Genomic DNA, 57,671 nt, shown 5'->3' with positions numbered 1-57,671 from the left:
ATGCTGGTGGGCGAGGATTTGCCGGCCGCCGACGCGCTGGGCAACCTGGCCGATCCGGACCAGATCGCCAACCCGGACAACATCAAGTTCTCGGAAAAGCTGCGCACCTTGTTCATCGGCGAGGACAGCGGCCTACACGTCAACAACTTCCTGTGGGCATACAACGTCGACGCCAAGACCTTGACGAGGCTGTTGTCGGCGCCATCGGGGGCGGAGTCGACCGGCTTGCACGCGGTGGACGACATCAACGGTTTCGCCTACATCATGAGCAACTTCCAGCACCCGGGCGACTGGGAAGCGGCGCTGCACGGCAAGGTGCAGGCCGCCTTGGATCCGCTGATCCGCGCCAATTACCGCGACCGGTACGGCGCGGCGGTGGGATATTTGACCGGACTACCGACCCTCGCTTAACCCCGGAGACACGTAGGGCGGATTAGGCGGAACGCCGTAATCGGCCATGCATGCGTCGCCGCAACGCATGCATGGCCGATTACGCTGCGCTAATCCGCCCTACGTGTCTCCAAGGTCTCCCACACGCCCCAGTCCTCCTCCCATCAAAATATTTCACGTCGGGATAGCAATATTGTCCGATTCAAAGTATTGTTCAGCTTATACGTAGTGTTACGTAAAACTAACACCTCGCCCTTCAGCCCGATAGTGTTGTGCGAAGCAACAGGAAATTTTATTGCTTGTTGTTAATGGCGTTGGACACGACTACAATCAAAAATTAATCCATACGTTATTTAGCGGAACGTTCCCCTATGTCCTTTTTGTCATCTGCCGCCCCCAAGTTAGCACCGTGGAAAGTTTTGTTGGTCGATGACGAACCGGACATCCACGACATCACCAAGCTTACCCTGAGCCGCTTCCGCCTCGATGGCCGCGCGCTCAGCTTCGTGCACGCCTACAGCGGCGCCGAGGCCAAGGAAGTGCTGTCGCGCGAAACCGACATCGCGCTGGTGTTCCTCGACGTGGTGATGGAAAAGGAGGACAGCGGCCTCGAAGTGGCGCGCTGGATGCGCCAGGACCTCGACAACCAGTTCACCCGCATCGTGCTGCGCACCGGCCAGCCCGGCCAGGCGCCGGAGGAACGGGTGATCGTCAACTACGACATCAACGACTACAAAGAAAAGACCGAGCTCGACCGTACCAAGCTGTTCACCACCACCTTCGCCGCGCTGCGCGCCTACCGCGACATCATGAAGGTCGAGGAGGCCCGCCGCGCCCAGGCCAACTACCGCGAAGGCCTGGAACGGGTGATCGCCGCCTCGGCCCACATCTTCCAGCAACGCAACCTCAAGGACTTCGCCAACGGCCTGCTGCAGCAAGTGGTCGCGCTGTTGCGTCTCGAACACAGCATGCTGCTGCGCCTGCGCGGCGCCACCGCCTTCGGCGGCGAACAGGAATACGAAGTGCTGGCCCAGATCGGCGACGACGAGGGCACCTTGCTCAATGACGCGGTGCTGGCCCAGCTCGACGAGGCCAAGAGCAACAAGATCTCGCGCGTCGAAGGCGACACCTATATCGGTTACTTCCCCAACAACAGCGGCAAGGCTTCGCTGCTGATCCTCAAAGGTGTCGAGGAAATCTCCGAGATCGACACCAAGCTGCTGGAAGTGTTCTGCTCCGGCGTCGCCATCGCCTTCGACAACATCCTGCTGACCCAGGAAATCACCGACACCCAGGCCGAGCTGATCCTGCGCCTGGGCGACGTCGTCGAATCGCGCTCCAACGAGGCCGGCAACCACGTGCGCCGCATGGCCGAGGTGTGCCACCTGCTGGCCACCGCCGCCGGCATGCCGGAGGACGAGACGGCCGTGCTGCGCCACGCCGCCCCGATGCACGACATCGGCAAGATCGCCACGCCGGACGCCGTGCTGCTCAAGCCGGGCAAGCTCGACGCCGCCGAATGGGAAATCATGAAGCAGCACCCGACGGTCGGCCTGTCGATCCTGGACGGCTCGCAGCGGCCGATCCTCAAGGCGGCGGCGGTCATCGCCCACCAGCACCACGAGAAATTCGACGGCAGCGGCTATCCGCAGGGCCTCAAGGGACATGACATCCACCTGTACGCGCGCATCGTCGCCGTCGCCGACGTCTTCGACGCGCTGATGCACAAGCGCTGCTACAAGGACGCCTGGCCGATCGACAAGGTGGTCGAGCACCTGCGCGAAGTGGCCGGCCAGCACCTCGACCCGGTGTATGTCGACCTGCTGGTGCAAAACATCGACAAAGCCGTCGCGATCAACGAACGCTTCCCCGACTGACCACGGAGACACGTAGGGCGGATTAGGCGGAACGCCGTAATCCGCCAATGCATGCGCCACCGCGACGCACGCATTGGCGGATTACGCTGCGCTAATCCGCCCTACGTGTCTTTGTGGTTCATCCGCGCCGTTCAACATAAGCATATTTGCAATCGGTTGTTGTTAGAACGAATTCCTTGCTCGTAAGATATTGGTCCAGACCAAGCAAGGAATCCGTCATGCCGCGCCACACCCTCCCCCAATTGCCCCTGCGCCGCAGCGTTCTCGCCTGCGCGCTATTGCTGCCGCTGCCCGCCGCCCACGCGCAGGACACGACCACCGGTGAAACCGCCGCCATCGACCAGGTCACCGTGGTCGGCTCGCGCGCGCGCAACCGCACCGTGTTCGACAGCGCCGTCCCGATCGACCGCTTCGGCCAGCGCGAGGTGGAGAACGCCCTCGCCAGCGGCGACCTCGGCGCCGCCCTGCAAAACCTGTCGCCGTCGATCAACTTCCCGCGCATCGAATCGAGCGGCGCCTCCGACTCCGTGCGCGGCATCCAGCTGCGCGGCCTCGCGCCCGACCAGGTGCTGGTGCTGATCAACGGCAAACGCCGCCACGCCAGCGCCGTGCTCGACACCGAAAGCAGCTTCGCCGGCACCGTCCCGGTCGACGTCAACGCCATTCCGCCCGGCGCCATCGACCACATCGAAATCCTGCGCGACGGCGCCGGCGCCCAATACGGCAGCGACGCCGTCGCCGGCGTCATCAACATCGTGCTCAAGAAAGCGCGCAGCGGCGGCTCGGCCTCGGTCAGCTACGGCGCCAACCACACCGACTTCAAGCCGACCAACGACACCAAGACCGACGGCCAGACCAAAATCGTCAGCGCCGACTACGGCGTGCCGGTCGGCGATGCCGGCTTCGTGCGCTTCGGTGCCGAGACGCGCGACCGCAATCCGACCAACCGCGCCGGCCGCAGCGACGCCGGCTGGACCTCGTGGAACGCGACGCCACAAGATCTGGCGCTGGACGGCCAGGTGGTGTTCAAATCCGGCGACTCGCGGCAAAAGAACCACTACCTGTTCTACAACGCGCTGGTGCCAATAAGCGCCAGCGCGGGGGTCGACGCCTACTCCTTCGCCACCGTCAACAAACGCAAATCCGACGGCAGCGCCTACTTCCGCTACCCGGGCGACCCGTCCAACGTGGCGTCTATTTACCCGAACGGCTACCGCCCCGGCACCAACGGCGACATGACCGACACCAGCGTCGTCGCCGGCCTGCGCCTGGCCAGCGGCGCCTGGAACTGGGACCTGAGCGCCCGCCACGGCGGCAACAAGTTCGACTACGACCTGTCCAACTCGGTCAACGCCTCGCTGGGCGAGGCCAGCCCGACCAGCTTCCACCTGGCCACCTTCGACTTCAAGCAAAACGCCGTCAACGCCGACGTCACGCGCGAACTGGACCTGGGCATCGGCGCGCCGGTCAACCTGGCGCTGGGCGCCGAGTACATGCGCGAGAGCTATCAAAGCTCGCCGGGCGATCCGGCCTCGTACGCCGCCGGCACAGTCCCCGGCGCGCCGCCGGGCGCCCAGGCCGGCCCCGGCCTGCGCCCGCAGGACGCCTTCGACGGCAGCCGCTCGATCCGTTCCGTCTACGCCGACATCGAAAGCGACATCACCAGCCGCCTGCTGCTGGGCGCGGCCGCCCGCTACTCCGACTATAGCGACTTCGGCACCGCCAGCACCGGCAAGCTGTCGGCACGCTATAAACTGAGCGACGGCTTCCTGCTGCGCGGCTCGCTGTCGAACAGCTTCCGCGCGCCGGCGCTGGTGCAGACCGGCTTCCGCTTCTCGACCTTGAACTTCAACGAGGACGGCAGCGCGCTGCAAACGGCCTCGCTGCTGCCGGCCAGCGATCCATTGGCGCGCGCCTTCGGCGCCGAGGCGCTCAAGCCGGAGAAGTCCACCAACCTGTCGATCGGCGCCGCCTGGCGTCCGCAGCGCAACACCAGCGTCACCCTCGACGCCTACCGGATCAGGATCCGCGACCGCATCACCCGCACCAGCGACCTGCAAAGCGACGCCGCCACCGCCTATCTGGCCGGCATCGGCCGCACCGACATCCAATCGGTGGCCTATCTGGCCAACCTGCTCGACACCACCACCACCGGCTTCGACGCGGTCGTCAACCACGACCTGCCGTTCGCCGGCGGCAAGCTCGACCTGAACGCCGCGCTCAACCTGAACAAGACCCGCATCGACAAGGCGCGCCAGAGCTCCGCCGCGCTGTCGCGGATCGATCCGGACCTGCCCTTGTTGACCGACATGAGCCTGTTCCGCATCCGCAACGCCTCGCCGAAGAACAAGCTGGTGCTGAGCGCCGACTGGCAGGCGGCGCAGTGGAGCCTGCAAGCCAAGGCCACGCGTTTCGGTCCGCTCAAGGATTTCTCGTACGACCAGGACGCCGAGATCATCGACGGTGTCAACGCCCAGCGCTTCGGCGCCGTCTGGACCCTGGACCTGGAGGCGCAATACAAGCTGACCAGGCAGCTGACGGTTGCCGTCGGCGGCGACAACATCCTCGACCGCTACCCGCAACGCGTGCGCCAGACCAACAACGCCACCTATGGCGGCGCGCTGCCGTACAATTTTATTAATCCGATCGGCCTCAACGGCGCCTATTTCTACGGCCGCCTGCGCTACACTTTCTAAGCTCAAAATTAACTCAGGAAAAACATGAAGCTCTCCAAACTGCTCGCCACCGCCTGCCTCGGCGCCTTGCTCACGGCCCAGGCCTACGCCGCGGACGCCAAGAACGCGCTGGTCCTGATGACCGACTTCGGCACCTCCGACGGCGCCGTCTCGGCCATGCACGGCGTCGCCTTCGGCGTCGACCCGACCCTGCAGGTGTCCGACCTGACCCACAACATCCCCGACTACGACATCTGGCTCGGCGCCTACCGCCTGTACCAGACCGCCAACTACTGGCCCAAGGGCAGCGTGTTCGTCTCGGTGATCGATCCCGGCGTCGGCACCGCCCGCAAGTCGGTGGTGCTGAAGACCAGGGAAGGCCGCTACTTTGTCGGCCCCGACAACGGCCTGTTCACCTTGATCGCCGAGCGCGACGGCGTGGCCGAACTGCGCGAGATCGACGAAAAGGTCAACCGCCTGGCCGGCTCGGCCGAGTCGTACACCTTCCACGGCCGCGACGTCTACGCCTTCGTCGGCGCGCGCCTGGCCTCGGGCGCCATCACCTACGAGCAGGTCGGCCCGGTGCTGCCGAGCGAATCGGTGGTCAAGATCCCGTATCAGAAGGCCGTCCGCAAGGGCAACACCATTCGCGGCATCATCCCGGTGCTCGACGTCAAATACGGCAACGTCTGGACCAACATTCCGAAATCGCTGTTCGACGAACTGAAGATCGGCGTGCATGAGCAGGTGCAGGTGCGCATCCTGCACAAGGGCAAACAGATCGACAAGGTGATCGCGCCGTTCGAGCACACCTTCGGCGGCGTCGCCAAGGGCAAGCCGCTGGTCTACCTCAACAGCCTGCTGGACGTGGCGATTGCCATCAGCCAGGGCAACTACGCCGCCAAGCACAAGATCGAATCGGGCGTGGAGTGGGAAGTGGAGATCACCAAGGTGCCGTCGAAATGAAACGCGGCCTGCTGGCACTGGCTTGGGCGCTGTCGCTGAGCGCGGCGGCCGCGCCCTGCCTGCCGACCGCCGATCTGATCGAGCGCGACCGCCAGTACGAGGAAGCGCTGCGCGTCGGCGACGTCGCCTTCCTTGACCAGTGGCTGGCCGACGACTACGTCTGGGTGCACAACCTGGCGTCGCAGACGGAAGGCAAGGCGGTGGTACTGGAGCGTTCGAAGAAACCCGCCGTCGTGCACAAGTCGCGCACCACCAGCGACGTCCACGCCCACGCCGGCGGCGACACCGTCGTGCTGCGCGGCCTGAGCACGGTCGAGCAGTGGAACGCCGACGGAAAAACCTGGCGCAGCAACCGCTACCAGTTCATGCGCACCTACGTCAACGTCGGCGGGCAGTGCAAACTGCTGGCCGTGCAAACGATGAAGGTGTGGTCGAGCGAGACAAAGTGACTTAGCGGCGATAAGAAAATAGTTTTCTTGGCAGCATCAAGACAGCGAACTGAGTTACCATCTTATCAACTCAACTTTGCCGATACCATCGTTCATGACCGTCCACAAAAAGCATCGTCTCAATCTCCTTCCTTTGGCGTTCGCAGTGTTTGCAACGCCATGCTTTGGCGCCACCGACTGGAGCGCCATCGCCCAGGCTGACATGAAGTTCGCCATCGACAAGGTGCGCAGCAGCCATGCGGGCAACGTGAGCGGTCAGATCGATGTCACCGCGCCGCTCGAGGCCGGCGCGCGAACCGGCATGCTGGAAGCGGCCGACGCCCAAACCGAGCAGGACTACAAGCGCGCGCTGGTGCGCTTCATCAACGGCTTCGGCGATCCGCACACCGGCATCCAGCTCGATCTGACGACCAAGGCCTGGACCGGCATCGTGCTCGATCACGTCGACGGCAAATTCCGCGTCCTCTGGTCGGAACCGAACTGGCCGCGGCCGCTGCCGCCGCGCGGCGCCATCGTGCAAAGCTGCGACAACGTCTGGATCGGCACCTACCTCAAAAGCAATGTCGCCCCGTTCAGCAACCACAGCCTCGAGTACGACACCACGCTCAGCGACCTTGCCCGCAAATCGATGTTCGACGTCGGCCTCGGCTGGACGCCAAAGCAATGCGTCTTCCAACAGGCCGACGGCACCACCCGCCAGTACGAGCTACCGCTGCGCGCCGTGGACGATGGCATCGGCGCGCAGCGCATCGACGCCGTGCGAAAAAGCTACCAGGCCAAGGCGCGGCCAGTCGGCCTGTACCGGCTGGCGGCGGACAAGCAATGGGTCGGCATGCCCGACTTCAACGGCGGCATCTCGGGCGATGCTTACACTAAACTGTATCCACAACTGGCCGCGCTCAAGAAAAACGGCTGGATCGTCTTCGACCTTCGCGGCAACGGCGGCGGCGATTCCAGCTGGGGCAACCGCGCCCTGCAGGCGTTGTACGGCGAGGCGTACGGAGAGCAACTGGGCAACACGGCGGCCTACGTCAAATCGGTGATCGCCGACCAGGCCACCATCGACCTGTACCGGCGATATGCCAGCCTCGAACAGTTCGCCGCCTCCAAGCCGGAGTTTGAACGAGTCATCCCGATACTGGAAGCGTCGTTGGCCAAGCACGAAGGGCTGGCGCGGGTCGACCACACCAGCAAGGAGGACGCCACCGCCCTCGCCGCCAAGGTCCGCCGCCGGCCAGGCGGTCCGCGCGTGGCCGCCGTCATCGATCGCGGCTGCTTCAGCTCCTGCATGAATTTCGTGCAGCAGATCTCCTCGATGGCTGACACGGTGCTGCTGGGCGAACCGACGATCGGCTACTCGCCGTACGGCGAAATCGGCCAATACAAGCTGCCTAGCGGCCAAGGCAAGATCTTCGTGCCATCGGCGATCTATACCGCCTTCCAGGCCACGCGCGAACCCTTCATACCGGCGGTGCGCTACGACGGCAACATGGCCGACGACGACAAGCTGATGAAATGGGTGAACAACACGCTAACGCGTATGACGACAAACAGCGCAAAATAGACTCTGGAACCACGTAGGGCGGATTAGCGCAGCGTAATCCGCCAAGCTCAGTTCGCGGCTCCGGCAGAACCGTGCGCAGCACGACTATCCTCCGGCGCCTGCGCACGCTCAACCAATCCATAATCCCTTATCACCCCCGCGATGCGCAGGCGATAATCGGCAAACACCCCCGCCCTGCCCTGCGACTGCGCGGCGCGATGCTCCTCGGTATTGCGCCACAGCCGCACCGCCTCCTCATCGCGCCAAAACGACAACGACAGAATCTTGTCGGGCCGACTCAGGCTCTGAAACCGCTCGATCGAAATAAAGCCATCGATCCCGGCCAGCAGCGGCGCCAGCTCAGCCGCCAAGGCCAGATACCGTTCCCGCGTGTGGCTATGTGGAACAACCTCAAAAATAACGGCAATCATGACCGTCCCTCCGGTCCAACATTAAAAAACTCCGGTAACCGCGCGTTGGCGGATGGCCGATACGCCCAACCAAGTCCCGCCCGCCCGAGCGCCACAGGCCGCGCCAACAAATACTGAAGCGCGGCCGTAGCGATAACCAAGGCCAAACGCTGCCCCGGACAAGCATGTCGCCCGTGTCCAAAGCCAGGCAGCGGACGGTCCTCCCGTTCCAGCAGAAACACATCCGGCTGCACATAAGCCCGCTCATCGCGTCCGGCGGCGGCTAAGACCAGCAAGACCACGTCACCCGGCTGCAACATCACGCCCGTTACGCTGGTCGCCTGTCCGACAAACCGCCGCGTGTTCTGCACCGCAGGATCGAAGCGCGCCACCTCCCGCACCAACGCCGCCGCCAGTCCCGGCTCGGCGCGCAGCCGCCGCTCCAATCCAGGCTGGCTGAGCAAAGCCACGACGCAATTACCGATCAGCCCGGCGGTAGCTTCATGGGTTTGCGACAGCAGACCAACAAGGTTGGCGACGACCGCCTCCCGCCCGGTCCAGCCGGTTTCGGCGGCCTGCCGGCACACCTCGACCAGCAGCGTGCCCGGCACCGACGAACCTGATCGCACCAGCTCGGCGAAACGCCCATTCAGCGACCGCGCGGCCGTATCGGCCTCGGCCAGTTGTTCCGGCGTCGACAGCGGCGATAGGCACCGTACGAACTCCGCCAACCACCGCGTCACCGGCGGAAGTTCCGCATGACCTATTCCCAGCAGATCGGCCACGACACAGGTGGGCAGGTCGAACACCCAGCGCGTGAAGGCGGCGCCATCGGCCAGGGCATGGCGCTCCTCCAGCATGGCCGCCAACCGGCAGGTTTTGTCGGCAACGACGGCCAGGTCCACCCCGGCCAGCGCCTGCCCGATTGCGCGCTTGGGGCCGGCATGCGCGGCGCCGTCGTTCATGCGAATCAACCGGGCGAAAACGGCCCCGGCGTCGCCACCGGCGATGGCCCGTGGCACGGGCTCGGCGACAGGTCGCACCAGACAGTGCGGATTGTCGAACACTTCTTGAATGACGTCCGCCCGGCTGGCGACCCACAGCCGCACATCGGCGTCGAAAGACAGCGCGGGACCCGCCAGCAATTGGCGGTAATAAGGATAGGGATCGGGATGACCGGCGGCGGCAACGGCGTTGGAGGGATGCATGGGCGTTTTCTGATGACGAGGGCAGCGCGAGTGCCGCCCGGGAACGCCCATCTTAGGGATTGCCGGCGGCGGACACTTCGCTCCGCACCGAATCGTCGCCGCCGTGCCGCGTTATTTCGCGTCCGCGTGCTCGTAGCTGAAGATGCGCGACACTTTCCACTCCTTGCCCTGCAAGATCCACAACTGCGTGAACAGCGCGCGCCCGGCCAGGAACTCAGGTTTGTCCTTGGGCAGGACGATGAACTGGTGTTCGCCGGTCGACAGATAGCCGTAGATAACGTCGTCCTTGCGCATCGGGAAAAACTTCACGGTACCGGCAATCGCTTCGCGGCGCAGCGTATGGTCGCCGGTGCCCATCTCGCTGTTGACGGCGGCCAGCGCCTTCTTGCCGATCAATGTACCGCCACGGTCATGGTAAAACTCCACATCGTCGGCCAGGAAGGCGTTCATGGCGACCGGGTCGGCGCGGTTGTAGGCGGCCCAGTAAGCGTCGTCGGCTTGCCGGACGGCGGCCTCCGCATCGGCCGGCTTCGGCTCGGCGGCCACCACATGGCCTTGCGCTACAAAAAATATCAATGCCAGAAGAATCGAACGTAAGACCATTATTTCCTACCCCTTATTTGCGTTTGATCTTTGGAAAGCGCAGCTTGTAGTGCAGGCCCATGCCCGGCGCGCTCGCCACCTTGATGGTGCCGCCCAGCGCGCCCGTCACCAGGTTGAACAGGATGTGCGCGCCCAGGCCGCTGCCGCCCGAGCCGCGCTTGGTGGTGAAGAACGGGTCGAACAACTGCGCCAGGGTGCTTGTGTCCATGCCGACGCCGTCGTCGCTGTACTCGAAGACGACGAAATCGCCATCGAGCTTGCCGGTGATTTTGATCTTGCCCGACTGGCCCTCCTCGTAGCCGTGCACCAGCGAGTTCATCACCATGTTGGTGACGATCTGCGACACCGCGCCGGGGAAGCTGGCCATCTCGATGCGCTCCTCGCAGTCGATCTCGATGGCGATCGGCTTGCCCTTGAGCTTGGGCTGCAGCGACAGCAGCACCTCGTCCAGATACTTGCGCAGGTTGAAGCTGCGGATATCGTCGGACGACTGGTCCACCGCCACCTGCTTGAAGCTGCGCACCAGCGCCGCCGCCCGCTGCGTGTTGGTGGTCATGATGCGCAGCGACTGGTCGACGATGTCGAGGAATTGGTTCAGGCCGTCCTCGTCGAGCACGCCCGCCGCCATGTCCTCGCGCGTCAACTTCAGTTCCTCCACCAGGTGGCTGGTGGCCGTCACGCAGATGCCCAGCGGGGTGTTGATCTCGTGCGCCACGCCGGCCACCAGGCGCCCCAGCGAGGCCAGCTTCTCCTGCCGCACCAGCTCGCCCTGCGCGTCCTTGAGCGACGTCAGCGCGTTTTCCAGCGCCGCGTTCTGCTCTTCGAGCGCGTCCTTGGCGCGGCGGATCTCGCGCTCGGCCTGCATGCGCGCGATCGCCACCGCGACGTGGCTGGCCATGAAGGCCAGGATGTCCAGATCGCCCTGGCTGTACGTGACGGCGGCGTCGTAGCTCTGCACGATGATCACGCCATAGGCCTGGTCGCCCAGCAGCATCGGCGCGCCCATCCAGCTGGCGATATCGACATTGCCCAGCGGTTGGGCGATATCGCCGGCGGCCACCAGCGCGTTCAAGCCCGCCTTGTCGAGCAACGCGGCCTGCTTGCGCCGCAAAATATAGGACGACATGCCGACGCCGAAATCGAAGCGCTTGACCGGCGCATGGTCGTCCTTTTCATCGACAAAATACGGGATGCTGATTTCCTCGGTGTCCGGATGATAGATCGCGATCAGGAAGTTCTGCGCCGGCACCAGCTCGCTGATGATGTCGTGCAGCCGCGTGTTGAGCGCGCTGCCGCCGGTGGTCGTGGCCGACAGGTTGGCCAGTTCGTACAGCGCGCGCTGGATTTTCTCGGCGCGGCGCCGCTCGCCCACCTCGTGCGCCAGCAGCGCGGTGCGCTCCTGCACCGCGCGCTCGAGCCGGTCCATGCTCTGCAAGCCGCGCAGCGCGCTCGAGACGTGGTTGGCGATCAACGCGAACAGCGCCTGGTCCTCCTGGCTGAAGGTGTGCTGCTTGTCGTAGCTTTGAATGACGATCGCCCCCAGCACCTGGTTGTTCTGGTCCAGCAGCGGACAGCCCATCCAGTGCTCGGCGATGGTGCCGATGCCGAAGCCGGCGTCGGCCTCGAGTCTGGCGACGTGTTCGGCCTCGGTCATGACCAGCGGCTTGCCGCTGAGGATCACCGCCGCCGTCGGCGACTTGCCGGCCACCAGTTCGCTCAACTCGCCGGGGTCGGGCGGCTCGTCGACCTCGTCGACGTAATAGACGAAGCGCACCTGGTTGGCCGGTCCGTCGTGGTCGCTCAAGGCGACGAAGAAATTGGCCGCGTACATGATGCGGCCCAGCGCCGCGTGCACGGACTGCAAAAACTCGCTGATATCGGTGCAGGTGCTCGATTTCTGTCCGATTTCGAGCAACATTGTCTGAACGGCTTCAAGACGGGTGAGACGACTTTCCATCGAATTTCCTAAGTGGGATTGATGCACATAGGAAATACTATCAGGTCAATGCGCCAACAGGCCAGCGCTTGTCGCAGAAAGCAACGCTCCGGCCGTCGTTTATGCGCGCTCAGGGCTTTTTGTAGCCTTTTTCGATCCACGCCCCGGCGCTCGTCACGCTGAGCTTGAAAGTCGGGGGCACGCGCACCTGGGCGATTTGTTCGCCATAGGGGTCGAACGCGGTCAGGGTGGCGTAGGCGTCGTCCTCGTCCGGCACGATGTCGAGCGCGACCTTGACCTGGCCGTCGTCGGTGCTGACGAACACGTTCTTGTGCAGTTGGGCGTGCAATTGCTGCTCGTGGCGGCGGATCACCTCGTTGGCGGTCTTGACCAGGGTGTTGAAGGCGTTGACGTCGAGCGGCTTGGGGTTTTTCTTGTCGCGGCCCATGGTCCAGGGGCCGACCAGCGCCGGTTCCGGCTCGCCGTCCTTGATCATCGCGACGGCCCAGCCTTCATCGTCGTCGTTCTTGATCACGCGCGCGGTCCAGCCATTGCCTTGCCACACGCGCGCCTCCTGGATCGGGGCGTCGTCGTCGGGCTGTTCGTCGAAATCGTCTGGATAGTCGTTGCTCATGCTTGGGCTCGTGTTGAATTGGGGTCGGGGGTGGAATCATAAGCGGCCAGCACCCGAACAACAATAGCAACTCGATATGGATGAGCAATCTCCCGCGCCGACACGCCGGCGCGCGCTCCGGACGATGTCAGAAACGGTTCAGCAAACGGCGAGGCAAGACATGCACGGCCGTGGTGGCGGCGCGATCGGCGGGCGCGGCGGCGTGACGCGCGGATCGATGGCCGGTTGCGGCGTCTTGTAGCTGAACGGCGTGATGATGATAGGCGGTATGGTCGGCGGCGCCGATGGCGGACCTTTCGGGCCTCCGCCGGAGCGTTGCCGTGCGCTGCGTTGGCGCGTGGTCCGATTCAGTATCGAAGGTAGCGATTGACCCTCGCTTATTGCAAGCCATGCCATGGTAAAACCCTCCGTGCGCAAGTCAGGTTATCAGTATAGGCAGGGATATCTTTAAATCAAGGAACAATCGGCCTTTTGTTTCCTGATCGACCATCGGTTTTCGCCACCCTCGCGCGCCCCGCTCGTCGCCGCCCGGCGTCGTTCCATCCCGCAAATCCGCCGGTCTGTCGCAATCCGATGGCCGGCGAAGGTGCGCGCCGCTACAGTTCGACCATGCCAAAGCAAAACGGCAAACGAACAACACACCACCAAGGGATAGATCATGGACAGCAAACTCGGCAAAACCAGCAAAACCAAAAAAGTCGTACTCGGCCTCTTCATCGTGCTGCTGGCGGTGTCGGTGTGCCAGGCGGTCTTCGGCGACGGCATGACCGTCAACCTCGACGGCGATGAAGTGGGCGGTCCGTTCGGCGCCTTGCTGGGCATCGTGCTGGGCGCCGGCGGCCTGCTGATCGCGGCGCTGGCGATGACGTGCGCGGCGGTGTTCGTCGGCCTGGTGTTTGCCGGGGTCGGCATCGTCATGGTCAGCGCGCTGGTGCTGGCCGGCGTGCTGCTGGCGGCGGCGATCTCGCCCCTGCTGCTGCCGCTGCTGATCCCGGTCGGCCTGTACTGGTACTTCAGCAGCCGCTCCCGCAAGCAGCGCCTGCGCGCCACGATGGAACACGCGGTCTGATTAGTTCAGGTTATGTATGAGCCACACGGAGACACGTAGGGCGGATTAGGCGGCACGCCGTAATCCGCCAAGCTCCGTCGGCGGCTCACATATGGCGGATTACGCTACGCTAATCCGCCCTACGTACCACCGTTGTCAAGTTACGTTTGCAGCTCCGCTTTACCGCTTTCAACCGGAAGCGGCCGGGACCTGAACTCCCGGCCGATCCGCCTCGACATCGATCAGCACCACCCGGTTACGCCCGCCGCGCTTGGCTGTGTACAACGCCTGGTCGGCCCGCACCAGGGCCGCGTCCCCGCCCGGCTGCCGGCCCCGCATGACCGCGATCCCGATGCTGACCGTCACCGTCAACTGCAAGCCGTCGCCCAGGCACATCGGCGTCTCGGCGATGCGCTGGCGCAGGCGGTCGGCGAACACCGCCGCCTTGCCCAGCGTCGCCCCCGGCAGCAGTATCGCGAACTCCTCGCCGCCGATGCGCCCGCGCATATCGATCTTGCGCTGATCCTGCCGCATCAACTCGCTCAATTGGCGCAGCACGGCGTCCCCGGCCGCATGGCCGTATTCATCGTTGATGCGCTTGAAATGGTCCAGGTCCAGCAACAGCACCGCCGTGCAGGCGCCGATGTCGCGCTGCAGCCGCTCCTGTTCCTCGGCCAGCCGGTTCATGAACTCGCGCCGGTTCGGCAGCCCGGTCAGGAAATCGGTGGTCGCCAGCACCCGCAGCTCGTCGTGCATGCGGCGCTTTTCGGTGGTGTCCAGGGTCGAGACGATGACGAAGTCCAGGCTGTCCGTGTGGCCCGGCATCACCAGCAAGGTCAGCTCGTTGAGGCGGCTGACGCCGTCGAGCCGCTCGAAGCTGCCCTCGCAGGAAAAGAAACGCTCGCCGCGCACCAGCGCCGTCACCGCGCGCGCGAAGCCGGGCATGGCCTCGGCGTCGAAGTTCTGCGCCAGGGTGATCCGCGACACGTCCTTGTCGCGCGGCTCGACGCCGATCTGCCGCAACGCCGAGGCGTTGACGTCGAGGATGCGCACCAGCGACGCCAGCCGCCGCACCTGGCTCGGGTTGGCGCTCAGGTAGCGCTCCATGTCGTCGACGCCGGACTGCGCCAGCTCGGCCAGCGCGGCGCGCACGGCCGACCAGTCCTGCTCCCACAGCGCCACCGGCGCGTGGTCGTACAGGCTGCGGAAGCGCGCCTCGCCGGCGCGCACCGCCTCGGCCGCCTGCGCCTGCTCGACGGCGATGCCGGCCAGCCGCGCCGCCTGCTCGATCAGCGCGATGTTGGCGATGCTGGGCAGGCGCGCCTCCGGGTGGAACACGGCAAAGCGGCCCAGCACATTGCCGCCGGCGCCGAAGATCGGATCGGACCAGCACGACCCGAGCCGCGCCTGCACGGCCAGGTCGCGGTGCTCCATCCACGACGGCGCGTTGCGGATATCCTCGACGATCACGCGCCCGCGCGTGCGCACCGCCTCGCCGCAGGCGCTGTGCGGCGCGTGCACCGACATGCCGTGCACGGCGGCGATGAAGAAGGCCGGCAGGCTGGGCGCGGCGGTCACCATCAGGCGCTCGCCCGATTCGTCGAGCAGCAGCACGCAGCACATCAAATCCTCGTTGTCGGTCTCGACGCCCTTGACCACGCTCTCGAGGATGGTCTGCAACGGTGCGCCGGTGGCCAGCAATTCGAGCACGTGGCGCCGGGTTTTTTCGCGCCGCTCGGTGTGGGTGCGCTCGGTGATGTCGCGGAACGACCAGATGCGCGCCGGCTCGCTGCCCAGCCGCAGGCCGCGCGTGTACTGTTCGATCACCCGGCCGTCCTTCAGGCGCAGCAACTCGTGCTGGGCCTCCACCGGCAGGCCGCGCTGCACGCCCGGCAGCAGCATCTGCTGCGCATCGTCGAGCCCCAGGCCGCCGTCGGGATGGTATAGCTGGTCGCGCATATGGCGCATCAGCACGGCGCCGTCGCTTTGCCAGTCGAGGCACTCGGGCACGTTCCACAGCTCGCGGAAGCGCCGGTTGGAATTGAGCACCGAGCCTTTCAGGTTGTCGACCAGGATGCCGTCGATGGTCGAATCGAGAATGCTGCGCAACATCGCCTGGCTGCTCTGGGCGCTGTCGGCCAGCACCATCAGCGCCGCCTGGCCGTCCTTGAGCTCCCCGGCCAGGATGCGGCTGCGGGCCAGCGCCCGGTGCGCGCGCACCCGCGCCCGCGTCAGCATCCATGCGACCCACGCGGCCAGGGCGCTGAGCGGCACGCCGAACCCGGCGATCCTCAGCGCGCGATCGACGCGCGCCGACTTCCCCGGCAGCAGCGAGATGCGCAAGGTCCAGCGATGGCCGGCAATGGCGATCTGCTGCACGCTCGAGCGCAAGGTGGTGCTGGCGGCCGGCGCGCTGTCGTACATGCGCGCCTCCGGCGTCACGCGGTCGCCGTCGTAGATCTCCACGTCCAGCGCGGCGGTGCGGGCGTTGCCCAGCCCGGCCATCAGATCGCCGACCCGGAACGGCGCGAACACCCAGCCCTTGATGGCGGCGCGGCGCTCGCTCCAGCTGCGCACCGGCTGGCCGGCGTTGTACAGGGGCAGCATGATCAGAAAGCCGGCCTGCGGCCGCTTGCCTTGGTCCTGCACCAGGCCGACGCGGCCGGTCATCGCCGGCTGGCCGGAATCGCGCGCCTGCTCCAGCGCCGCGCGGCGCACCGGATCGGAAGCGGAGTCGAAGCCGATCGCGCGGCGGTTGCTTTCATTGAAAGGTTCCATGTACACGGTGGGCGCGTACCACGGGCGCTTGCCCGGCGGGACCAGGCGGTAGTGCGGATAGTCGATGCGCCGCACCAGGGCCTCGTGCGCCTCGCGCTGGCCGGCGTCGACCAGGCGGATGTAGCCGATCGCCTGCACGCCGGGGAAATGGCGGCCCAGCTCCTGCCCGGCCAGATAGGTGTGGAATTCGGCGCGGTCGACTTCGAGCGAGCTGTAAAACAGTCCCTGGACGCCGTACAGTATCTGCACATAGGTCTGCATGCGCTGGTCGAGCTGGTTGACCAGTTCGCGCACGCGGCCGTCGAAGTCGGACTGGGCCTCCTGTTCGGCGTCGGCGCGCGCGCCATGCCACAGCACGGCGGTGACTCCGAGGCTGCCGGCCAGCACCAGCGCCGGCAGCACGCGCTGCGACAACAGGGCCTGCGCCACCCGGCGCAGCTGTGCCTGGATATCGGCCATGTCCGGTTAACCCGTGACCTGCAACTGGTATAAGTACGACATCAAGGATTTGTCCCTGGCTAAGTTGCAATCGCTAACGAACTCGGCCTTATCCTAACAGGGTCCAGCCCAAAATGACAATCAAAGCGCTGTGCCGATTCATAACACGTGGTTAGTGGTAAAAAAACCATAAAATCATTTATATCAGGATGGTTTTCACTCAATAATGATGGCGCGACAAGCGCGGCGGCCACGGGGCCGGCGCGGGTTTGTCGACCAGGCAATGAGGAGCACCACCATGGCTGCATACGCGATCGGTTCTTTAACGCTGCACAACACGGACTGGCAACAGGAATATGGCACCCGGATGCCGGCGCTGATTCAAAAACACGGCGGCAAGATATTGGCCAAGGCCCCCACACAGACGCTGGAGGGCCAGCCGGTGTTTCCCGGCATCGCGGTGCTGATCGAGTTCCCCTCGGAGGAACATGCCAGGGCCTGGAACGACGACCCCGAACACGTTCCGCTCAGGAAACTGCGCAGCGGCGGCGCCAATTTCGATCTGGCGCTGGTGAACGGGGTGTAACCAAAAAGCGGGCGTCGGGATCACCCCTCGGTGCCGGCGAACTGCCGATACCCGCGCGCGCGCAGCTCGCACGCCGGGCAGGTGCCGCAGCCATAGCCCCAGTCGTGCAGCGCGCCGCGCTCGCCGAGGTAGCAGGTGTGCGTGCCGTCGCGGATCAAATCGACCAGCGGCTGGCCGCCCAGCTCCCGCGCCAGCTCCCAGGTCTGGCGCTTGTCGCGCCACATCAGCGGCGTCTCCAGCTTGATGCGCGTGTCCATGCCCAGGTTGAGCGCCACCTGCAACGCCTTCATGGTGTCGTCGCGGCAGTCCGGATAGCCGGAGAAATCGGTCTCGCACATGCCGCCGACCAGCACCGTCAGGCCACGCCGGTAGGCCACCGTGGCGGCCACCGTCATGAACAGCAGGTTGCGGCCCGGGACGAAGGTGTTGGGCAGGCCGTTGGCCTGTGTCTCGATGGCGATATCGTGGGTCATCGCCGTCTGCGAGATCTTTGAGATCAGCGACAGGTCGATCATGTGGTCCTCGCCCAGTTTGGCGTCCCAGTCGGGGTTCTGGGCGCGCAGGCGCGCGATGACGTCGGGACGCACGGTCAGCTCCACGGCGTGCCGCTGGCCGTAGTCGAAACCGATGGTTTCGACGCGGGCATAATGTTTCAACGCCCAGGCCAGGCAGGTGGTGGAATCTTGTCCGCCGCTAAAGAGCACCAGAGCGGAATCGGTAGGCAACATGAGATTTTCTTTCAGGTGTGACACGATGTTATATGTACGCCATCTTTAAGGGCAATCCGGTAACATGGCGCCTAGCGCACACCCTGATGGAGTCTCATGTTACCGGCATCGCCAGCAAAAAAATTGGCAAGATCACGAATTTTGGCACAACTCGCGCCAAAAGTATCTTGCCGCTATGCAGCATTTACACTGTTACTGGCCTTCGCGACGGGCGCCGTGATGACTGCCGGTCCCGCTCAGGGACAAACCACCGGACAAACCACGGGGCAAGCCACCGACCAAGCGCCTGACCAAACGCCGGCGCCGTCCTCCACCCCGGCGCAGGTCCAGGCCGCCCCGCAACCGGAAGCGAAACCGGCCTCCCCCGCCCCGGTGGTCTCGACCGGCATCAAGTACACGGTCAACATCGATGCGCCCGAGGAGCTGGAAGAGCTGCTGGAGAAAAACCTCGATCTGATGCGTTTTCGCGGCAACGCCCGCATGAACCGCGAGCAACTGTTCAGGCTGGTGCGCACGACCCCGGAACAGATCCGCACCCTGGTCGCCACCGCCGGCTATTACTCGCCCGAGGTCAGCGTCAAGCTCGATCGTGACGCGACGCCGCTGGTGGTGCAGGTCAAGGTCGCCCCGGGCGAGCCGGTGCGCGTGGGCGAGGTCGAGATCGTGCTGCAAGGTTTCCCGCCCAACCCCGACCAGCGCGCCAGCAATCAGTTCAACCCCGACGCCCTGAGGGGGACCTGGCCGCTGAAACGCGGCGAGATCTTCCGCCAGGACGACTGGGAAGCCTCCAAGCGCGCGCTCCTGCGCCAAGTGGTGCAGACCCGCTATCCGCGCGCCCAGCTGCTGGAGAGCCAGGCCACCATCGATCCGGAAAGCCGCCAGGCCAACCTGCGCGTGGTGCTCGACAGCGGCCCGGAACTGCGCTTCGGCGAACTGCGCATCGAAGGCCTGAAGCGCTACCCGGAATCGGTGATCACCAATCTGAACCCGATCGATCCGGGCGACTATTACAGCGAGTCGGCGCTGCAGTCGTATCAATCGCGCCTGCAGGACACCGGCTATTTCAGCAGCGTGGAGGTGAGCGCCGACATGAGCGCCATCCTCAACGAGCAGCTGGAGGCGGCCGCCGCGACCACCCCGCCGCCGGGCGCGGACGCCGCCGCCGCGGCCGTTCCCATGCCGCGCTCGGACAACGCGGCGTCGATGGCGCCGCTGCCGCTGCTGGTGCGCGTGACCGAGAACAAGCGCAAGAACGTCAGCGCCGGTCTCGGTTACAGCACCAACACCGGCAACCGCGCGTCGCTGACCTATGACGACCTGGCCATCTTCGGCCTGCGCCTGAAAAGCGCGCTGACCCTGGAAACCAAACGCCAGACCGCGCGCGGCGACTTCTACTTCCCCGTCACGCCGGAAGGCTACAACCATAGCATCGGCGCCTCCTACGAGCGCAGCGACATCGAGGGCGAAGTCACCGCGGTGACCAGCATCGCCGGCAAGCGCGCGTGGGGCACGCCGCTGCTCGAACGCAGCATCTCGCTCGAACTGCTGACCGAGACCAAGACCGTGCAGGGCCAGGAATCGGTCACCAGCAAAAGCTTGCCGCTGACATATGCCGTCACCTGGCGCAAGGTCGACAACCTGCTGATGCCGACCAAGGGCTACGCGCTCAACGCCCAGGTGGGCGGCGCGCTGCTGCCGATCCTGACCGACGAGGCCTTCGTGCGCGCCTACACACGCGGCATCTACTACCTGCCGTTGAACACCACCTCCAACATCATCCTGCGCGCGGAAGTCGGCGCGCTCGGCTCGCGCAGCAAGGTCGGCGTGCCGGCCGTGTACCTGTTCCGCGCCGGCGGCGACCAGTCGGTGCGCGGCTACGCCTACCAGGAGCTGGGCGTCAAACAGGGCGACGCCACCGTCGGCGGGCGCTATCTGGCCACCGCCAGCGCCGAGTACCAGTACTGGTTCAAGCCGCAGTATGGCGCGGCGGTCTTCTATGACGCCGGTAACGCCGGCGACAGCTTCAGCGCCCTGCATCCGAAATCCGGCTACGGCATCGGCGCGCGCTGGAAAAGTCCTGTGGGTCCGATCAACGTCGATGTCGCGTACGGACACGCGGTTCAAAAATATCGTTTGCACTTCTCGCTGGGATTCACCTTCTGATGGCCGACCATAACAACACCGAGCAGCCGGGCGGTCCCGATTCCGCTGTCGCCTCCCCCCGCCCGCGCCGCTGGCCGCGCCGCGTCCTGATTTCACTGGCGGTGCTGGTCGTGCTGCTGGCCGGGGCCTTCTGGCTGCTGGGCCGCGAATCGACCTTGCAGCAACTGGTCGCGCGCGTCTCCAAGGCCAGCGGCGGCAGCATCGCCGTCACCGACGTCAGCGGATCGCTGTACCACCGCATGCATATCGGTAAGCTGGTCTATCGCGGCAAGGACAGCGTCATCACCGCGCAGAACATCGACATCAACTGGTCGCCGTTGCAGTACTTCTCCGAAGGCCTGGCCATCAGCGAACTGCACGTCGCCGCCCTGACGGTGCAAAGCCTGGGACCGTCCGAGCCGGCCAAGATGCCCGAATCGCTGGCAGCGCCGTTCCGCCTCAGTCTTTCCGACGCCCGCCTCGACAAACTGACCTTGGTCAGCGAAACCGGCACCAACGTCATCGAAAACGTGCGCTTCGAGCTGTATGGCGACAAGACCAGCTGGCACTTGCAGGAGGCGTCGGCCAAGACGCCGTTCGGCAACGCCAAGGCCGACGTGACCATCGCCGCCGACAAGCCGTTCGCGCTGCAGGGCAAGGCGTCGCTGACCCAGACCATCGTCCCCGCCGCCAAACCGGCCGCCGGCGCGAAACCGGTGCCGACCGCCGATAGCGCTACCGCCATTCCCGCCCAACTGAACGTGACCGCCGGCGGCAGCCTGGCGCTGCTCAACCTCAAGGCACAGGGCGAAGCCGGTGCGGCCAGCGGCGACGCCACGCTGTCGCTCGCGCCGTTCGACCCGATCATCCTGCGCGCCATCGACCTGACCGCGCGCGACGTCAATCCGGCCGGCTTCGAGGCCGGCCTGCCGCCGGCGAAGTTCAACCTCAAGATCACGGCGGCCATCACGCCGGACCAGAAGCTGTCCGGCCAGTTCGCGCTGGTGAACCAGGACAAGGCCGGCCCCATCGACCGCGAGGCGCTGCCGCTGCAAATCTTCAGCGGCCGCCTGGGCGGCACCCTGACCGCCTCGCTGCTGGAAAACGTGCTGCTCGACCTGGGTGCGGCCGGCCACTTCACCGGCGGCGGCGACGTCCAGCGCAAGGGACCCGAGGCGGGCATCGATGTCGCCAACTTCAAGCTGCACACCGATCGCCTCGATCTGAGCCACCTGCACACCAGCGCCAACAAGACGACGGTGGCCGGCGACATCGCGCTTTCCAGCACGCCGACCAGGCAAACCCTGAACGCCAACCTGGCGCAGGCCGGCCTGAAGCTGGACGTGCAGGCCACGCTGGCCGACGCGCTGCTGCAACTGCGGCAGGCGCGCCTGCAAGCGAAAAAAGGCACGATCAGCGCCACCGGCCAATTGAGCCTGAAGGACAAGCAAGCGTTCAGCGCCAAGCTGCGCGCCGATCATTTCGATCCATCCGCGCTGGGTGCCGGCTTCCCGGTCGCCGACTTGAACGCCGACGTCAACGCCAGCGGCGCCATCGCGCCGGCATGGCAGGTCGCGGCCGACTTCCAGATCAAACCAAGTAAATTGTTCGGCCAGCCTTTGACCGGCAACGGCAAACTCAACGCCGACGCCAGACATATCAGCGGCGTCGACGCCAAGGTGACGATGGCGCAGAATAACGCCGAGATCACCGGCAGCTTCGGCGCGCCGGGCGAACAGCTGCGGTGGAAGGTCGACGCCCGCCAGCTGTCGGCCGTCAGCAGCGACCTGCTGGGCGCGATTCAGGCCAGCGGCGTCGTCACCGGCACCATGCAGGCGCCGCGCAGCAGTTTCGAGGCCGACGCCAAGGGACTGGGACTGGCCTCGGCCAAGCGCCCCGCGCCCGATAGCCTGATCCACGCCAGCGGCAACGTGGCGCTGGCCGGGGCCAAGAAAATCCCCGAAGTCAAAATGAACGGCACCGTGCAGCGCCTCAACCCGGCCGCCTTCGGCGCGGCGCAAACGGGCGCCATCAACGCCACCTTCACCGCCGACGCGCAACTATCCGCCGACTGGCGCGCGGGCCTGAACCTGACCTTGCAGCCGTCCACGCTGGCCAGCGCGCCGCTGACCGGCTACGCCAAACTGACGGCCAGCAAGGACGAGATCCGCGACGCCGACATCGATCTGCGCCTGGCGACCAACCGCTTGCTGGCCAAGGGCAGCTTCGGCAGCGCGCTCGATAAACTGGAGTGGAAGCTGGAGGCGCCGCAACTGGCCGCGCTCGGACCGCCGTTCGGCGGCGCGCTGCGCGCCAGCGGCACGCTGTCGGGCACCAGCGCCCGTCCGGCGATCTCGCTCACGCTCGACGGCAGCGCCCTGCGCCTGCCGGGCCAACAGCAGATCGCCGCCATCCGTGGCAGCGCCACGTTGGGCAACACGGTGGCGATGGCCGCCTCCGCGCCGGCCGCCGCTTCCAACGGCGCCCGCCGTGCGGCCAACCGCGAAGGCAATAGAGACCCCATGGCCGACGTGCCGCTGGTGAGCGACATCGAAATCACGCTCTACGAATCGCCATCGATCAAGATCGACAAGGCGCGCCTGCAAACCAGCGGCAGCCGCAGCGGCCACACGATCGACGTCAGCGCCAGCAATCCGCGCTTCGACGCCTCGCTGCGCGTCAAGGGCGCCTGGGCCGACGACGCCTGGACCGGCACCATCGACTCGCTGCAAAACAAGGGCCGCTTCGCGCTCAACCTCGTCGCGCCGGCGCCACTGCGCCTGGTGGCGCCGGACGGCAGCGGCGTCGCCGGTTTGACGCGTCCCGAGAAAATCTCGCTGACCAACGCCACCATCAAAATCCGCGACGGCGCGATCCGCATCGACAGCGTCGAGAAAAACGGCGGCGCGTGGCGCAGCAAGGGCCAGGCCAACGCCGTTCCGGTCAACTACCTGGGCCAGCTGTCCGACGCCTGGCGCGAGAACGTGCGCGGCAATCTGACCATCGGCGCCGATTGGGGCCTCAATCTGCAGGCCGGCACCAAGACCACCGCCCCGGTGCTGGGCGGCTCGTTCCACGTGTTCCGCGAACAGGGCGACCTGACCATCATCGGCGCCGACCTGTCGCAGGCGCTGGGGCTGACCAAGCTCGATGCGCGCGTCGACGTCAACAACGGCACCCTGCGCACCCAGCTCGATGTCGACGGCACCCGCGTGGGCCAGGCCCGCGCCGACGGCAGCGCGCAGCTGCGCGAAGGCCGGCTGGCCGACGACAGCCCGTTCACCCTGGAGGGCAACGCCAATATGGGTTCGCTGGCCTGGCTCGCGCCGCTGGCCGGCCAGCCGGGACTGGAAATCGACGGCACCCTGAAGCTGGCCATTTCCGGCAGCGGCACCTTGGGCGCGCCGCAACTGAACGGCGACATCAACGGCGACAAGCTGGTGGTCAACCTGCCCGACGAAGGCATCAAGCTGCGCAACGGCGTGCTGCAGGCGCGCCTGGCCGGCGACCAGCTGCAGTTGCAAAAGCTCAGCTTTGACGGCGCCGAGGGCCGCGCGCTGGCCGACGGCTGGATACGTTACGCCGGCAACGAGGCGACGATGGCGCTCAAGCTAACCGCCGACAAGCTGGAAATCCTGTCGCGGCCCGACCGCATCCTGGTCGTCAGCGGCCAAAGCTCGCTGACGCGCGACGCCAAGCGCTTCCAGCTCGATGGTAAATTCCGCGCCGACCGCGCCAACATCGAGCTGGCCGGCGAAGGCGGGCCGACCATCAGCAACGACGTGGTCATCGTCGGCAAGGGCGCGCCGCAGGCCAAGGCCGCGCAAGGCATGCCACTCAATGTCGACGTCGAAGCCGATCTTGGCGATTCGTTCAAGCTGCAAGGCAAAGGGCTGGACGCGCGGCTGGCGGGCGCGGTGCGCATCCGCATCGCCGACCGCCGGCCGCCAAGGGTCAACGGCAGCATCCGCGTGGTCGACGGCACCTACGCGGCGTACGGCCAGAAGCTGGCGATCGAGCGTGGCGTGATCAACTTCACCGGCGCCTACGACAATCCGGGCCTGAACATCCTGGCGGTGCGCCGCCGGCCTGAGGGCGAGCAGCTCAGCGAGAGCAATGTGGAAGCGGGCGTGGAGGTGCGCGGCACGGCGCTGGCGCCGGCGGCCAAGCTGGTGTCGACGCCGACGGTGCCGGACAGCGACAAGCTGTCATGGCTGGTGCTCGGCCACGGCATCGAGAACACGGCCGGCAACGACATGGCGCTGCTCAGCACCGCCGCCGGCGCGCTGTTCGGCGGCAGCGGCGGTGGCGGCACGGGCAAGCTGGCCGGCAAGCTGGGATTGGACGAACTGGGTGTGGGACAGGCGTCGGGCACGTCGTCGGCCGGCGCGGCGACCGGGTTGCAGAACACCGTGGTCACGATCGGCAAACGCATCTCGTCGCGCGCCTACCTCAGTTTCGAGCAGGGCGCGGGGACGGCCACCAGTCTGGTCAAACTGCGCTACAAGCTCAATCCGCGCATCACCTTGCAGTTCCAGACCGGCACCAACAACGCGCTGGACGTGCTCTATACCTGGGCGTTCGATTGATCAGGAGGAGCTTGAATCACGTGGATCCACGTAGGGCGGATTAGGCGGCACGCCGTAATCGGCCATTTGTGAGCCGCCGACGGCGCATGCATTGGCGGATTACGCTGCGCTAATCCGCCCTCCGTGATTTCCGATAAAACATGATGCCCGGGCCTCAGCTGGGGTTGTGGTCCGGCACCGGATCGTCCTGCGGCACCGGTTGCGGCACATGGGGTGGCGACGGCGGCGCCGTGTCATCGTCGGGCAACGGATCGGGCGCGCGGTGCGAGGTGACGAATTCCATGATCTTCACTCCAGATAAAGGGCGGGCGTCCATTCTACGACGCCCGCCGACTACACCGGTTTCGCCTGGCGCACGTACTTGTCCAGCCAGGCGTTGGTCTCATACAGCATATGCAGGATCGATTCGCGCGCGCGGTAGGCGTGCGATTCCTTCGGCAGCATCACCAGCCGCGCCGTCCCGCCCAAGCCCTTGATGGCCTGGAACATGCGCTCGCTCTGCAACGGGAAGGTGCCGGAATTGCTGTCCTCCTCGCCGTGGATCAACAGCATCGCATCCTTGATCTTGTCGGCGTTATTAAACGGCGACATCGCCTGGTACACCTCCGGCGCCTGCCAGAACGGCCGCTCCTCGGACTGGAAGCCGAACGGCGTCAACGTGCGGTTGTAGGCGCCGCTGCGCGCGATCCCGGCCCGGAACAAGCGCGTATGCGCCAGCAGGTTACCGGTCATGAAAGCCCCATACGAATGCCCGCCGATGGCGATGCGATGGCGGTCGGCCACGCCGCGCCGCACCACCTCGTCCACCGCCGCCTGCGCGTCCGCCACCAGCTGCGGCAGATAGGTGTCGTTGGGCTCCTCCTCGCCGCTGCCGATGATCGGGAACGACGGATTGTCCAGCACCGCATACCCCATCGCCAGGAACGCCGCCGGCCCCCAGTAACTGACCGAGTTGAAACGGTACGGTGAACCCGTGGTCTGGCTGGCCGCGCCGGCCGACTTGAACTCCTGCGGATACGCCCACATCAGCAGCGGCAGCGGGCCGTCGCGCTCCCGTTCATAACCCGGCGGCAGCATCAGGGTGGCCGTCAGCTCGACGCCGTCGTTGCGCGGATAGCGGATCTGCTCCTTGCGCACATCCTTCAGCTGCGGCGTCGGGTGTGGATAGTCGGTCAGCGCGCGCAGCTGCCGGTCGCCCGGCTTGGTCAGGTCGCGCAGATAGTAATTGGGCCGCTCGGTGGGCGACTCGCGCGTCGTCAGCAGCAAGGTGCCGTCGTCGTTGAGCACCGCCGCCACGTTCTCGAAGTACGGCGCCTCGCTCTGGAACAGCCGCGTTTTCTGCTTGGTCGTCAGGCTTAGGCGGTCGATGAAGGGCCGGTCGCCTTCCGGCGTGGCCCCGGCGCCGTCGAGCAGTATGGTGGTGCCCGGCCCGATCAGCAGACGCGGAAACCCGGTGGCGTCGGCGCGCATGACCGGCGAGCCGGGACTGCTGTAGCGGTCCTCGTACGAGCCGGCGTAAATCAGCTCCGGTGGCGTCGACAAATGGCCCGGCGCGATCATCCACTGCTTGTAGTCGCGCGTCTTGTGCCAGCGCTCGTTGATCAGCGCGACATCCTCCCTGCCCCAGGCGATGCCGGCGTAGCGCATCGTCAGCCGCGCCAGCACCTTGGGCGGTTCGGCGAACGGCGCCGCGTGCAGGTACACCAGGTCGCGGATGCCGTCGACCACCGCGCGCGCCGGATCGCCGCCGTCCTGCGCCTCGGCCCACACCAGCGACGCGGGCGCGTCGGCCCGCCACGACACGTGGCGCACGCCGTCGGACACGGCGTCGTTCCCCGGCGGCAGGCCCTCCTCCAGCGGCAGGGTCGCCACCGTGTGCAGCAATTCGCCTTCGAGGTTGCGCACGTCGACACGCTCGCCGAAACTGTTGGCCGGCACGATGTACGAGTACGGCCGCGTGATGCTCTGCGTGAGCAGATACTCTCCGCCCGGCGCGATCGAAGTGCGCGAATACTGGCCGGGCGCGCCGATCATGCGTCCCTTGCCGTGCAGGTCGAGCAGCACCATCTGCACCGTGACATAGTGCTCGAACAGGCGCGCGTCGTCCTCGTTCTTGAGCAAATCCTGATAGGTGCGCAGCTGGCGCGTGGCGCCATCGGCCTCGCTGTCCTGCTGGATCGGACCGGACGGAATGCCGGTCGATTGCGGCGCCTTGCCCATGCCGGTCGGACGCCAGTGCACCAGCAGGCCGCTGCTGTCGGGCAGCCAGTTGAAGCCGCGCGTGAGCACCGCCGACAGCGGCTGCGCCGACAGCCGGCCGGCCTTGCGGGCGGCGATATCGACCAGCCACAGTTCGACCGCGCCGCGTTCGCCCTTGAAGGCCATGTGCGTGAAGGCCAGGTAGCGCTGGTCGGGCGACCAGGCCAGGTCCGACAGGCGCAGTCCGCGCGGCAGGCCGCGTATGCGGGTTTCCTTCTGCGTGGCGATATCGAGCAGCGCCAGGTCGGTGCCGAACGAGAAGCGCGACGAGGAGCAGGTGCGAGGATTGATGCGCAGGCCGGCCAGTTTGAGCTCGGGCTGCGCCACTTCGGCGATGCCCGGCAAGGGCGGTGTCTGGACCACGGCGGCCAGGTCGCGTTGGGGACTGAGACTGAGCGCCGGGGCGCGCGGCGCATCGACGATGGCCTGCAGGGCGGCCGGCGGCAAACGGTAGCCGCCTTCCTGCGCGCCGGCCTGGGGCGAGGCGGCCATCAAACCTAAATTCAGGGGCAGCATGGGAATCTGTTTGTTCATGGATGTCCTTTCGGTCCAGAATCAGTGGGGCTGCTGCGGTTCAGTGTGCTTATGCTCAACGCGAATGTCAATGCGCGCAGCGCTGTGGAGACAATCAGTCGTGACATTCTGTAACGTCATGCTGCAACGCCGCACAGGGGATTGAAGTGCGGCGCTGCGCTGGGACCGCGCCCCACTCTCGCGTACAATCGCAGTTCTTCGAATGACGCGGTTGGATAGACTATGGAAATGACGACGCTGACGTTGCTACTGCTGGTACCACTGGCGGTGTGGCGTATTTACTCCCGCCTGAAAAAAATGATGGTGCGCACCAAGTCCGAGTTGTGGCGCCATCACGCGATGGCGAGCGTGATGTCCGTGGTGCTTCTGGTAATGTTGGGCCTGCTGATCGGCAAATGGATCGCCCTCGGCGCACTGGTCGCCGGCACCATCGTCGGCGTCCTGCTGGGCTACCGCAACCTGCGCCTGACGCGCCTGGAGAACAAGCCGGACGGCTTCTTCTACACGCCGGACCGCCGCATCCCGCTGCTGGTGACGATGCTGTTCATCAGCCGCCTGATCTACCGCCTGTTCGAAGCGTACCTGCACATGCACGACGGCCTGCCGCTGGACCCGGACTTCCTGGGCAACCCGGTCACGGCGGTGCTGGTCGGCCTTCTGGCCGGCTACTACGCCACCTACAGCCTGCTGCTGGTGCGTTGGCATAAAAGCCAGAAGCCGCTGCCACGCCCGATCGACATCTTCGATATCAAATAGGCACGCAATTGCCTCATCGCGTCAAAGTTAACTATGCAACAGCAATTATTTGCTGTAAAACGATAATTTTTGACGGAGGCGATGATGAAAACAGGTTTTGCCCGCGCGCTGCTGTGGGCGTGCATAGGCGCGCAAGCGGTGATGTTCGTGCTGGCGTGGACGGATTTCGAATCGGCCCTCGGCGCGATCGCCGTACAGCTGACGGACACCGGTATCGGTAGCGCCGCCAAGCTGGCGATGACGCCGGCGCAGCGCGCGGTCGCCGCGGCGGTCGGGCTGCCCGCGCTGCTGGTGCTCACCTATGGGCTGTGGCGCCTAGACCGCTTGCTGCTCAATTTCCATCGGCTCGACCTGTTCACCGCAGAGTCGATCGGCCACTTGCGCATGTTCGCCGGCGCCACCTTGCTGGCGACCGGCCTGTCCATCCTCGAGCTGCCGGTCCGCGCGCTGGCCCTATGCGCGATGCAAGGCGGCCAGTGCGAGATCGTGATGAAATTCAACTCCGAGCAACTGATGATGATGTTGGTGTGCGCGCTGTTCTACCTGATCACGCGGTTGATGCAGGAAGGCCGCCGGCTGGCGGAGGAAAACGAAAGCTTCATCTGATGGCGATACTGATCAATCTGGACCTGATGCTGGCCCGGCGCAAGATCAAATCGCGCGAGCTGGCGGCCTATGTCGGCATCACGGAACAGAACCTGTCGCTGCTCAAGTCGGGCAAGGTCAAGGGCATACGTTTCGCCACGCTGGAAAAGATCTGCGAACGGCTCGAATGCCAGCCCGGCGACATCCTGGAGTGGGCGCCGGACGACGGCGCGGCCGGTGATGACGGCGATGAAAGCGATGAAAGCGTGTAAAAATGCCACGCCTTTTAAACGACAGTGCTATCTTATGCAGCGGAACGGGAGGTAAACGGTGATATCCTGAAGTATCCTCACAGCAATACTTCGCACGACTATGAACACGTCCATCTACGACAAGACCGCCAAGGGCAAGGAGGAGATCGCGACGCGCAAGTATCAGCTTGCGCCGCGTCTGCGCAGCTTGCTGGTCCTGATCGATGGCCGGCGCACGGAGGAGGAACTGCTGCGCAACGTGGCGGGGCTGGGCCTGGGCGCGAGCGCGCTGGCGGAATTGCTGGAGCATGGCCACATCGTGCTGGCGACCAGCTACGGGGCGCTGGCCGAAGAACCCCCGCCGGCCGAATTGTCATTGGCCGAGCCGGCAGCGCAGGTGCAGCAGTCGGCACAAACGGCGCAGATCGCGCAGTTCCAGTCGATTTATGATTTCTACAACAAGACCATCAAGAACACGATCGGCCTGCGCGGCTTCACCTTGCAGCTGAAGGTGGAAAAAGCCAGCAGCGTGGCCGAGCTGCGCGAACTGCGCCACCCCTATATCGAGGCGGTGCAAAAGGCGCGCGGCAGCGAGACCGCCGCCGCCCTCGCCCGCCAGCTCGATCAGCTGTTGGGCATTGCGCCACCCGCCTAAGCGACTTTGGCGGCGGCGCCGTCGGTCCGGCGCTGCAGCACGAAGATCGGCTGCGCCCACTCGGTATCCTTCTTCTTTTTGCTCGTGATGAGCGTCAGTTCGGAAGGATCGTAGACGTCCGTGTTGTGCGTCAGCGGGGTCGTCATCAGGTACTGGGCGTCGGTGTTCTTCAGGAACTCGCCGACCAGCTGGATGTTACGGATATCCAGGTGGGCGAACGGTTCGTCGATGAACACGAAGCCGCCGGAACCGTCTTCCGACTTCAGCAAACCAATCAGCAGCACCAGCGATTTCATCACCTGCTGGCCGCCGGACGCTTCGCCGTCGTTCATGCCGATGATGCCCTTGCCGTCGAACTTGAAGCGCACGTGCAGGCCGGCCTGCGCCAGCTGCACGTCGTCGTTCTCCAGGCGCACCGGATCGGAGTGCACCTCGATGCCCGCCAGCTCGCCCAGTTCCTTGATGTTCTTGGAGTAGGTCTTGATGGTGTAGCGCAGCCGCTCCATGTAGGCGCCACGGGCGTTGCCGGTCGCTTCGATGGCGCGGTTGTTCTGGTAGCGGCGCTCCTCGGTCTCGGACTGGCGGCCGCTGAGCTGGTCGTTCAGGCGCTGGTACTGGTCGATGACCGTCGCATCGAGTTCCCAGTCGCTGCGCGCCAGGCTGGCCTCCAGGCTGTGGATGCGCAGGTTGACCTGGTGCGCGTTCTGGTGGTCCTTGACCAGGCGCAGGCGGCGTTCCGGACGGCGCCAGCTTTTCGGCAGATGGCGCCACGCCTTGCGCAACGCCAGCAAGGCGCGCGCGTGATCGGCGCGCTGCTCGATCTGGCGCTTGTTATTCAGGCGCATACCGGCTTCCGCTTCCGACAGGGCGAAGCGCGCGTTCTGCCACGTCGTGTCGGCGCGCGTGCGCGTGACGACGGCGTTCTTGATCAGGTTTTGCAGCTCGCCCAGGCGGGTGCCGACTTCGGTGCGTTCTTCCTTCAACGGCACGGCGTTGCGCGCCGCCTCGTCGAATTCGTCCTGGCGCGCGGCCAGTTCCTTGGCGGCGTCGACACCGGCCAGGCGGGTTTTCAGCGCGCTGATCTCCGATGCCAGCTTCGAGACGATCAACGTCAGCGCGTCCTCCTGCGCCTCCAGCGCCGGCAGCGATCGCTGGATCGCTTCCATGCGCTGCGTGCGGCCGGCGGAACCGAAGCGGTAGCGCGACACTTCCACGAACAGCGAGCGGCCGCCGCGACGTTCGCGGTGGTAGGCGTCCGGCGTGATCCACTCTTCGTGGTTGCCCAACTTGGCGCCGGCATCGACGGTGTCCACGCGCGTGATGCGCGACAGCTGCTCCACCAGCCAGGCCGGAACCTTGGCCGAGAACTTCACCACCGACATCAGGCTGTCGTCCTTGACGGTCGGCGCGTTGACCAGGTCCGGCACGATGAAGTGGCGGTAGCGTTCTTTTTCCGCCAGGCGGTAGGCCGCCGAGGCATCGCTGGATTTATCCAGCAGCACCACCGAGGCGTAGCCGCCAAGGACGCCCTCGATGGCGCCCTGCCAGCGCGCATCCGTCACTTCGACGATATCGGACAGCATGGCGTGGCCGATGCCGGCGTCGTTCAGCGCGCGGCGCATGGTGCGCTGGGCTTCCGGTTCCGGCATCGCGGTCTTGCCCTGCAACGCCGAGATGGTCGACAGTTCGCCGGCGATCTTCGAGGCGATGGCGTCGCGCGCGTTGCGCTGGCGCGCCAGCTCGATTTCCTTTTCCTGCAGTTGCTGCGCCACTTCGGCCAGGTCCGCACCGGAATCGGCGGCCAGCTTTTGCAGGCGCACCTTCTGTTCCAGCAGGCTGTCGAGCGGCTTGAGTTTGCCGTTGATGTGCGTCAAGCGCGTTTGCAGCGACGTCGATTCCTGCTCCAGCACCGTCTCGTGCTGCTGCGCGTCGGTCAGGGCCTTGGCCTGCGCGGCGAGCTGGTTGCGCTTGTCGGTGATCTGCTGGTCGGCCTGCATCAGCGGCTTGCGCGCCTCGCGCAGCTGGCGGCTCACGTTGCCGTGCTTCTCGCGCGCCTCGTGGTATTCCAGCGTCGGCAGCACTTCTTCCTGCAGGTTGCGGCGTTCCTTGTTCAGGTCTTCCCACTGGTGGTAATTGGCCACGCGCAGGCGCAGGCCTTCCAGGTTGGTCTTGGAAGCTTCCAGTTCGGTTTCGAAGCGTTTCAGTTCGACCTCGGTGTCGCGCTGGTGGCGCTTGGCCTCGTCGTACGCGTCCAGCACCTCCTTGTCGCCGAAGACCTGGAACACCAGGTCGAGCAACTGGCGCGGCGCGTATTCGCACAGCTTGTCGGTCTCGCCCTGCTCGAGCGCCAGCACTTTCGCCATCGCCGGCGACAGGCCGGCGTTGGCGAGGCGCTTACGGTAGTTCTCGACGCCGAGCCAGTCGTTGCCGGCCTCGCCGATGTCCTCGATCTGCACGTTACCGGGACGCATAAGGTACTGGCGCTTCCAGTCGCCGCCGTTCTTCTGGATCTGGCAGAACAGCGTGACCTCGTCGTCGCTGAAAAAGCCGGAGCTGCGGAACGGACGGTTCGACAGCTGCTTGCCGACGTTCTTGTTGTCGACCACGGCGCGCAGCCAGGCGGTCTGCTGGCCGCTGTGGCGCGCGTAGTGCTTGTAGGTGCGGCCCATCGAGCAATCGAGGCCGAACAGGGTGCGCAGCGCGTCGAGCAAGGTGGTCTTGCCGGAGCCGTTCTGGCCGGCGATGGTGATGATCTTGGCGTCCAGCGGGATGTTCTTGATGCGCTGCCAGTAATCCCAGTGGACCAGTTCTAACGATTTGATATGAAACATGGTTTAGTCCTTGGTGGGCAGGTCGGTGTCGTCGACTGACGGCGCGTCGGAAGGCGAAGCGTCGGGCGTGCTGTCGGCGGGGATGTCGAACACCGGCACTGAATCGTCCTGAGCCTCTTCGGCTTCCGCGTCGCCGGCCACCTGCTCCACCGCCGGTTCCTCGTCGTTGGCGGCGATCGGCGGCGTACGGCGCGGCACCGGAATGATCTGCGCCGGCGAGCGTTTGAAAACGTCGGCCAGCGCGCCGTTGATGATGCGCTCCTTCAGCTGGTCGGTGTCCATCATCAGGTCCAGCAGCGGGCCTTCGACGATGACGTCGCCGCGCCGCTCGATGAAGCCGAGTTTCGCCAGGATGCCGAGGTTCATATCGAGGCGGGTCTTCTTGCCCAACTTGTCGCCGAAGTCGGCCAGCAGCGCCTTGTAGGCGATGCCGATCGAGGTGTCCTCGGCGCGCGGCAGCGGTTTCTCGATGCCGAACATGTCGTTCTGTTCATCGTCCGCGTGCTGGTGGGTCTCCTGGCGTTCGCGCTTGGGCAGGATGATCTGCGCCCACAGCACCACCAGCAAGGCCACGCCGTCGCGCGACAGGCCGAAGTTATTGTTTTGCCAGACGTCGCGCGCGCCGAAGATCTTCGGTTCGATGGCGCGGTGCAGCGCCAGCGTCACGTGGTCGGCGTAGACGTTGTCGAGCAGTTTGAGGCCGGTGGCCAGCAGGCGCGCGTCCACTTCGGCGCGGAACAACTCGTCCGACAGCACGCGCTTGACCAGTTTGTCGTCGCGGCGCAGGTGTTGATGCGTCAGCAGGCGCGCGATCAGGATTTGGGAATCGTCATTCATCGGACTTGTCGCCTTCCGGTTTCAAAGAAAGTGAGAGGGAGGCCAGGGACATCGCCGCCACGTGCAAATCGGGCAGCTGCACCATTTCGTCGCAGGGGTTGAAGGTGACCGGCAGGCGCGCCAGGTCGCCGGTGGCGCCCTGCAGGCGCGCCTCGTCGGCGTCGCCCAGCAGCGGCAGCAGCGAGGCGCGGTAGGAGGCCACGGCGAAGGTCGCCGGCAGCAGCGAATCCTGCACCGGGATCGACGGCGCGGGCTCGCCGGCGGCGGGGGCCGGCAACTTGGCCAGGGTGGCGAAGTCCGACAGGCGCGAGAGCCATTCGTCGAGCTCCTGCTGCATCGCCGGGCCGTCGCTGATGGTGGTCGGCGCGTCCTCGCCGGACGGCAGGCCGCCGGAGACGGCGCTGACGGCGCGGTCGGCCAGCAGCTCGGTCTCGGCGACGTCGATCATCTCGGCCGGCGTGATAAACAGCGGCACCACCGGCTGGTCGATGGCGCCTTCGGCCAGCGACGCCAAATCCTCGTGCAGCAGCAGCCAGCGCTTGATGTCGGTGGTCGACAGGCCGGACTGGCCCAGGTGCACGCGCTGGCGCTCGATCTGGTTGAGGGCGCGCGAGAACATGCCCTGCATGTTGAGCAGCGCCGATTGCGCGCGGCCGATGGCCTGTGCCGCGCGGTGGGTGGCGCTGTCGGCGTTTTCGTCGGACAGGATGGCGCGCAGGATCTCGGAGCCCTTCTCGACCCAGTCGCAAGCCATGTGCCACTTGGCCTGCGAGGCGCGCAGGCGGAACTCGGAGCCGGAGGCGATGGCGTCGGAGAATTCCTCGGTCAGTTCGACCAGGCGGCCCAGCAAATGCTGCAGCTGGTCGACGGTGACGCCGCCCATCACCTGGGCGCCGGCCACCTGCGACAGCAGATAGCCCATGTCGGCCGGATCTTCCTCCTTGCCCATCGCTAGCAGCGCGTCGATCGCCGACAGCACGTTGCGCGCCATCGGCGTGACGCGGTAGACGGCGTGCTGCGCGTCCCAGGCCAGCAGCTGGTTGGTGCGCAGGCGCATCAGCACCGTCTCCAGGCTCTCGGGGAGCAGATAGGCCAGGCGGGTGTTGATGTCGGCGCGGCTGAAGCTGGCCGACGCGGTGTCGGAGGCCAGCTCGCGCAGCACCAGCAGGCGCACCAGCACGCCGTCGAAACCGCCGTGGAACAGCGCCGTGAACACCTGCAGCAGCGGCTGCGCGCGTTTCAGGTGGTAGACCTGCTCGATTTCGTCGGCCGAGATGTTCGGCTTGAAGTGCGCCTGGAGGCTGTTTTGCGTGTCTTGCTGGTCCAGCGTCGGATCGGACGCGGACTCACTTATTATAGGTTCAATCATTCTCTGCCATTCTGGTCGCAACGCGATTGCAAATCGTGCAACAAAGCATCATCATCGCGGGGGCGTCAGTATAGCAGGCGGGCGGGGGCAAGCGAGGGAATACATAACGTAGGGCGGATTAGGCGGAACGCCGTAATCGGCCATGCACGAGCCGCCAACGGCGCATGCATGGCCGATTGCGCTGCGCTAATCCGCCCTACGTTATTTTACTTCTTGGCAATTTTATCTAACGTCTGGTCGACGAAGTCGCCGTCGGCGTCCTTGAACACCACCCGCACCGGATACCAGTCCAGCGACGGCGCCAGCCACAGGTCGACCTGCGAGCCCTTGTCGTCGTCGAGCGGCTGGCGCACCAGGTGGACGGCGCTGACCTCGCCGCCGCCGGTCTGCACCGGCTCGACGTTGGCGACCTTGAAGCTCCATTGCGCGGCGTCGCGGCGGCCGGCGACGAAGTAGGCCCATTCGCTGCCCGGCTTGAACTTGTCCGGCGCGGCCCGCGCCTGCGAGGCGATCTGCCACTGGATGCTGGCGCGATCCTGCTCGCCGCCCTTGATCGGGTACGTCTCGTCGCCGACGCTGAAGCTGATGGTCTTGGTGTCGCGCTTGAAGCTGGTGGTGTTGGCCTCCTTGCGGAAGCGCTTTTCAAAGAACGCCACCGGCGCCAGGCCGTAATCGTCGATCAGCCCTTCGCTGCGCGTTTCGAGGATCTTGCCGAAGATGGCGGCGCGGCTTTCCACCGCCAACGAGTACTTGCCGTCGCCGGCGCGCCATTGCACGGTGGCCGTGCCGTTGATCGTCAACCCGTGCTGCCTGGCCGTGATGTTGTAGTTCAGATCCGCCGACGGCGGTTCGCTGTGCGCCCGCTTGGCGCTCGGATGGGCGCCGGGGGCGTCGCCGGCCGCGCGGGCGGTCATGGCGCCGGCGGACAATGCCAGCAGCACGGCGGCGCCCAGCAGGCGGATGGTTGGGGATTTTTGCATGTTATTTTCCGGAGTCTGTCATCGTGATATTGGAGACGGTCTGCGTGGTCAGCGCGCCGCTCGCTTCAGTGTTGCGCATCTGGACCGGGTACCAGTTCAGGCCCGGCGCCAGCCATATGTCCAGCCGCGACGAATACGTGCCCGGCTTGGGCGGCCGCGTCAGGTGCCAGGTGACCAGCTTGCCCATCTTCGTGTTCAATTCTTCCTCGCCGACCAGCTGGAAGCGGAAGATGGTCGCCTCCTTCTCGTCGCCGACCTGCAGGTCGATGTCGCCGCCGAACTGGTTGACGTCGGCGCGGCCGATGCCGCCCAATTGGAACGGCACCGTCGCCTTGTCCTGCGCGCCGGTCAGCAACGGATAGCTGCGCTCCGACGCCGAGAACGTGATCGTGCCCTGGTCGCGGTTGAAGTGGGTCGCGGTCTCCGCCCGGCGCGTGCGCTTTTCGGTGACCCTGACCGGTGCGATGCCGTAGTCGTCGATGACGCCTTCGCTGCGCAGCACCAACAAGTTGACGCGCGTCACCAACAGGCTGACGCCGGCTTCGAGCGAGGCGTCGTAACGGCTGCCGTCAGTATGCCACGTCATCGACGCGGAGCCCGTCCATTTGGTGCCGTCGGCGTCCACCCGCGCCACCGCCATGTCGAACTTGGCCGACGGCGGCAGATGCACCTTGTAACGCCGCGTGCCCTGCGGCGCCACCTCGACCGGCACGGCCGGCGCCGGCGTCGGCGCCTCGGCGGGCGCCGGCGGCGTGCCCGTTTGCGGCTGCCCTGCCCCGGCCTGGGCTTTCCCATCCTTGCCGCCGGCGGGCGCGCCCTCACCGCCGCCCTCCGCCGAAGGAGCGTCGCCGGCCAGCACCGGGGTGGCGGCGATGGCGACCAGGGCGTCGGTGGCCGGCGCCGATTCCGGCGGTGGCGGCAGCGCCCTGGGCGGCGGCGCGCGCTTGACGCGCGGACGCGGCGCGTCCTGCGGCGTCAACGGCTTGACGTCGACCAGCGGCGCGCTCTCGACGCGCTTGGGCAGCGTTAGTCGCAATTGCGCCGTCATCACCGACGGTGGATGGGGCGAAGTACGCGGCGTGGAGGACCCTAGGTGATTGCCCGCCCAGTCGATCGCCGCCAAATGCAGCGCCAGGGTGGCCACGCATACGACCAGCAGGCGTCGGCGTTGAAAGAGGTAGGAAACAATCGTCATGCCGCTAGTTTAACGTGTTCGGGCAAAGCCATCGGTCCGCCGCCTCGCGCCGATGGAAATGTTGTCAAAATCTTTTTGAATGCGGCCCGGATATCTGCTACGCTGAATGCTAAAACCACAGGAGACAGTTATGGCCAATACGCAGATGCCGCACATCCCGGGCGCCGGAGTGATGACGGATACTTTAGATTTTGTCAAAAACCTGTGGGGCAGCATGAGCGTGCCCGGTTTGACGGCGCCGACGCTGTCGGTCGATGAACTGGATAAGAAGATCAACGACCTGAAGGCCGTCGAGGCCTGGCTGAACCTCAATATGAGCATGCTGCGCGGTAGCATCCAGGCGCTCGAAGTGCAGCGCGGGACCATCGCCACGCTCAAATCCGTCGGCGCCAGCCTGGCCGCCGCCGTCAACACGGGCGCCAACGACAAGTCGATCTTCGACGCCAACCCGTACGCGTCGGCCTTCTTCCACCACGCCCGCGAGGCCGACAAGGCGCCCGCCAGCACGCCGTCATGGCCGCCGGCGCCATCGGCCGCCCCCGCACCTGCGCCGGCACCTGCGCAGCAAGCCGCGCCCAAGGCGGAAGACGCCGCGCCGCAACCCAAACCGGTCCCGGACGCCGCCGCGCAAATGCCCAATCCGGCCGTGTGGTGGAATCTGCTGCAGGATCAGTTCAAGCAGGCGGTATCGACGGCGATGGTTTCCGAGTCGATGATGGCCGATGCCGCCGCGCGCGCCACCGATACGGCGGTCAAATTCGCCACCGCCGCCACGGCCGGCGGCACCGGCAAAGCCACCGGTGCGGACGCCGGCGCCGGCCCGGTCAACGAGAAAACCGCCAGCGCCGCCCCTTCCGCCGTCAAGCCGGCGCCGAAAAAATCCCCGGCCAAAGCCGCGCCGGCGAAGGCCGGCAAGCCCGGTTCCGACAAGCCGTAATCATCGCGCCGCCGGCGCCCGGCCTCAGGCCAGGCGCTGGATGCGGATGGCGTCTATCAAGCCGTCTTCCTGGCGCTGCACTTTTTCGATATCGATCAAGCCCTCTTCCTCGAGCAGCTTCGCGCTGTCGTGGGCGGACTGAAAACTGTCGAGGGTATCTCCCTTGGCGGCGACCGGCCGTATCCAGGCCACGCTGCCCACTTTCATCTTCGTATACACTTCTTTTGCGATATCACGCATATGGTTTTGCCCTTTATTTCAAGGCGCAGACAGGGCTGCGCCGCGATTCAGTGTAATCATTAGGTGACCCGGAAACAAGTTGGGTGTTGCGCCCATCCGTCACCGGCATCAGTCGGGAACCGCGCCGTTGGCGGCCTCGTACTCGCTTGCCGCCGCAGCGGCAACCACGCCGGACACCGGCGCCAGCATCGCCAGCTGCTCCATCAGCTGCGCGAACCGCAGCTGCCCCGGCGCGATCGCGTCGACATGCATCAACACGCCGATCGCCTCCTCCGCCAGCTCGCGCACATAGCCGGTCTGGTGCAGTTGCGAGATCAGGATCTGCGCCGAATTGAACAGGATGCGCATATTGTGCGGCAGCGCCTTGCGCGCCACGCGCATCCATTCGACCGCCTCGATCAATTTGCCGGTCTTCCACAGCAGCACGCCCTTGTTCATCATGTCGGCCGCCTCCTGGCGCGAGGCCTTGATCAACTCGATGCCCTCGTCGCCCATGCGCGCCTTGTCGAAGATCTTCTGCACATCCTCGAGCAGCGGCGCGTTGTCATGGTTGTTGCGCGCCACGTAGCACAGCAAGGTCACCGGCGCGTCCTTGACGCCGACGGCGAACAGCAACGTCGCCATATCGAGGCAGGTGGTGCTGTCCGGACGCTGCTTGGTATCGTCGGCCAGCATCGCCTCCAGCTCGTCGCCGGATTTGCGCGCGCGCCGGTAATCGCCGCTCTCGTGGTAGACCAGGCCCTCCGTGATCTTGGCGCGCAAGGTGACCTCGTCGCCGCCGAATTGATGGACCGCCGCGTTCAGCAAGCGTATCGCTTCCTTGGTATCGTTCTTCTGGCCGCACACGCGCGCCAGGCCGAAATAGGCGTCGACGGTCTTGGCCACCGAGTACTCGCCCATCTCTATGCATTTGCGGAAGGCTTTTTCCGCCACCGGGATGTTTCCCAGCTTGAGCGCCGTCTGGCCGAACGCGCGCTGGCGCGGCACCGAATTGGGCGACAGCTTGGCGGCTTTTTCCAGCACGCCGAAGGCTTCCTCGTGCTTGCCCTGCTGCTGGTACGACAGCGCCAGCTGGTCAAAGGCGTCGATGTAGAAGCGGTTGTCGGCGATCACCGCCTGGAACATCTGCTGCGCCGCTTCGACGTCGCCGGCGCTCATGCGGATTTTCCCCAGGCCGCAGCGCGCCCAGTTGTAGTCGCGCTCCTCGAGCACCTTCTCGTACACGGCGCGCGCCTGTTCCGGCACGCCGCTTTTGAGCAGCAAGGTGGCCCTCATCCGATGCAGGTCGATCTCGTGCAGCGGATAGAGCGCGATCTGCTCCTCGCACAGGCGCGCCGCGCGCAGGTAGTCCTTGTCGGCGAAGGCCTGGTCGATCTCGCGGAAGATCTGCTTCTTGTTCCACACGCGGTTCAGGCGCGTCAACAGCACGCCCTCGGTGATCGGTTTGATGATGTAGGCGTCAGGCTGGTGCTCGGCCGCGCCCATCACCGACTCCACGCTTTTCTCGGCCGAGACCATCAGCCACACGCTGCTGGGCAGCATCAGGTTGCGCAGGCGCGCCTCCTCCAGCACCTGCTGGCCGTTCTTGCCGTCGCCCAGGTTGTAGTCGCACATGACGACGTCGTAGCGCGTCTTAGACAGCAACACGATCGCCTCGCCGCCGCTGGCCGCCTGGTCGATATGCTTGGCGCCGAGGTTGCGCAGCGACTCGCGCAGCAGCTGGCGGATGCCGACGAAGTCGTCGACCAGCAGATAGCGCTTCTCGGCCCAATCGATGTCGCCGCTGGCTTGGGTTTCCGCGTTCATGGAAGCCGCAGGATGAAACAGCCGCCGCCCAGGGCGCCGCCGTTTTCCAACGCGATGCCGCCGTGGCGCTGGCGGTGCTTGTGCATCTTCGCCACCTCGCTGGAAAAGTACAGACCGAGGCCGCTGCTGTTGCTGAGGAAGTTGACCTTGTTGCCGCCGGACTTCATGGCCTCGGCGCCGGTCTCCAGGATCGCCGGCGGGAAGCCGTCGCCGTTGTCCTCCACGCGCAGCTCCAGGTAGTCGCCATCGATTTTGACGGCCAGGCGGATGCGGTCGCGCGTGTAGCGGATGGCGTTGTTGATGGCGTGGACCAGCACACCGATGATCAGGTCCTCGTCGAAGGTCCAGATGGCGTCCGCCGGAAAATCGACGTCGAGCGTGACGCCGCGCGATTGCAGCAGGATGCGCGCCTGGCCCCTGACCTGGTCGACCAATTCGCTGACGCGGTGGGCGGCGGGATCGAACGGGTACCCGGGTTTGCCCACCTCCTTGTACAACGCTAGCAACTGGATCAGGTTGTCGTTGAGGCGGCGGGTCTGGTACAGCATCTGGCCCAGCTGCCCGTAGTGGGGCCGATCCGCGACGGCGGAAGGAGTCGGCGCGGCGGCCGGGGCGGAGGCGGCGATCAGGTTCTCCAAGGTGCCGCTAAGGACGCTGATCGAGTTCTTCATGTCGTGCACCGTCGACGCCAGGAACATCAACAGCTCTGGCGATCCCTCGTAGTGCTGCGCTTGGTCTTCGTCCATTGTGCGGTGCTCGCGCCCGGTTCAAAGGGTGATTATATCCTGCGGGATATAGCCAAGCCAACGTCGGGATCGCTTGTGTGCGCACGATATTTGCGCCAACGCAACGCCGGTGTGGCGGCGGGATCACTGGCCGCGCCGCGGCGGATCACTGGCTGCGGCGCCGCTCCTTGAGCAGGAAGCGGCCCGGATCGAGCGCCGCCACCAGGCTCGCCTCGAGCGGCGGCGGCGCGTTCTCCAGTTGACTGACCAGCAACTCGGCCATCAACGGCGCCCAGATCAGGCCGCGCGACGCGTAGCCGAGCAATCCATACAGGCCGGGGTGGCGCGGCACGTCGCGCAGGCGCTCCAGGCGCCCGGCGGCGCCGTGGTCCGGCAAGGGGCCGCACAGCGGCAAGCGGTCCGGCGCGGCGCAGCGGAATCCGACCCGCCCCGCCAGCGGCGCGCCCGCCGCCAGCGCCGCCACCTCCCCGCCCGGGACGATCTCCGCCAGCCGGGTGAGATTTTCCAGCTGGCTGCTGGCGCGCAGGGACGGATCGTCGTCGTTGTCGTAGGTCGCGCCGGCGGACACGATGCCGTTGGCGGCCGGCGTCACATAGGCTTCGCGGCAGACCACCAACGGCAGCTGCGGCACACCCCGCACGCCGGCTTCGCCGAGCGCCAAGTGCGTGACCTGGCCGCGCAGCGCCGACAGCGGCAGCAGCGCCGCCTGCGCGATGTCGACGGCGCCGGTGCCGTTGGCCAGGATCAGCGTCGGCGCCCGCGCGATCGACACGCCGTCGGCACCGATCACGTGCCACTCGTCGTCGATCCTCCGCAACGCCAGCGCCTGCGCGTGGAACACGCGGCGCAGGCGTCCGCCGCAAGCGTCCAGCATGGCCTCGCACAGCGACGCCGGCCTCGCCCAGCCGCCCTGCTCGAACAGCCAGCCGCCGTGCGGCGTCTCGCCGCCCAGCAAGCGGCCGGCGTCGTCGGCCGCCAGCCAACGCGCGTACGCCGGCGGATAATCCCAGGCCGCCAGCACGTCCTGCTGCACCTTCGCATGCGCGGCGTCGCGCGCCAGTTGCAGCACGCCGCAATCGGCGCCGTCGAAGGCCTTGCCGACGCCGCCCAGGCGCCGCCACTCGCGCAGCGCGAACAGATAGGCGGCGCGGCTCAAGCGGGTCGGAATGTTGTCGTCCTTCGACAGCAGCGGCATGAAGATGCCGGCCAGGTTGCCCGACGCCTCCTGCGCCGGCCGCGCGTGCCGCTCGATCAAGATGACCTCCCAGCCGTTGGCGCACAGGCGATGGCAGGCGGAGGAACCCGCCAGGCCGGCGCCGATGACGATCGCGCGCCGCTCCGGTCGCGGCGGCGCCGGCGGCTGCGGCTTACGGCTTCGATAGACCGCGCCGACATCGCGCGAGTCGGCGATGGCGTGGCAGGCGAAACCGGCCGCCGTCAGTGCCCACACCAGCGGCTCGTCCGGCGCGTGCGCGTGCAGCGTCGCTCCCGGCGCGGCCAGCTTCGCCAGGCCGCGCGCGAAGCCCGGGACAAAAGCGGACGCGCAGGAGGAAATGTGGAAATCGTCGACGCGCGCTTCGATCTGCGGCAGCACCGCGTCGAGCGCGCCGACCAGCAGATCGAGCGTGACGCGGCCGTCATCGAGCACGATGCGGTGGAAGCCCGGCACGTTCAGCGGCCACTGCGCGCGCAGCCGCGCATCGGCGATGCGCCCGGCCTCCGGCAATTCCTGCGCGACGGCCAGATAGTGCAGCGGCGCGCTCCCCTTCGCGGAGGCCAGCGCCCATGCGGCCACGAAGCGCGCGCCATCGGCGAAGTCCGTATCGAGGACGACGCGCCGTGGTGCATTGGCCGTCGTCACTTGCGCCGCTTCCGGCAGAAGCACGCCGGATCATGATCATCGACCATGCCGATGCCCTGCATGTAGGCGTAGATGATGGTCGAGCCGACAAACTTGAACCCCAGCTTGGCCAGATCCTTGGAGATGCGGTCCGACAGCTCGGTCTTGCTGGCGCGCGGGCCGTCGCCGGAGACAAGCGGCTTGCCCCCGACATAAGCCCACAGCAGTTGATCGAGGCTGCCGCCGCCGGCGCGCAGGCGCAGGTACGCCTGCGCGTTGGTGATCGCCGCCGCCACCTTCAACTTGTTGCGCACGATGCCGGGATCGGCCAGCAGCGCCGCTACCTTGCCGGCGTCGTAGGCGGCGATTTTCTCCGCGTCCCACTGGTCGAAGGCGGCGCGGTAGGTCTCGCGTTTATTGAGGATGGTCTCCCAGCTCAGGCCCGCCTGCGCGCCCTCCAGATTGAGCATCTCGAACAGGCGCGTCTCGTCGTGGCAGGGCACGCCCCATTCCGTGTCGTGGTAGTGCAGGTACAGCGGGTTGGACGGATTGGCCCAGCCGCAGCGTGTCTTGGTCATGTGAGTGGGAGAAATGGTGGCGCGTTAGTATAAAGTATTCAACCGGCGCCGGTTGAATGCTCAATTGTCAGATTGCCTTTAAAATATTACTCTAGAACGGGCATCTTCTCGGGAAGAATGCCACGATGCACCTCACGCCTGAAAGTTCCGAATGGAATTAGCTCCAGATTTTGCGGTCCTCTTCAATGCGACGCCCGCCGCCTGTATGGTGATGGCGCCGGATTTCACCATCGTCGCGGTCAATGACGCCCATTTGGAAGCGACCGGCGCGGTGCGTGAAGATATTGTCGGACGTGACATCTTCGACGCCTTCCCTTCCAATCCTGTCCATGTCGATGGCGACGGCGTGTTCAACGTGCGCGCCTCGATGCTGCGCGTATTGCAGACCAAGCGGCCCGACATGATGCCGATCCAGCGCTATGATGTCCCGACCCAAGGCCGGCGGGAAGCCGGATTTACGGTGCGCTACTGGAAGCCGGTGCACTTCCCGGTGCTCGACGGCAGCGGAGAAGTCGCCTACATTGTCCAGCACGTCGAAAACGTGACGCAGGCAATGAGCGATACCGAGCATGTCAACGAAATGCGCGCCGAGATTTCGGTGCAGGCGCAGCAGATTAGCAGCCTGCGCTACATCGCCGACCTGTTCGAGCAGGCGCCTACCTTCATGGCCGTGCTGACTGGCGCCGAACACCGCGTCGCGTTCGTCAACGGCGGCTATCTCAAGCTGATCGGTCACCGCGACATCATCGGCAAGACCGTGGCGGAGGGATTGCCCGACGCCACCGAGCAAGGCTACGTTACGCTGCTCGACCAAGTGTTTCGCAGCGGCGACGCCTATGCGGCCGACGGCGCCAAGTACGCCGTGCAGCCCATGCCTGGCGGCCCGGTCAACGAACGCTTTATCGACTTCGTGTTCCAGCCGATCCGCGACGTCCACGGAGAGATTAGCGGCATTTTGGTACAGGGCGTGGACGTTACTAAACGTATGCTCGACGAAAAACGCCGCACCGCCCTGATCCAATTCACCGACGCGATCCGCGACCTCAAGACACCCGAGGACATCATTTTTCAGTCGTGTCTCATCCTTGGCCTAAGCCTCGGGGTAAGCCGGGTCGGCTACGGGACCATCGATCCCGTGGCCGAGACGCTGACGGTTGCACGCGATTGGAATGCGCCCGGAGTGGCGTCGTTAGCCGGCGCGCTCGACTTGCGCGATTATGGCTCCTTCATCGACGACCTGAAACTTGGCAAGTTCATCGCCATTGACGATGTCGAGTCTGATCTGCGCACGCGCGAAGCCGCTGCGGCGCTCAAGCAGCGACATGCGGCATCCTTCGTCAACGTACCGGTGAAGGAAGGCGACCGCCTGGTCGCAGTCATGTTCATCAACAACTCGCGTGCGCGCCACTGGATGGCCGAAGACCTGGACCTGATCAGCGAAATCGCGGCGCGCACCCGGACCGCCAGCGAGCGGTTGCGCAGTGAGATGGAGGTGCGTTTAAGTGAAGCGAAATTCAGAACCATCACCGACGCGATGCCGCAAATGGTCTGGTCGACCCGGCCCGACGGCTTCCACGACTACTACAATGATCAGTGGTACCGTTTCACCGGCACTTCCCAGGGCTCGACCGACGGCGATGGCTGGAACGACTTATTCCATCCTGACGAGCAGCAGTTAGCCTGGTCGAAATGGCGCCATGCGCTGCTCACAGGAGAGACCTACGAAGTCGAATACCGCTTGCGCCACCACTCCGGCCATTACCGCTGGGTGCTGGGCCGCGCCCAACCGGTCTTTGGGGAGGAAGGCGAGATCGTACGGTGGATGGGCACTTGCACGGACATTCATGCGCAGAAAATGGCCGAGGAAGCGTGGCGCCGGGAAAGCCTGCGCAAGGACGAATTTTTGGCTATGTTGGCGCACGAGCTACGCAATCCACTGGCGCCCATCAGTACCGCGGCACAGCTCATCAAGATTCCCGGAGCGGACGCCAAGCGGATCGCGCAGGCGGGCGACATTATCGCTCGCCAGGTAAAGCACATGGTCACCATCGTCGACGACCTGCTGGACGTTTCAAGGGTGACGCGGGGCCTGGTGGAAATCCAGAAGACCTCCCTTGACCTGAAAAGCGTCATCAATGGCGCGATCGAACAGGTTCAGCCATTAATACAGGCACGTGGCCACGAATTATTATTGAGAATTACGCCACAACGCACAGTCGTGCTGGGCGACCGCACGAGACTTATCCAGGCACTGTCCAATGTGCTCAACAACGCGGTCAAATACACACCGCAGCGCGGCCACATCGCCCTCGAACTCGATGTCATCGAGGGACAAGCCCGCATCACTATCGCCGACAACGGCATCGGCATCGAGCCCGAATTGTTACCGCTGGTCTTCGACTTGTTCACCCAGGCGGAACGTACGCCGGACCGCGCACAAGGCGGCCTGGGCCTCGGTCTCGCGTTGGTAAAAAGCATCGTCGAACTGCATGACGGTTTGGCACAGGTCGCTAGCGAAGGCACGGGCAAGGGAAGCACATTCGCCATTATGCTGCCCATGGCAGGGACGGAGCATGAAATATCGGACGCGACCCTGATGCGTGAACACCAGCACGACGGCGCGGGTCTGCGCGTGCTCATTGTCGATGATAATCAAGATGCCGGCACCATGCTGGGGTACATGCTGGAGGCGGCCGGCTACATGGTTCGCGTGGAAAGCGATGCCGCAAGTGCTATACAGGCAACGCGGGAATTCGATGCCGAGGTATTTATCCTGGATATCGGGCTGCCCGACATGGATGGATATGAACTTGCGCGCCGTCTTCGCGCGGATGAGCGCAATGCCGGTACTGCCATCATCGCCCTGACCGGCTATGGACAGGCGGAGGATCGTGCGTTATCGGATGCTGCCGGCTTCGACCACCATTTCGTCAAGCCCGCCGACCATAAGGAACTGCTGCAAATTCTCACCGGCCTGGGAATCAGCCGCATGCGTAAAACCCGGTAAGTCGCCCGCCCCCCCGCAATATCTCCGAGCAGCTCCAGGCACGCCATCGAACGGAAGCTGCCAGGGATGTGGGATACTGGATGCTCCAAAGCCATCAAATAGGAGCGGCGCATGCAATTCGAGGCAACACTGGAATGGAAACGCGACGGACAGGATTTTCTCGGACAGCGCTACAGCCGCGCGCACACCTGGCGCTTCGACGGCGGCGCGGTCGTGCCGGCGTCGTCGTCGCCGCTATCGGTGGCGCTGCCGATGTCCGACGCCGCCGCCGTCGACCCCGAGGAGGCGCTGGTGGCCGCCGCGTCGAGCTGCCATATGCTGTTCTTCCTGTCGATCGCCGCCAGACGCGGGCACACGGTCGACAGCTACACCGACCACGCCATCGGAACGCTCGGCAAGAACGCGCAGGGGAAAATGGCGATGACGCGCATCGCGCTGCGCCCGGACATCGTGTTCGCCGGCACGGCGCCGCCGGGCGAAGATGAGCTGCACGCCATCCACCACGAGGCCCACGACAAGTGCTACATCGCCAATTCGCTTAACTTCGAGGTGGTGGTCGAGGCGCCGGCGGCGTAGCCGGATCAGGTTTCCAGATCGCTCGACAGGCCGACGCGGCGACGCTCGCCACCCAGCGACAGCGGTCCCTCCAGATTGCTGACCAGCCGCACCACGCCGCCGGCGACCGCGTCGTCGAGCTGGTGCATCAGGCGCGGGAACAGGCCGTCGGCGCGGGCGCGTTCGGTGCCGTACAACGCCGCCCAGGCGTTGCGGCCGGAGCGTTTGGCGATGTACAGGCCCTGGTCGGCCAGTTCCACCACCTGCGACCACGACAGCAGGCGCGGTTGCGCCGGCAGGAAGGGGAAACAGGCGAAACCGATCGAGCAGGTCTTCGACAAGCGCACGCCGTCCGGCAGCACGAACTCGCGCTCGGCGACGACCCGGCGCATGCGCTCGGCCACCACGCGCGCGTCGTCGCGGTGGGTGGCGCGCGCCAGCACCAGGAACTCCTCGCCGCCCCAGCGGATCACATAGTCCGATTCGCGGAACACTTCGCGCAGGCGCTCGGTCATCTGCACCAGGATGGCGTCGCCGGCGGCGTGGCCGTAACGGTCGTTGACGTCCTTGAAGTGGTCGATGTCTACCATGAAGAACACCAGGTCGTTGGGCGTCCGCGGTTCGCAGTCGGGCAGCTGCTGGCCGCGATGCTGGCCGCCGTCGTAGCCGCGCAAACTCATCGCCACATCGGCGTCGACGTTGCGCAGGAAGAAGCGGCGGTTGCGCAGGCCGGTCAACTGGTCGGTCAGGCTGACTTCCTCGAGCGCCTGGTAGGCGCGTTCGAGCTCCAGGTTTTTCTCCAGCAGTTGCTCCTGGGTCGCGCTCAAGGTCTTCAGGGTCGCCGCCACCTGGCGGTAGGCGCTGGCGTTGTCGAGCGCGATGGCGCCGTACGCGCACAGGGTGCGGAAGATCAGCCGCTCGCGCTCGCCGTAGGCGTGGGCGTGCAGCGACTGCACCGTCATCGCGCCCAGCACGCGCTCGCCCACGCGCAGCGGCGCGAACAGCAAGGTCAGGGTCGGCAGCGTGCCCGGGATCAGGTTCGGCGTCACCTCCGCCGCGCCCAGTTCGATCAGGATCTCGCGCCGCTCGCGCACGCAGCGCGAGGTGTTGGCGCGCGGGTCCGCCAGCGAATAGCGCACCTCCGGCAGCGGATTGCCGGCCTCGACGCCGAAGGCGCACGACAGCCACACGCCGTTCGGCTCCAGCAGGAAAATCGAGAAATGCGTGGCGTCGAGCAGGCCGTGCACGTGGCGGTCGAGCGCGCGGAACACCGCCGCCGCGTCCAGGTGGGCGGTGATCTCTTGGCCGATCGCGCTCAGGTGCGCCAAGGTTGCGCTGGTTTGCTGCAGCACCTCGGCGCGCTGCGCCTCGGCCGCCGCCAGCTGGCGATGGTGCTCGGCCTCGGTCTGCGCGCGCTCGGTCTGGTACTGCACCTGCATGGCGATGGCGCGGTTGGTGGCCTGCTGGCTGTGGGTCTGGTCGCGCGCGGCGCCGGCCTGCAGCGCGATCGCGTAGGCGCGCGCGTGGTCGCCGATGGCGGCGTACTCGCGCGCGGTGGCGTCGAGCAGCGCGCCGGGCACCGTGTAGCCGTCGATGGTGGCGGCGATCTCCAGCGCCAGCAGCAGGTAGTGCAGCACCGGGTTGGGCGCCATCATCAGGTCCGGCTCGGGCAGCGCGTGGTGGGCGTGGATATCGGCCAGCACGTTGAGGGCGGCGATCTGGCCCAGCGCGTCGCCATGCTCGCGCGCCAGCGCCAGCGCGCCGCGCACGGCGGCCAGCGCCTCGTCCGGGCGGTCCAGGTGCGACAGCGCATGCGCCTGGCCGCGCCGCGCGCTGCTCTGGAAATCGTTCTGCGCCAGCGCGTCGCCGCGCGCGGCCAGCCGGGTGAAGCTGTCGAGCGCGGCCGCGTGGTTGCCCAGGTCGAGCGCCAGGTCGCCCTGGTATTCCAGCGCCACCGCGTAGGCGCGCGAACCGGACAGCGGCGCCAGCACGGCCAGCGCCTCGCGCAGCAGGGTCTGGGCGGCCTCGCGCTGGCCCAGCTGGCGCAAGGTTTCGGCGGTCTGCATCAGGCACATGCCGATCGACAGCGGCCAGCCGGCCGGACGCGCCAGGTCGAGCCCGCGCTGCATCCATTCCAGCGCCGCCTCGTGCGCGTTGAGGCTGGTGAAGCCATTGCCGATGTTGGTGGCGATGATGATGGCGCGGCGGACCTGGCCGGTCGCCTGCGCCATCTCGAAGCTGAGCATCAGGTGGCCGATGGCGCGGCCGTACTCGCTGCGCTGGAAGGCGCAGGTGCCGAAGTAATCGCTGACCCAGCCGGCGGCGATCGGCGGCAGGCCGCCGGGATCGACGTCGAAACGGCCGTCCCATTGCCGCTGCGCGGCCTGCCAGTCGCCGAAGGCGGCGCAAATGCCGGCGGCGGCGTCGATCACGTCCACCCGCACCGGATCGCCGCCGGCGCGGGCGGCCGCGCCGGCCCGGGCCAGCCAGCGGTCGCCGGCCGCGCTGTCGCCCCGGTCGTTGGACACCCAGGCCAGCACCCAGCAGGCGTCGGCACGGGCCAGCGCCGACGCGACGGACGCGTCGGGAGTGATGGCGGCGGCCTGCTCGAACAGCGACAGCGCCTGTTCCGCCTGGTATTGGCCGGTGTCGAGCTGGCCGTTGAGCCATTCCGATTCGGCGGCGATCAGCAACAGGCGGCCGCGCACCACCAGCGCGTCGGCCGGTGGCAGCGCGCCGGCCAGCGGAACGATATCGGCGGACAGGGCGCGCGCACGTGCGGGCGCGCGCTGGCGCAAATGCCAGGCGAGCGCCATCAGCAACGGCAAGCGCGCCGTGCCGGAAATTTCCGGCAACTCCGCCTCCCACCGCGCCAGCTCCTCATCGAGGGCAAACATGTCCACCAAGTGACGTCCTTTGACTGTGTGCCGGGCGCAGTTGCCCAAACGCATTTAAAACGCTGTCACCGCATTATTCCACAGTTTTCAGGAGCCCTCGCCATCGCGCTTCAAGTGCCTGAATGCAAAGCGAATTCAGTTCTTCGCGGCAATTTTCACTGCGTTTTGGGCGCGTCGGTTTTGCCCGCCGCCATCTGCGGCACGGACTTCATGTGCTGGGTGATGGTCGGCTCCAGCTTGGCCGCCAGCGCCTTGACGTCCGGGTCCTTGGCCTTTTGCCGGGCATCGGTGACCAGTTTGTGGGCGGCCTTGTGGTCGTTGACGCCGGCGTTGGCGATATAGGCCTTGTCGAACTCCTCGCCGCTGAGCGCGTTGAGCCGGTCGGCCATCTTCTTGTGCTTGGCGTCGGGCTCGGCGGGCAGGGTCACGTTCTTGGCCTGCGCCACCTGCTGCACCTCCTGCAAGCCCTTGGTGTGGTCGTCGACCATCTTCCGGGCGAAGGACTTGACCTCCGGCGAGGTGGCTTTTTGCAGCGCGATATTGCCGGCGGCGACCTCGTTCACATTGGCCTGGGCCAGGCTGGTGAGGATGCGCTGGTCACCCTTGCTCAGATTTTGGGCAAGGGCCGCGCCGGCGGCCAGCAGGCCCAGACACGCGGCGACGGCGATGCCGATCTTGTTGTTCATGATGGGTTCCTCCCAAAAGAATGACGAGGAATTAATTTTACAAAGCCTGGACCATGACGGACGCACCTTACGGCTATGCAAGGACAAGCACGCCAAGCGCGGCCGCAACGAAAAAAGGCGCCGGCAAGCCGGCGCCTTCAGGAGTAGGACAACGCTTAGGAAGCGTGCTTGCTGATCTCGATCAAACGGGTCCGCATGGTGTCGCTGGCGGCCGGGCCCGGCGCGAACATATAGTCCTCGTCGTTGATGGCCAGGCCGCTGTTGGCGTCGACCAGCACCTGATCGGCCGGTTTGCCGGTTTCGCGGCTCACCACCAGCAGGCTGGCGCCTTCCGGTGCCAGATGGTCGTTGCCCCAGGCGATGAAGGCCAGCAGCACAGGCTTGAAGTCGCGGCCGGCCTTGGTCAGCAGGTATTCATAGCGCGGCGGACGGGCGCTGTACTGGCGCCGCTCCATCAGGCCGCCCTCGACCAGACCGGCCAGGCGGCGGGTCAGCATGTTCGGGGCGATCTTCAGGCTCTTTTCAAATTCGTCGAAACGCGACAGGCCGTAGAAGGCGTCGCGCAAAATCAAAATGCTCCACCATTCGCCAACTTTACCCAGGCTGCGTGCGATAGGGCAAGGCATGCGGCCGAAATCGGTATGTTTCATTTGTAACTCCTTGGTTCAGGTTGAACAAGAAAATCAATTATGGAAAACACTGCGCTATCTATCCGCCGGAACGGCGGCGAGCGAGTTGTATTCGGGGAAGCTATGTGACAATGTAAGTATTTTTCGCTGTCAATTTTTGTCTCCTTTTTGACCCTGCGGTTTACATATTTTCTTCTATAAAACAACAGTTTTCGGCCTGCTCCACTCTCCAACCTAGACCAAAAAAACGGCATTGAAAAATCACCAAAACTCACAATATGGGAGGGACGCATCCCTTGTGACGGGCACCGACCCAACCGCCAAGACGGGGCGCGTCCTTGCTCGCACCGACTAATTCCCAAAGACAACAATTTCACAATTGCCATCTCCCAACACTGAATCAATTATTGATGATCTAGAAAAACCGTGCTTTTGCTGCAAGTGACCAGGGTTCTGTAGGCGGAGAAAACTATTAAAAATTTTTAAAAGATAGGCATAATACGCAACAGGGCGTCACGAACTTATCAATCATCCAAGGTGAACCATGCCGACGGCCAGTGACAGTACGCAGCGCAAAATTCTCATCGTGGACGACTCCGCGTTCGAGCAGCGCGTGCTGGTCGACCTGCTCAGCGAGCTGCCCTACAAGGTGTCGGTGGCCTTCAACGGTCTGCAGGGCTACCAGCTGGCGCTGGCCAATCTGCCGGACCTGATCCTGCTCGACGTGCGCATGCCCAATATGGACGGCTACACGGCCTGTAGGTTGCTCAAAGCCAACCCCGTCACGCAAGACATCCCGGTGATCTTCCTGAGCGGCGCCGACGCCGACGAGGAGCGCATCATGGGCCTGTCGATCGGCGGGGTCGACTATGTCTCCAAGCCGTTTTCGCCGGGCGAGCTGGCCGCCCGCATCCAGGTGCACCTGAACCTGGCGCGCCGGGTCAGCGACCGCGGCCTGCAGGCCTCCAACGACGCCGAGGCCGGCACCGCCGGCGGCGCCGCTGGAAGCGGTGCCGACAGCGACCCGGACGCGGTCATCGTGGCCGCCGTCAAGCGCCTGATCGCCGACAACCTGGCCACCCTGCCGGGGCTGGCGGATATCGCCCGCAGCGTCGGCACCTACCGGGAAAAATTGTCACAGATCTTCCGCGAGCAAACCGGCATGACGGTGTTCGCCTTCATCCGCGAGGCCCGCATCCGGCGCGGCGAGGAATTGCTGCGCGATACCGACATGGACGTGCAGGACATCGCGCTGCTGATCGGATTTAACAATGCCGGCAATTTCGCCACGGCTTTCCGCGAACGCACCGGCATCACGCCGAGCGCCTTCCGCGCATCCATCCAGCAAAGAAAAACGCCGCTGGCCTGACGGCGAGCGGCGCTTCCGGCCGGACTTTCGTGCCGCCGTTTTCTAGCGCAAGCGGAACACGCTGACCACCGCCGCCAGATTGGCGGCCTGCTCCTGCAACGAGCCGGCGGCGGCCGCCGCCTCCTCGACCAGCGCGGCGTTTTGCTGCGTCACCTCGTCCATCTGCGTGATGGCGCGGTTGACCTCCTCGATGCCGGTGCTTTGCTCGTGGCTGGCGGCCGAGATCTCGGCCACCACGTCGCTGACGCGGCGCACGCTGGCCACCACCTCGGTCATCGTCGTGCCGGCCCGCTGCACCAGCGCCGTGCCGCTGTCGACCTGGGTCACCGAATCGTCGATCAACTGCTTGATCTCCTTGGCCGCGGCCGCGCTGCGCTGGGCCAGGTTGCGCACCTCGCTGGCGACCACGGCGAAGCCGCGCCCCTGCTCGCCGGCGCGCGCCGCCTCGACGGCGGCGTTGAGCGCCAGGATGTTGGTCTGGAAGGCGATGCCGTCGATGACCGAAATGATGTCGACGATCTTGCGCGAGGCGGCGCTGATCGCCTCCATCGTGGCGATCACCTCGCCCACCACCTGGCCGCCGTCGGTGGCGGTGCCGGACGCCGATTGCGCCAGCTGGTTGGCCTGGCGGGCGTTGTCGGCGTTCTGCTTGACGGTCGAGGTCAGCTCCTCCATCGCCGAGGCGGTCTCCTCCAGCGAACTGGCCTGCTCCTCGGTGCGGCTCGACAGGTCGAGGTTGCCGCTGGCGATCTGGGCCGACGCGGTGGCGATGGTGTCGGTGCCGCCGCGCACCTCGCCCACCACCCGCAGCAGGCTGTCGTTCATGGCCTTGAGCGACAACATCAATTGGCCCGTCTCGTCCTTGCTGGTGCTGGCGATGTGGCCCGTCAGGTCGCCCTCGGCCACGCGGCGGGCGATCACCACCGCCTCCTGCAGCGGCGCGGCGACGGCGCGCGACACCGTCGTCGCCAACACCAGGCTGATGACGATCAGCGCCGCCAGCGCGCCCAGGATCAGCTTGCGCGCCAGCGAGAACGTCTGCTCGGCCGACGTGTCGGACGCGGCGCTGCCGTCGTCGTTGATCTTGGCCAGCGCGTCGAGTTGTTCGTTAATCTGGCGGAACACCTTGTTGGAGGCGCCACGGAACAGCACCCGCGCCTCGTCCTTCTGGCCGGCGCGCGACAGCGCCATCAGTTTCTTGCTCTCGGCCAGGTAGGCTTCCATGGTTTTCTGGAATTCGGCGTAGATGCGGATCTCGTCCGGCTCCGACACCAGCGGCGCGTACGAGGCCTGCTGCTTGCCCAGGGTCTCGAGCCGGGTCGCCATCGATTTCTCGGTGGCCGCCATGTCGGCCTCCTCGGACAGCAGGATGTGGGTCGATTCGGAGATGCGGTAGCGCGACATCGACGTCTGCATCTGGCCCAGGTAGCGCACCGCCGGCATCCAGTTGGTGGCGATGTCGGTCGAGGCCTGGTTGACCTTGACCAGCTGGTTGATCGAGAACAGGCCGAGGAAGCAGGTCAGCGCGATCACCACCGCGAACGCCAGGATTAACTTCTTGCCTATCTTGAGATCATAGAACCATTGCATTTTGTGCTCCATATTTTTTCCACTTGGAAATGAATGATAGAGCGTGCCCAGGACAATGTCGATTTTTGTCGTGTTTTTCTACGCGCTTAGTTGTAGCTTTGCCTCCTGGCCGCGCATCTGCCGGCGCCAGAAGAACCACGACGCCAGCGCGTTGAGCCAGTAGGCCGCGTACAGCGCGGCCGTCAGGTACAGGCCGCGGCTGGCGTACAACGGAACGGAAACGGTGTTGACCAGCAGCCAGAACGGCCAGGTCTGCAAGCGCCGCCCCATCAACAGCAGCTGCGCGATGATGCTGAACATCAGCACGGCCGAATCGATGAACGGCGCGTAGGCGTCGGTATACACTTGCAGCATCAGGCCGTAGGCGGCGGTGGCCGCCAGGCCCGCCACCGCCATCGAGCCCACCAGCAACGGCCGCGCCCTGGAAATCGGCAGCGCCCCGCCGCCGCCGCCAGCCATCCACTGGCGCCAGCCGATCAGGCAGGTGACGATGAAGAAGCCTTGCAGGGCGACGTCGGCGTACAGCCTGGAGGTGTAGAACAGCGCGGCGAACATCGAACAGCCGATCACGCCCAGCCACCACGAATGCACATTGTTACGTCCGGCGAGCACGATGGACAGCGCCATGACGGCATTGGCGGCGACTTCCAGCGGTGTGGTCAAAACGGCGTCCTTCGGTCGATGGCGCCGAGGTTCGGCGGGGCGGCGGCGGCGGCCGGCTACTCGCGGCAGTCCGCCGGCAGCAGTCGGGCCGGGATGCCGTCGCTGCCGCAGCGCCAGGCCACGCGCTTATTCTCGTCCAGGCTCGGCGTGAACGCAATAGCCTTGCCGCGATAGTTCAGGTCGGCCGGAAACACGTGCACCGCGCCGTTGGCGGCATCGACCGTGATGTTCTGCACCACGTGGTTCGGATCGGCCATCGCGTAGCCGGCCTGCTCCAGCGTGGCCGGCCCGCTGCCGTGGGCGTAGAAATAGCGCTCCACCGCCGCCGTCGCGTCCTGGCCGACGCCGACCACCTGCGCCATGCGCGCGCGCGTCGTATAGTCCTGGTAGGCGGGCAGCGCCACCGCCGCCAGCACGCCGGCCAGCGCCAGCACCGCCAGCAGCGAGCCGGCGCCGCCGACGCCCAGGCGCGGCACGAACAGCGCCATCAGATAGGCCAGCCCGTGGCGGGCGGGCTGCTCGACCTCGCTGCCGCCGGCCAGCCCGCGCATCACCGCCATGCGCTTGACCAGCCACGGATAGTCGCCGACCAGCTCGTGGAACGACATCCAGAAGCCGGACGACTGCTGCGCCTGCGCGGCATAGCCGGCCGTGCTGAGCTGACGCCAGCGCTTGCCGCCGGCCGCCAGCGCCGACAGGCCCACCTGAGCGCTGTCGAGGTCGTCGCAGGCGTGGAAGCCGTGGCGGTCGCACGTGTATTCGCGCGCGCGGGCGTACGCCGCGCCCAGCAACGGCACGAAGGCGGCCGGCGCCAGCAGCGCCGACCAGCGCAGGTGCTGGCGTTTGAGGTGGCCGATCTCGTGGCCGATGTAGAAGTTGATCGCGTCCGGGCGGTCCTCCAGCGCGTCGACGACGTCCGAATACAGCACGATGAAGTTATTGCCGAGAAAGCGCGTGGCGAAGGCGTTGAAGCTGCCGCCCATCTGCAGCAGATACGCCTCCGGCGCCTGCTCCAGCCCGAGGCGCCGGCAGCAGGCGTCGATGCGCTCGCGCAGGTCGGGGAACTGCTCGGCCGTGATGCGCACGCCCGTGCCCTTGAGCCAGGACACCAGCGCCGATTGCGCGAAGCAGTAGGTGATGAAGAACAGCAGTAAATACACCAGCGCCATGCCCATGGTCGCCGCCAGCAGGCCGGTCCAGACGGCCAGCGAGACGGCCAGCATGATGCCGAACAGCGCTTTTTCGTTCTTGTAAACCAATTCCATACGGCTCCCCAGTTTCCCGGAAGCTATTTTAGCGGCTTATTTACGAAAAATACAACTCTTTATGATAACGTTGTCTGGAGTTCAGCGATATTGATCGGCTTGACCAGGTGGGCCGCGAAGCCGGCCTCGCGGCTGCGGTGCTTGTCGTTCTCCTGGCCGTAGCCGGACAGCGCGATCAGTTTCAGGCCGTCGCCGCGCGGCAGGCGGCGCAGATGGGCGGCCAGCTCGAAGCCGTCCATGCCGGGCAGGCCGATGTCGAGGATGGCCACCTGCGGCATCGCCCTGCCCGCCTCGGCGATGGCGTGGGCCGGATCGTAGGCCACCGTGGCGCTGTAGCCGAGCGCGCCGAGCAGGTCGGCCAGCGAATCGGCGGCGTCCTGGTTGTCGTCGACCACCAGCACGCGGGTGCCGCCGCCCCGCGCCGGCGCGGCGTCGGCAGGCGTCTCGGCCGCCGCCTCCTCCACCACCGACTCTGGCAGGGTAAGCGTGAAAGTGCTGCCGCGCCCTTCGCCGGCGCTGTAGGCGGCCACCTCGCCGCCGTGCATCTGCACCAGGTTGCGCACCAGCGCCAGTCCGATGCCCAGCCCGCCCTTGGCGCGGTCGACCAGGCGGTTGCCCTGCACGAACAGGTCGAAGATGTGCGGCAGCAAGGTGGGCGAGATGCCCGGGCCGTCGTCGGTGACCTGTATCGTCAGCGCGCGGTCCTGGACCCGGGTGGCCAGGGTCACGTGGCCGCCGGCCGGCGTGTAGCGCGCCGCGTTGCTCAGCAGGTTGGACACCACCTGCGCCAGCCGCGCCGGGTCGCCGTGCCAGCGCACCGGCGCCACGTCGACCAGCAGCCGGTGCTGCTTTTGCTCGAGCAGCGGGCTGGCCATTTCGATCGCCCTGTTGAGCACGTCCGGCAGCGCCACCGTCTCCTTGCGCAGCTCGACCTTGCCGCTGGCGATGCGCGAGACGTCGAGCAGGTCGTCCACCAGCCGCACCAGATGGTCGACCTGGCGCTGGATCACCTCCTGCTCGTGGATGGTCTCGCTGTGCTCGCCGCCGCGCAGCTTCATCAGCTTGAGCGCGGTGACGATGGGCGCCAGCGGGTTGCGCAGCTCGTGGCCCAGCATGGCCAGGAATTCGTCCTTGGTGCGCGCCGACGCGTTCAGGTCGGCGTTGAGGCGCTCGCTCTCGGCCATCGCCTGCGCCAGCGCGCGGTCGCTGTCGAGGCGGCTCAGGGTGGCGCATACGGTGGCGGTGTACTGTTCCAGGAACTGGCGGAACGACGCGTCCAGCGGCAACCGCGGCGAGACGCGGAACGCCAGCGCCAGCTCGTCGCACAGTTGCAGGTCGGCGCCGCGGATGACGACGACGGCGGGGTCGCCGACGGCCAGGTCGGCGCCATTGGCGGCGTCCGCGCCCGGCCCGCGCAGCAGGTCCACCGACAGCAGGTCGCCCGGATCGTCGCCGGCGCCCAGGGCGATGCCGGCGCGCACGTCGGCCTCGCTGCGGCAGGCCAGCAGCCGGCGCGCCAGCAGGTCGAGCGCGTGGCGGCGGCGCTCGGCCAGCACCTGGGTGGTGGTCTCGGTGCACACCACCAGCACGCCGGCGATGCGGTCGTCGCCG

The 57,671-nt window shown here is 65.9% G+C and carries 44 protein-coding genes (2 of these 44 cut by a window edge); 18 read left to right on the top strand and 26 right to left on the bottom strand.

The window, feature by feature from the left end:
- From AC07P1_RS26155 to AC07P1_RS26130, 6 genes are all read left to right on the top strand, one after another.
- Positions 1 to 411, top strand: partial view of a PhoX family protein gene (locus tag AC07P1_RS26155; RefSeq protein ID WP_494698581.1) — the 3' end only. 1,506 nt of this gene lie to the left of the window's left edge; only the last 411 of its 1,917 coding nucleotides appear in the window; its start codon lies beyond the left edge, outside the window; it ends in the stop codon at positions 409 to 411.
- 350 nt (positions 412 to 761) lie between these two features.
- On the top strand, positions 762 to 2,267 hold the full coding sequence (locus AC07P1_RS26150; RefSeq protein WP_494698580.1) for a DUF3369 domain-containing protein: 1,506 nt from the start codon (positions 762 to 764) through the stop codon (positions 2,265 to 2,267).
- A 218-nt stretch (positions 2,268 to 2,485) separates the two neighbouring features.
- Complete coding sequence (locus AC07P1_RS26145) at positions 2,486 to 4,963, top strand: TonB-dependent receptor plug domain-containing protein (RefSeq protein WP_494698579.1); 2,478 nt, start codon at positions 2,486 to 2,488, stop codon at positions 4,961 to 4,963.
- 24 nt (positions 4,964 to 4,987) lie between these two features.
- Positions 4,988 to 5,908, top strand: a complete 921-nt coding sequence (locus AC07P1_RS26140) for an SAM hydrolase/SAM-dependent halogenase family protein (RefSeq protein ID WP_494698578.1) — start codon at positions 4,988 to 4,990, stop codon at positions 5,906 to 5,908.
- Complete coding sequence (locus AC07P1_RS26135) at positions 5,905 to 6,357, top strand: nuclear transport factor 2 family protein (RefSeq protein ID WP_494698577.1); 453 nt, start codon at positions 5,905 to 5,907, stop codon at positions 6,355 to 6,357. The genes AC07P1_RS26140 and AC07P1_RS26135 overlap by 4 nt, the downstream gene beginning before the upstream one ends.
- Before the next feature lie 145 nt (positions 6,358 to 6,502).
- On the top strand, positions 6,503 to 7,921 hold the full coding sequence (locus AC07P1_RS26130; protein WP_494698576.1) for a hypothetical protein: 1,419 nt from the start codon (positions 6,503 to 6,505) through the stop codon (positions 7,919 to 7,921).
- Between the two features lie 47 nt (positions 7,922 to 7,968).
- On the opposite strand, the gene AC07P1_RS26125 is transcribed toward AC07P1_RS26130, so the two are convergent.
- The 5 genes from AC07P1_RS26125 to AC07P1_RS26105 form a co-directional block, all read right to left on the bottom strand.
- Entirely contained in the window at positions 7,969 to 8,331 is a 363-nt protein-coding gene (locus AC07P1_RS26125; protein ID WP_494698575.1) for an antibiotic biosynthesis monooxygenase family protein, read from the bottom strand.
- The gene (locus tag AC07P1_RS26120) at positions 8,328 to 9,518 is read right to left on the bottom strand and encodes a cytochrome P450 (RefSeq protein WP_494698574.1); all 1,191 of its coding nucleotides are present in this window, start codon (positions 9,516 to 9,518) and stop codon (positions 8,328 to 8,330) included. Before AC07P1_RS26120 ends, AC07P1_RS26125 begins: the two co-directional genes overlap by 4 nt.
- Positions 9,519 to 9,629: 111 nt before the next feature.
- Positions 9,630 to 10,094, bottom strand: a complete 465-nt coding sequence (locus AC07P1_RS26115; RefSeq protein ID WP_494698573.1) for a nuclear transport factor 2 family protein — start codon at positions 10,092 to 10,094, stop codon at positions 9,630 to 9,632.
- A gap of 40 nt (positions 10,095 to 10,134) precedes the next feature.
- A complete protein-coding gene (locus AC07P1_RS26110) occupies positions 10,135 to 12,078 on the bottom strand; it encodes a GAF domain-containing sensor histidine kinase (protein ID WP_494698572.1) in 1,944 nt (647 codons plus the stop codon).
- A 109-nt stretch (positions 12,079 to 12,187) separates the two neighbouring features.
- A complete protein-coding gene (locus AC07P1_RS26105; RefSeq protein ID WP_315215529.1) occupies positions 12,188 to 12,691 on the bottom strand; it encodes a hypothetical protein in 504 nt (167 codons plus the stop codon).
- A 658-nt stretch (positions 12,692 to 13,349) separates the two neighbouring features.
- Between AC07P1_RS26105 and AC07P1_RS26100 the strand changes: the two genes are divergently transcribed.
- Positions 13,350 to 13,760: a hypothetical protein gene (locus AC07P1_RS26100; protein WP_494698571.1), complete on the top strand. Its 411-nt coding sequence runs from the start codon at positions 13,350 to 13,352 to the stop codon at positions 13,758 to 13,760.
- 168 nt (positions 13,761 to 13,928) lie between these two features.
- On the opposite strand, the gene AC07P1_RS26095 is transcribed toward AC07P1_RS26100, so the two are convergent.
- Positions 13,929 to 16,976 (bottom strand): sensor domain-containing diguanylate cyclase, encoded by a 3,048-nt coding sequence (locus tag AC07P1_RS26095; protein ID WP_494698570.1) that lies wholly within the window; start codon positions 16,974 to 16,976, stop codon positions 13,929 to 13,931.
- Between the two features lie 277 nt (positions 16,977 to 17,253).
- Between AC07P1_RS26095 and AC07P1_RS26090 the strand changes: the two genes are divergently transcribed.
- A complete protein-coding gene (locus AC07P1_RS26090) occupies positions 17,254 to 17,541 on the top strand; it encodes a DUF1330 domain-containing protein (protein ID WP_494698569.1) in 288 nt (95 codons plus the stop codon).
- Between the two features lie 20 nt (positions 17,542 to 17,561).
- On the opposite strand, the gene queC is transcribed toward AC07P1_RS26090, so the two are convergent.
- Positions 17,562 to 18,269: a 7-cyano-7-deazaguanine synthase QueC gene (gene queC, locus AC07P1_RS26085; RefSeq protein WP_494698568.1), complete on the bottom strand. Its 708-nt coding sequence runs from the start codon at positions 18,267 to 18,269 to the stop codon at positions 17,562 to 17,564.
- A gap of 219 nt (positions 18,270 to 18,488) precedes the next feature.
- Between queC and AC07P1_RS26080 the strand changes: the two genes are divergently transcribed.
- Together AC07P1_RS26080 and AC07P1_RS26075 are read left to right on the top strand one after the other, a co-directional pair.
- A complete protein-coding gene (locus AC07P1_RS26080; RefSeq protein ID WP_494698567.1) occupies positions 18,489 to 20,432 on the top strand; it encodes an autotransporter assembly complex protein TamA in 1,944 nt (647 codons plus the stop codon).
- Positions 20,432 to 25,000: a translocation/assembly module TamB domain-containing protein gene (locus AC07P1_RS26075; protein ID WP_494698566.1), complete on the top strand. Its 4,569-nt coding sequence runs from the start codon at positions 20,432 to 20,434 to the stop codon at positions 24,998 to 25,000. The genes AC07P1_RS26080 and AC07P1_RS26075 overlap by 1 nt, the downstream gene beginning before the upstream one ends.
- A 154-nt stretch (positions 25,001 to 25,154) precedes the next feature.
- Here AC07P1_RS26075 and AC07P1_RS26070 read toward each other — a convergent pair whose 3' ends face one another.
- On the bottom strand, positions 25,155 to 25,283 hold the full coding sequence (locus AC07P1_RS26070; protein ID WP_255372401.1) for a hypothetical protein: 129 nt from the start codon (positions 25,281 to 25,283) through the stop codon (positions 25,155 to 25,157).
- A 50-nt stretch (positions 25,284 to 25,333) separates the two neighbouring features.
- The gene (locus AC07P1_RS26065) at positions 25,334 to 27,793 is read right to left on the bottom strand and encodes an alpha/beta hydrolase family protein (RefSeq protein WP_494698565.1); all 2,460 of its coding nucleotides are present in this window, start codon (positions 27,791 to 27,793) and stop codon (positions 25,334 to 25,336) included.
- Positions 27,794 to 28,015: 222 nt separating this feature from the next.
- Here AC07P1_RS26065 and AC07P1_RS26060 point away from each other — a divergent pair, with 222 nt between their 5' ends.
- The 4 genes from AC07P1_RS26060 (at position 28,016) to AC07P1_RS26045 (ending at position 30,040) form a co-directional block, all read left to right on the top strand.
- Positions 28,016 to 28,549 (top strand): CcdC protein domain-containing protein, encoded by a 534-nt coding sequence (locus AC07P1_RS26060; protein WP_494698564.1) that lies wholly within the window; start codon positions 28,016 to 28,018, stop codon positions 28,547 to 28,549.
- An 84-nt stretch (positions 28,550 to 28,633) separates the two neighbouring features.
- The gene (locus AC07P1_RS26055; RefSeq protein ID WP_494698563.1) at positions 28,634 to 29,155 is read left to right on the top strand and encodes a DUF2975 domain-containing protein; all 522 of its coding nucleotides are present in this window, start codon (positions 28,634 to 28,636) and stop codon (positions 29,153 to 29,155) included.
- Complete coding sequence (locus AC07P1_RS26050) at positions 29,155 to 29,406, top strand: helix-turn-helix domain-containing protein (protein WP_494698562.1); 252 nt, start codon at positions 29,155 to 29,157, stop codon at positions 29,404 to 29,406. Before AC07P1_RS26055 ends, AC07P1_RS26050 begins: the two co-directional genes overlap by 1 nt.
- Before the next feature lie 100 nt (positions 29,407 to 29,506).
- Positions 29,507 to 30,040, top strand: a complete 534-nt coding sequence (locus tag AC07P1_RS26045; RefSeq protein ID WP_494698561.1) for a hypothetical protein — start codon at positions 29,507 to 29,509, stop codon at positions 30,038 to 30,040.
- On the opposite strand, the gene AC07P1_RS26040 is transcribed toward AC07P1_RS26045, so the two are convergent.
- The 5 genes from AC07P1_RS26040 to AC07P1_RS26020 form a co-directional block, all read right to left on the bottom strand.
- Positions 30,037 to 32,871 (bottom strand): ATP-binding protein, encoded by a 2,835-nt coding sequence (locus tag AC07P1_RS26040; RefSeq protein WP_494698560.1) that lies wholly within the window; start codon positions 32,869 to 32,871, stop codon positions 30,037 to 30,039. The genes AC07P1_RS26045 and AC07P1_RS26040 overlap by 4 nt on opposite strands.
- A gap of 3 nt (positions 32,872 to 32,874) precedes the next feature.
- Positions 32,875 to 33,708, bottom strand: coding sequence for a hypothetical protein (locus AC07P1_RS26035; RefSeq protein ID WP_494698559.1), 834 nt, complete (start codon positions 33,706 to 33,708; stop codon positions 32,875 to 32,877).
- The gene (locus AC07P1_RS26030) at positions 33,701 to 35,077 is read right to left on the bottom strand and encodes a hypothetical protein (RefSeq protein ID WP_494698558.1); all 1,377 of its coding nucleotides are present in this window, start codon (positions 35,075 to 35,077) and stop codon (positions 33,701 to 33,703) included. The genes AC07P1_RS26035 and AC07P1_RS26030 overlap by 8 nt, the downstream gene beginning before the upstream one ends.
- Before the next feature lie 206 nt (positions 35,078 to 35,283).
- Entirely contained in the window at positions 35,284 to 36,057 is a 774-nt protein-coding gene (locus tag AC07P1_RS26025; protein WP_494698557.1) for a DUF3108 domain-containing protein, read from the bottom strand.
- A 1-nt stretch (position 36,058) separates the two neighbouring features.
- On the bottom strand, positions 36,059 to 37,252 hold the full coding sequence (locus AC07P1_RS26020; protein ID WP_494698556.1) for a DUF3108 domain-containing protein: 1,194 nt from the start codon (positions 37,250 to 37,252) through the stop codon (positions 36,059 to 36,061).
- A gap of 130 nt (positions 37,253 to 37,382) precedes the next feature.
- Here AC07P1_RS26020 and AC07P1_RS26015 point away from each other — a divergent pair, with 130 nt between their 5' ends.
- The gene (locus AC07P1_RS26015) at positions 37,383 to 38,189 is read left to right on the top strand and encodes a PhaM family polyhydroxyalkanoate granule multifunctional regulatory protein (protein ID WP_494698555.1); all 807 of its coding nucleotides are present in this window, start codon (positions 37,383 to 37,385) and stop codon (positions 38,187 to 38,189) included.
- Positions 38,190 to 38,213: 24 nt separating this feature from the next.
- Here AC07P1_RS26015 and AC07P1_RS26010 read toward each other — a convergent pair whose 3' ends face one another.
- From AC07P1_RS26010 to AC07P1_RS25990, 5 genes are all read right to left on the bottom strand, one after another.
- Positions 38,214 to 38,429, bottom strand: a complete 216-nt coding sequence (locus AC07P1_RS26010) for a hypothetical protein (RefSeq protein WP_315215577.1) — start codon at positions 38,427 to 38,429, stop codon at positions 38,214 to 38,216.
- A gap of 108 nt (positions 38,430 to 38,537) precedes the next feature.
- Entirely contained in the window at positions 38,538 to 40,235 is a 1,698-nt protein-coding gene (locus tag AC07P1_RS26005; RefSeq protein WP_494698554.1) for a tetratricopeptide repeat protein, read from the bottom strand.
- Positions 40,232 to 40,981 carry a sensor histidine kinase gene (locus tag AC07P1_RS26000; RefSeq protein ID WP_494698553.1) on the bottom strand — a complete coding sequence of 250 codons (750 nt, stop codon included), beginning with the start codon at positions 40,979 to 40,981 and terminating at the stop codon, positions 40,232 to 40,234. Before AC07P1_RS26000 ends, AC07P1_RS26005 begins: the two co-directional genes overlap by 4 nt.
- Positions 40,982 to 41,126: 145 nt before the next feature.
- The gene (gene mnmC1, locus AC07P1_RS25995; protein ID WP_494698552.1) at positions 41,127 to 42,866 is read right to left on the bottom strand and encodes an FAD-dependent 5-carboxymethylaminomethyl-2-thiouridine(34) oxidoreductase MnmC1; all 1,740 of its coding nucleotides are present in this window, start codon (positions 42,864 to 42,866) and stop codon (positions 41,127 to 41,129) included.
- Positions 42,839 to 43,399, bottom strand: a complete 561-nt coding sequence (locus AC07P1_RS25990) for a DNA-3-methyladenine glycosylase I (RefSeq protein WP_494698551.1) — start codon at positions 43,397 to 43,399, stop codon at positions 42,839 to 42,841. The genes mnmC1 and AC07P1_RS25990 overlap by 28 nt, the downstream gene beginning before the upstream one ends.
- Before the next feature lie 151 nt (positions 43,400 to 43,550).
- On the opposite strand from AC07P1_RS25990, the gene AC07P1_RS25985 reads away from it, so the two are divergent.
- Positions 43,551 to 46,406 (top strand): PAS domain S-box protein, encoded by a 2,856-nt coding sequence (locus tag AC07P1_RS25985; protein WP_494698550.1) that lies wholly within the window; start codon positions 43,551 to 43,553, stop codon positions 46,404 to 46,406.
- Between the two features lie 111 nt (positions 46,407 to 46,517).
- Complete coding sequence (locus AC07P1_RS25980) at positions 46,518 to 46,982, top strand: OsmC family protein (protein ID WP_494698549.1); 465 nt, start codon at positions 46,518 to 46,520, stop codon at positions 46,980 to 46,982.
- A gap of 5 nt (positions 46,983 to 46,987) precedes the next feature.
- On the opposite strand, the gene AC07P1_RS25975 is transcribed toward AC07P1_RS25980, so the two are convergent.
- From AC07P1_RS25975 to AC07P1_RS25965, 3 genes are all read right to left on the bottom strand, one after another.
- Positions 46,988 to 49,858, bottom strand: a complete 2,871-nt coding sequence (locus AC07P1_RS25975) for a GGDEF domain-containing protein (protein ID WP_494698548.1) — start codon at positions 49,856 to 49,858, stop codon at positions 46,988 to 46,990.
- Between the two features lie 155 nt (positions 49,859 to 50,013).
- Positions 50,014 to 50,544 carry a DUF4142 domain-containing protein gene (locus AC07P1_RS25970; protein WP_494698547.1) on the bottom strand — a complete coding sequence of 177 codons (531 nt, stop codon included), beginning with the start codon at positions 50,542 to 50,544 and terminating at the stop codon, positions 50,014 to 50,016.
- Positions 50,545 to 50,699: 155 nt separating this feature from the next.
- Entirely contained in the window at positions 50,700 to 51,194 is a 495-nt protein-coding gene (locus AC07P1_RS25965; protein WP_090326449.1) for a winged helix-turn-helix transcriptional regulator, read from the bottom strand.
- A 523-nt stretch (positions 51,195 to 51,717) separates the two neighbouring features.
- Here AC07P1_RS25965 and AC07P1_RS25960 point away from each other — a divergent pair.
- Entirely contained in the window at positions 51,718 to 52,542 is an 825-nt protein-coding gene (locus AC07P1_RS25960) for a response regulator transcription factor (protein WP_494698546.1), read from the top strand.
- A gap of 42 nt (positions 52,543 to 52,584) precedes the next feature.
- Here the strand turns inward: AC07P1_RS25960 and AC07P1_RS25955 are convergent, their stop codons facing one another.
- The 4 genes from AC07P1_RS25955 to AC07P1_RS25940 form a co-directional block, all read right to left on the bottom strand.
- Positions 52,585 to 54,132 carry a methyl-accepting chemotaxis protein gene (locus AC07P1_RS25955; RefSeq protein ID WP_494698545.1) on the bottom strand — a complete coding sequence of 516 codons (1,548 nt, stop codon included), beginning with the start codon at positions 54,130 to 54,132 and terminating at the stop codon, positions 52,585 to 52,587.
- A 78-nt stretch (positions 54,133 to 54,210) separates the two neighbouring features.
- Complete coding sequence (pnuC, locus tag AC07P1_RS25950; RefSeq protein WP_494698544.1) at positions 54,211 to 54,795, bottom strand: nicotinamide riboside transporter PnuC; 585 nt, start codon at positions 54,793 to 54,795, stop codon at positions 54,211 to 54,213.
- Between the two features lie 56 nt (positions 54,796 to 54,851).
- Positions 54,852 to 56,060, bottom strand: coding sequence for a M48 family metalloprotease (locus AC07P1_RS25945; protein WP_494698543.1), 1,209 nt, complete (start codon positions 56,058 to 56,060; stop codon positions 54,852 to 54,854).
- 59 nt (positions 56,061 to 56,119) lie between these two features.
- A protein-coding gene (locus tag AC07P1_RS25940; protein ID WP_494698542.1) for a hybrid sensor histidine kinase/response regulator crosses the window boundary here: on the bottom strand, positions 56,120 to 57,671 show its 3' portion. 458 nt of this gene lie beyond the right edge of the window; the window shows 1,552 of its 2,010 coding nt (coding positions 459-2,010); its start codon lies beyond the right edge, outside the window; the stop codon is at positions 56,120 to 56,122.

It is taken from the genome of Duganella sp. GW821-FHT07F09 (genome assembly GCF_059418705.1).
The sequence above is the reverse complement of the archived record's forward strand: the minus strand, read 5'-3'. Positions and strand labels throughout refer to the sequence as shown.

Bases quoted from the DNA above. Each gene is read 5' to 3' on its own strand.
- AC07P1_RS26005 (WP_494698554.1), bottom strand. From the start codon at position 40,235: ATGAACGCGGAAACCCAAGCCAGCGGCGACATCGATTGGGCCGAGAAG.
- AC07P1_RS26080 (WP_494698567.1), top strand. From the start codon at position 18,489: ATGACTGCCGGTCCCGCTCAGGGACAAACCACCGGACAAACCACGGGG.
- AC07P1_RS26145 (WP_494698579.1), top strand. From the start codon at position 2,486: ATGCCGCGCCACACCCTCCCCCAATTGCCCCTGCGCCGCAGCGTTCTC.
- AC07P1_RS26010 (WP_315215577.1), bottom strand. From the start codon at position 38,429: ATGCGTGATATCGCAAAAGAAGTGTATACGAAGATGAAAGTGGGCAGC.
- AC07P1_RS26025 (WP_494698557.1), bottom strand. From the start codon at position 36,057: ATGCAAAAATCCCCAACCATCCGCCTGCTGGGCGCCGCCGTGCTGCTG.
- AC07P1_RS25975 (WP_494698548.1), bottom strand. From the start codon at position 49,858: ATGTTTGCCCTCGATGAGGAGCTGGCGCGGTGGGAGGCGGAGTTGCCG.
- AC07P1_RS26140 (WP_494698578.1), top strand. From the start codon at position 4,988: ATGAAGCTCTCCAAACTGCTCGCCACCGCCTGCCTCGGCGCCTTGCTC.
- AC07P1_RS26045 (WP_494698561.1), top strand. From the start codon at position 29,507: ATGAACACGTCCATCTACGACAAGACCGCCAAGGGCAAGGAGGAGATC.
- AC07P1_RS25985 (WP_494698550.1), top strand. From the start codon at position 43,551: ATGGAATTAGCTCCAGATTTTGCGGTCCTCTTCAATGCGACGCCCGCC.
- AC07P1_RS26050 (WP_494698562.1), top strand. From the start codon at position 29,155: ATGGCGATACTGATCAATCTGGACCTGATGCTGGCCCGGCGCAAGATC.
- AC07P1_RS26125 (WP_494698575.1), bottom strand. From the start codon at position 8,331: ATGATTGCCGTTATTTTTGAGGTTGTTCCACATAGCCACACGCGGGAA.
- AC07P1_RS26075 (WP_494698566.1), top strand. From the start codon at position 20,432: ATGGCCGACCATAACAACACCGAGCAGCCGGGCGGTCCCGATTCCGCT.
- AC07P1_RS26055 (WP_494698563.1), top strand. From the start codon at position 28,634: ATGAAAACAGGTTTTGCCCGCGCGCTGCTGTGGGCGTGCATAGGCGCG.
- AC07P1_RS25980 (WP_494698549.1), top strand. From the start codon at position 46,518: ATGCAATTCGAGGCAACACTGGAATGGAAACGCGACGGACAGGATTTT.
- AC07P1_RS26035 (WP_494698559.1), bottom strand. From the start codon at position 33,708: ATGAATGACGATTCCCAAATCCTGATCGCGCGCCTGCTGACGCATCAA.
- AC07P1_RS26150 (WP_494698580.1), top strand. From the start codon at position 762: ATGTCCTTTTTGTCATCTGCCGCCCCCAAGTTAGCACCGTGGAAAGTT.
- AC07P1_RS25970 (WP_494698547.1), bottom strand. From the start codon at position 50,544: ATGAACAACAAGATCGGCATCGCCGTCGCCGCGTGTCTGGGCCTGCTG.
- AC07P1_RS25965 (WP_090326449.1), bottom strand. From the start codon at position 51,194: ATGAAACATACCGATTTCGGCCGCATGCCTTGCCCTATCGCACGCAGC.
- AC07P1_RS25945 (WP_494698543.1), bottom strand. From the start codon at position 56,060: ATGGAATTGGTTTACAAGAACGAAAAAGCGCTGTTCGGCATCATGCTG.
- AC07P1_RS26120 (WP_494698574.1), bottom strand. From the start codon at position 9,518: ATGCATCCCTCCAACGCCGTTGCCGCCGCCGGTCATCCCGATCCCTAT.
- AC07P1_RS26000 (WP_494698553.1), bottom strand. From the start codon at position 40,981: ATGGACGAAGACCAAGCGCAGCACTACGAGGGATCGCCAGAGCTGTTG.
- AC07P1_RS26060 (WP_494698564.1), top strand. From the start codon at position 28,016: ATGGAAATGACGACGCTGACGTTGCTACTGCTGGTACCACTGGCGGTG.
- AC07P1_RS26135 (WP_494698577.1), top strand. From the start codon at position 5,905: ATGAAACGCGGCCTGCTGGCACTGGCTTGGGCGCTGTCGCTGAGCGCG.
- AC07P1_RS26095 (WP_494698570.1), bottom strand. From the start codon at position 16,976: ATGGCCGATATCCAGGCACAGCTGCGCCGGGTGGCGCAGGCCCTGTTG.
- AC07P1_RS25960 (WP_494698546.1), top strand. From the start codon at position 51,718: ATGCCGACGGCCAGTGACAGTACGCAGCGCAAAATTCTCATCGTGGAC.
- AC07P1_RS26110 (WP_494698572.1), bottom strand. From the start codon at position 12,078: ATGGAAAGTCGTCTCACCCGTCTTGAAGCCGTTCAGACAATGTTGCTC.
- AC07P1_RS25990 (WP_494698551.1), bottom strand. From the start codon at position 43,399: ATGACCAAGACACGCTGCGGCTGGGCCAATCCGTCCAACCCGCTGTAC.
- AC07P1_RS26030 (WP_494698558.1), bottom strand. From the start codon at position 35,077: ATGATTGAACCTATAATAAGTGAGTCCGCGTCCGATCCGACGCTGGAC.
- AC07P1_RS26015 (WP_494698555.1), top strand. From the start codon at position 37,383: ATGGCCAATACGCAGATGCCGCACATCCCGGGCGCCGGAGTGATGACG.
- queC (WP_494698568.1), bottom strand. From the start codon at position 18,269: ATGTTGCCTACCGATTCCGCTCTGGTGCTCTTTAGCGGCGGACAAGAT.
- AC07P1_RS25955 (WP_494698545.1), bottom strand. From the start codon at position 54,132: ATGCAATGGTTCTATGATCTCAAGATAGGCAAGAAGTTAATCCTGGCG.
- AC07P1_RS26100 (WP_494698571.1), top strand. From the start codon at position 13,350: ATGGACAGCAAACTCGGCAAAACCAGCAAAACCAAAAAAGTCGTACTC.
- AC07P1_RS26020 (WP_494698556.1), bottom strand. From the start codon at position 37,252: ATGACGATTGTTTCCTACCTCTTTCAACGCCGACGCCTGCTGGTCGTA.
- AC07P1_RS26070 (WP_255372401.1), bottom strand. From the start codon at position 25,283: ATGGAATTCGTCACCTCGCACCGCGCGCCCGATCCGTTGCCCGACGAT.
- AC07P1_RS26105 (WP_315215529.1), bottom strand. From the start codon at position 12,691: ATGAGCAACGACTATCCAGACGATTTCGACGAACAGCCCGACGACGAC.
- AC07P1_RS26040 (WP_494698560.1), bottom strand. From the start codon at position 32,871: ATGTTTCATATCAAATCGTTAGAACTGGTCCACTGGGATTACTGGCAG.
- AC07P1_RS26065 (WP_494698565.1), bottom strand. From the start codon at position 27,793: ATGAACAAACAGATTCCCATGCTGCCCCTGAATTTAGGTTTGATGGCC.
- AC07P1_RS26090 (WP_494698569.1), top strand. From the start codon at position 17,254: ATGGCTGCATACGCGATCGGTTCTTTAACGCTGCACAACACGGACTGG.